At 71.4% G+C, this 43,015-nt stretch carries 42 protein-coding genes and 1 pseudogene; 24 read left to right on the top strand and 19 right to left on the bottom strand.

Annotation, left to right across the window (positions count from 1 at the left end; genetic code table 11):
* Positions 1-252: 252 nt before the first annotated feature.
* The 3 genes from Apa02nite_RS36980 (at position 253) to Apa02nite_RS36990 (ending at position 2,655) form a co-directional block, all read left to right on the top strand.
* On the top strand, positions 253-1,632 hold the full coding sequence (locus Apa02nite_RS36980; RefSeq protein ID WP_203829184.1) for a S28 family serine protease: 1,380 nt from the start codon (positions 253-255) through the stop codon (positions 1,630-1,632).
* Between the two features lie 49 nt (positions 1,633-1,681).
* A complete protein-coding gene (locus tag Apa02nite_RS36985) occupies positions 1,682-2,014 on the top strand; it encodes a hypothetical protein (RefSeq protein ID WP_203829185.1) in 333 nt (110 codons plus the stop codon).
* 143 nt (positions 2,015-2,157) lie between these two features.
* Entirely contained in the window at positions 2,158-2,655 is a 498-nt protein-coding gene (locus tag Apa02nite_RS36990; RefSeq protein WP_067705473.1) for a MarR family winged helix-turn-helix transcriptional regulator, read from the top strand.
* A 1-nt stretch (position 2,656) separates the two neighbouring features.
* Here Apa02nite_RS36990 and map read toward each other — a convergent pair whose 3' ends face one another.
* Positions 2,657-3,421 carry a type I methionyl aminopeptidase gene (map, locus tag Apa02nite_RS36995; RefSeq protein ID WP_203829186.1) on the bottom strand — a complete coding sequence of 255 codons (765 nt, stop codon included), beginning with the start codon at positions 3,419-3,421 and terminating at the stop codon, positions 2,657-2,659.
* A gap of 72 nt (positions 3,422-3,493) precedes the next feature.
* On the opposite strand from map, the gene Apa02nite_RS37000 reads away from it, so the two are divergent.
* Positions 3,494-3,634: a hypothetical protein gene (locus tag Apa02nite_RS37000; protein ID WP_203829187.1), complete on the top strand. Its 141-nt coding sequence runs from the start codon at positions 3,494-3,496 to the stop codon at positions 3,632-3,634.
* Here the strand turns inward: Apa02nite_RS37000 and Apa02nite_RS52565 are convergent.
* The 3 genes and pseudogenes from Apa02nite_RS52565 to Apa02nite_RS37010 form a co-directional block, all read right to left on the bottom strand.
* Positions 3,608-3,787, bottom strand: a pseudogene (locus tag Apa02nite_RS52565) (hypothetical protein); the annotation flags it as partial. The gene Apa02nite_RS37000 and the pseudogene Apa02nite_RS52565 overlap by 27 nt on opposite strands.
* Positions 3,788-3,830: 43 nt before the next feature.
* Positions 3,831-4,541 carry an alpha/beta hydrolase gene (locus tag Apa02nite_RS37005; protein ID WP_203829188.1) on the bottom strand — a complete coding sequence of 237 codons (711 nt, stop codon included), beginning with the start codon at positions 4,539-4,541 and terminating at the stop codon, positions 3,831-3,833.
* Positions 4,538-5,419, bottom strand: coding sequence for a dioxygenase family protein (locus Apa02nite_RS37010; RefSeq protein WP_203829189.1), 882 nt, complete (start codon positions 5,417-5,419; stop codon positions 4,538-4,540). Before Apa02nite_RS37010 ends, Apa02nite_RS37005 begins: the two co-directional genes overlap by 4 nt.
* Positions 5,420-5,727: 308 nt before the next feature.
* On the opposite strand from Apa02nite_RS37010, the gene cspE reads away from it, so the two are divergent.
* Together cspE and Apa02nite_RS37020 are read left to right on the top strand one after the other, a co-directional pair.
* Positions 5,728-5,931, top strand: coding sequence for a transcription antiterminator/RNA stability regulator CspE (cspE, locus tag Apa02nite_RS37015; RefSeq protein ID WP_067698474.1), 204 nt, complete (start codon positions 5,728-5,730; stop codon positions 5,929-5,931).
* 78 nt (positions 5,932-6,009) lie between these two features.
* Positions 6,010-7,110 (top strand): zinc-dependent alcohol dehydrogenase family protein, encoded by a 1,101-nt coding sequence (locus tag Apa02nite_RS37020; protein ID WP_203829190.1) that lies wholly within the window; start codon positions 6,010-6,012, stop codon positions 7,108-7,110.
* 399 nt (positions 7,111-7,509) lie between these two features.
* Here the strand turns inward: Apa02nite_RS37020 and Apa02nite_RS37025 are convergent, their stop codons facing one another.
* Positions 7,510-8,337, bottom strand: a complete 828-nt coding sequence (locus Apa02nite_RS37025) for a LacI family DNA-binding transcriptional regulator (RefSeq protein WP_203829191.1) — start codon at positions 8,335-8,337, stop codon at positions 7,510-7,512.
* 285 nt (positions 8,338-8,622) lie between these two features.
* On the opposite strand from Apa02nite_RS37025, the gene Apa02nite_RS37030 reads away from it, so the two are divergent.
* Complete coding sequence (locus Apa02nite_RS37030; RefSeq protein WP_239164799.1) at positions 8,623-9,999, top strand: glycosyl hydrolase; 1,377 nt, start codon at positions 8,623-8,625, stop codon at positions 9,997-9,999.
* Positions 10,000-10,016: 17 nt separating this feature from the next.
* Here the strand turns inward: Apa02nite_RS37030 and Apa02nite_RS37035 are convergent, their stop codons facing one another.
* The 5 genes from Apa02nite_RS37035 to Apa02nite_RS37055 all read right to left on the bottom strand — a co-directional run bounded on the left by Apa02nite_RS37035 (position 10,017) and on the right by Apa02nite_RS37055 (position 17,052).
* Positions 10,017-11,543 carry a GGDEF domain-containing protein gene (locus Apa02nite_RS37035; protein WP_203829193.1) on the bottom strand — a complete coding sequence of 509 codons (1,527 nt, stop codon included), beginning with the start codon at positions 11,541-11,543 and terminating at the stop codon, positions 10,017-10,019.
* A 94-nt stretch (positions 11,544-11,637) separates the two neighbouring features.
* Entirely contained in the window at positions 11,638-14,046 is a 2,409-nt protein-coding gene (locus tag Apa02nite_RS37040; RefSeq protein WP_203829194.1) for a glycoside hydrolase family 2 protein, read from the bottom strand.
* 14 nt (positions 14,047-14,060) lie between these two features.
* Positions 14,061-14,882: a carbohydrate ABC transporter permease gene (locus tag Apa02nite_RS37045; protein ID WP_203829195.1), complete on the bottom strand. Its 822-nt coding sequence runs from the start codon at positions 14,880-14,882 to the stop codon at positions 14,061-14,063.
* Positions 14,879-15,742: a carbohydrate ABC transporter permease gene (locus Apa02nite_RS37050; RefSeq protein ID WP_232344519.1), complete on the bottom strand. Its 864-nt coding sequence runs from the start codon at positions 15,740-15,742 to the stop codon at positions 14,879-14,881. Before Apa02nite_RS37050 ends, Apa02nite_RS37045 begins: the two co-directional genes overlap by 4 nt.
* A complete protein-coding gene (locus Apa02nite_RS37055) occupies positions 15,739-17,052 on the bottom strand; it encodes an ABC transporter substrate-binding protein (RefSeq protein WP_203829196.1) in 1,314 nt (437 codons plus the stop codon). Before Apa02nite_RS37055 ends, Apa02nite_RS37050 begins: the two co-directional genes overlap by 4 nt.
* Positions 17,053-17,251: 199 nt before the next feature.
* On the opposite strand from Apa02nite_RS37055, the gene Apa02nite_RS51410 reads away from it, so the two are divergent.
* From Apa02nite_RS51410 to Apa02nite_RS37090, 6 genes are all read left to right on the top strand, one after another.
* Entirely contained in the window at positions 17,252-18,613 is a 1,362-nt protein-coding gene (locus Apa02nite_RS51410) for an ROK family transcriptional regulator (RefSeq protein ID WP_239164800.1), read from the top strand.
* Between the two features lie 239 nt (positions 18,614-18,852).
* Positions 18,853-19,851 (top strand): glycosyl hydrolase, encoded by a 999-nt coding sequence (locus tag Apa02nite_RS37070; protein WP_239164801.1) that lies wholly within the window; start codon positions 18,853-18,855, stop codon positions 19,849-19,851.
* A 77-nt stretch (positions 19,852-19,928) separates the two neighbouring features.
* Entirely contained in the window at positions 19,929-20,768 is an 840-nt protein-coding gene (locus Apa02nite_RS37075) for a LacI family DNA-binding transcriptional regulator (RefSeq protein WP_203829197.1), read from the top strand.
* Positions 20,769-20,774: 6 nt separating this feature from the next.
* On the top strand, positions 20,775-21,989 hold the full coding sequence (locus tag Apa02nite_RS37080; RefSeq protein ID WP_239164802.1) for an AGE family epimerase/isomerase: 1,215 nt from the start codon (positions 20,775-20,777) through the stop codon (positions 21,987-21,989).
* On the top strand, positions 21,986-22,897 hold the full coding sequence (locus tag Apa02nite_RS37085; RefSeq protein ID WP_203829198.1) for a PfkB family carbohydrate kinase: 912 nt from the start codon (positions 21,986-21,988) through the stop codon (positions 22,895-22,897). Before Apa02nite_RS37080 ends, Apa02nite_RS37085 begins: the two co-directional genes overlap by 4 nt.
* Positions 22,894-24,000 carry a sugar ABC transporter substrate-binding protein gene (locus tag Apa02nite_RS37090; RefSeq protein WP_203829199.1) on the top strand — a complete coding sequence of 369 codons (1,107 nt, stop codon included), beginning with the start codon at positions 22,894-22,896 and terminating at the stop codon, positions 23,998-24,000. The genes Apa02nite_RS37085 and Apa02nite_RS37090 overlap by 4 nt, the downstream gene beginning before the upstream one ends.
* A 41-nt stretch (positions 24,001-24,041) precedes the next feature.
* Here Apa02nite_RS37090 and Apa02nite_RS37095 read toward each other — a convergent pair whose 3' ends face one another.
* The 3 genes from Apa02nite_RS37095 to Apa02nite_RS37105 form a co-directional block, all read right to left on the bottom strand.
* Positions 24,042-24,914, bottom strand: a complete 873-nt coding sequence (locus Apa02nite_RS37095) for a glycosyltransferase family 2 protein (protein WP_203829200.1) — start codon at positions 24,912-24,914, stop codon at positions 24,042-24,044.
* Positions 24,911-25,756, bottom strand: a complete 846-nt coding sequence (locus Apa02nite_RS37100; RefSeq protein WP_203829201.1) for a glycosyltransferase family protein — start codon at positions 25,754-25,756, stop codon at positions 24,911-24,913. The genes Apa02nite_RS37095 and Apa02nite_RS37100 overlap by 4 nt, the downstream gene beginning before the upstream one ends.
* Positions 25,757-25,834: 78 nt before the next feature.
* Entirely contained in the window at positions 25,835-27,319 is a 1,485-nt protein-coding gene (locus Apa02nite_RS37105; protein WP_203829202.1) for a GGDEF domain-containing protein, read from the bottom strand.
* Between the two features lie 141 nt (positions 27,320-27,460).
* Between Apa02nite_RS37105 and Apa02nite_RS37110 the strand changes: the two genes are divergently transcribed.
* Positions 27,461-27,928 carry a glutathione peroxidase gene (locus Apa02nite_RS37110; protein ID WP_344573939.1) on the top strand — a complete coding sequence of 156 codons (468 nt, stop codon included), beginning with the start codon at positions 27,461-27,463 and terminating at the stop codon, positions 27,926-27,928.
* Positions 27,929-27,932: 4 nt separating this feature from the next.
* Here the strand turns inward: Apa02nite_RS37110 and Apa02nite_RS37115 are convergent, their stop codons facing one another.
* A complete protein-coding gene (locus Apa02nite_RS37115; protein WP_203829203.1) occupies positions 27,933-28,700 on the bottom strand; it encodes an intradiol ring-cleavage dioxygenase in 768 nt (255 codons plus the stop codon).
* A 64-nt stretch (positions 28,701-28,764) separates the two neighbouring features.
* Positions 28,765-29,220, bottom strand: a complete 456-nt coding sequence (locus tag Apa02nite_RS37120) for a MarR family winged helix-turn-helix transcriptional regulator (protein WP_203829204.1) — start codon at positions 29,218-29,220, stop codon at positions 28,765-28,767.
* Between the two features lie 69 nt (positions 29,221-29,289).
* On the opposite strand from Apa02nite_RS37120, the gene Apa02nite_RS37125 reads away from it, so the two are divergent.
* The 3 genes from Apa02nite_RS37125 (at position 29,290) to Apa02nite_RS37135 (ending at position 32,255) form a co-directional block, all read left to right on the top strand.
* Positions 29,290-30,135 (top strand): SDR family NAD(P)-dependent oxidoreductase, encoded by an 846-nt coding sequence (locus tag Apa02nite_RS37125; protein WP_203829205.1) that lies wholly within the window; start codon positions 29,290-29,292, stop codon positions 30,133-30,135.
* 15 nt (positions 30,136-30,150) lie between these two features.
* Positions 30,151-30,939, top strand: coding sequence for a maleylpyruvate isomerase N-terminal domain-containing protein (locus tag Apa02nite_RS37130; protein ID WP_203829206.1), 789 nt, complete (start codon positions 30,151-30,153; stop codon positions 30,937-30,939).
* A 116-nt stretch (positions 30,940-31,055) separates the two neighbouring features.
* On the top strand, positions 31,056-32,255 hold the full coding sequence (locus Apa02nite_RS37135) for a GAF domain-containing protein (protein ID WP_203829207.1): 1,200 nt from the start codon (positions 31,056-31,058) through the stop codon (positions 32,253-32,255).
* Positions 32,256-32,529: 274 nt separating this feature from the next.
* Here the strand turns inward: Apa02nite_RS37135 and Apa02nite_RS37140 are convergent, their stop codons facing one another.
* The 3 genes from Apa02nite_RS37140 to Apa02nite_RS37150 all read right to left on the bottom strand — a co-directional run bounded on the left by Apa02nite_RS37140 (position 32,530) and on the right by Apa02nite_RS37150 (position 35,057).
* Positions 32,530-33,420 carry an MBL fold metallo-hydrolase gene (locus tag Apa02nite_RS37140; RefSeq protein WP_203829208.1) on the bottom strand — a complete coding sequence of 297 codons (891 nt, stop codon included), beginning with the start codon at positions 33,418-33,420 and terminating at the stop codon, positions 32,530-32,532.
* 60 nt (positions 33,421-33,480) lie between these two features.
* Positions 33,481-34,356 (bottom strand): helix-turn-helix domain-containing protein, encoded by an 876-nt coding sequence (locus Apa02nite_RS37145; RefSeq protein WP_203829209.1) that lies wholly within the window; start codon positions 34,354-34,356, stop codon positions 33,481-33,483.
* A gap of 65 nt (positions 34,357-34,421) precedes the next feature.
* Positions 34,422-35,057, bottom strand: a complete 636-nt coding sequence (locus tag Apa02nite_RS37150) for a TetR/AcrR family transcriptional regulator (protein WP_203829210.1) — start codon at positions 35,055-35,057, stop codon at positions 34,422-34,424.
* 75 nt (positions 35,058-35,132) lie between these two features.
* On the opposite strand from Apa02nite_RS37150, the gene Apa02nite_RS37155 reads away from it, so the two are divergent.
* Positions 35,133-35,885 (top strand): MBL fold metallo-hydrolase, encoded by a 753-nt coding sequence (locus Apa02nite_RS37155; protein ID WP_203829211.1) that lies wholly within the window; start codon positions 35,133-35,135, stop codon positions 35,883-35,885.
* On the opposite strand, the gene paaZ is transcribed toward Apa02nite_RS37155, so the two are convergent.
* The gene (gene paaZ, locus Apa02nite_RS37160; protein ID WP_203829212.1) at positions 35,886-37,925 is read right to left on the bottom strand and encodes a phenylacetic acid degradation bifunctional protein PaaZ; all 2,040 of its coding nucleotides are present in this window, start codon (positions 37,923-37,925) and stop codon (positions 35,886-35,888) included.
* 116 nt (positions 37,926-38,041) lie between these two features.
* Here paaZ and paaA point away from each other — a divergent pair, with 116 nt between their 5' ends.
* From paaA to Apa02nite_RS37190, 6 genes are read left to right on the top strand one after another with little or no spacing between them, the layout of a single operon-like run.
* Positions 38,042-39,004: a 1,2-phenylacetyl-CoA epoxidase subunit PaaA gene (gene paaA, locus Apa02nite_RS37165; protein ID WP_203829213.1), complete on the top strand. Its 963-nt coding sequence runs from the start codon at positions 38,042-38,044 to the stop codon at positions 39,002-39,004.
* Positions 39,001-39,294, top strand: a complete 294-nt coding sequence (gene paaB / locus Apa02nite_RS37170; RefSeq protein ID WP_203829214.1) for a 1,2-phenylacetyl-CoA epoxidase subunit PaaB — start codon at positions 39,001-39,003, stop codon at positions 39,292-39,294. Before paaA ends, paaB begins: the two co-directional genes overlap by 4 nt.
* Before the next feature lie 10 nt (positions 39,295-39,304).
* Positions 39,305-40,216, top strand: a complete 912-nt coding sequence (paaC, locus tag Apa02nite_RS37175) for a 1,2-phenylacetyl-CoA epoxidase subunit PaaC (protein WP_203829215.1) — start codon at positions 39,305-39,307, stop codon at positions 40,214-40,216.
* Complete coding sequence (gene paaD, locus Apa02nite_RS37180; RefSeq protein WP_203829216.1) at positions 40,210-40,704, top strand: 1,2-phenylacetyl-CoA epoxidase subunit PaaD; 495 nt, start codon at positions 40,210-40,212, stop codon at positions 40,702-40,704. The genes paaC and paaD overlap by 7 nt, the downstream gene beginning before the upstream one ends.
* A complete protein-coding gene (gene paaE, locus Apa02nite_RS37185; protein WP_203829217.1) occupies positions 40,705-41,796 on the top strand; it encodes a 1,2-phenylacetyl-CoA epoxidase subunit PaaE in 1,092 nt (363 codons plus the stop codon).
* 20 nt (positions 41,797-41,816) lie between these two features.
* On the top strand, positions 41,817-42,995 hold the full coding sequence (locus Apa02nite_RS37190) for a thiolase family protein (RefSeq protein WP_203829218.1): 1,179 nt from the start codon (positions 41,817-41,819) through the stop codon (positions 42,993-42,995).
* Positions 42,996-43,015 lie beyond the last annotated feature (20 nt).

Here is a 43,015-nt window from a genome sequence, read left to right on the forward strand (position 1 = left end):
GGACCCATTCTTGTACGCCGGAAAGCGCGCCCAGCGGGGCTCGGGGTTGATGGGGTGAGCGGGACCAACGGCGGACAATGAAGGGTGTGGGGATCGTCCTGGACGCGCCAGCGGCCAGATCCCCACGCCCGGCCCCCGCGGGAGCGGCGATCTGTACGCAACGCCCACAGGGGACATCAGGCTTTTGATCGTTGTTCTTGATCGTAAGATCGTGGGCACCGGATGATGACGCTTGTCGATATGGTGACCGGCGTGAGACATCGCATCGTGGCCATCCTCGCCTCCGTTCTGGTGGTTCTGACGCCGGCCATCCCGGCGCGCGCCGCCGACGACCCGCTGCTGGATCAGCTGACCGCCATTCCCGGGCTCTCGGTCGTCTCCGACACCGCGGGCACCGGTTACCGGTTCTTCGTGCTGACCTACCGCCAGCCCGCCGACCACCGTCACCCCAAGCAGGGCACCTACGAGCAGCGCCTGACCCTGCTGCACCGCTCGGACACGTCACCCACCGTGCTCTACACCAACGGGTACGGCCTGGCCGCCACCCCGCGCGCCACCCAGACCGAGCCGACCGCGCTGCTGAACGCGAACCAGGTGTCGGTCGAGCACCGCTTCTTCACCCCGTCCCGCCCCGCGGCGGCCGACTGGTCGGACCTGAACATCTGGCAGGAGGCGTCCGACGAGCACCGGATCGTCACCGCGCTCAAGAGTGTCTACTCCGGACGCTGGATCCAGACCGGCGGCAGCAAGGGCGGGATGACCTCGGTCTACCACCGGCGGTTCTACCCCGGTGACGTCGACGGGGTGGTCGCCTACGTGGCGCCGGACGACGTGATCAACCCGGCTGACACGGCGTACGACAAGTTCTTCGACACGGTCGGCACACCGGCCTGCCGGGCCGCGCTCGACGCCGTACAGGCGGAGGCCCTGCGCCGCCGCGACCGCCTGGTGCCCCGGCTGCAGGCGGACGCCGCCGAGGGTGGCTGGACGTTCAGCCGGACCATCGGCACCGCCGACCGCTCGTTCGAGATGACCGTGCTGGACGCGGTGTGGGCGTTCTGGCAGTACAGCTCCGCCGCCGACTGCGCGACAGTGCCGACCGCGGCCACCGCGACCGACGACGACATCTACGGCTGGATCGACACGGTCGCCGGCTGGAGCTTCTACACCGACCAGGCGCTCGAGTACTACTGGCCGTACTACTACCAGGCCGCCAGTCAGCTGGGCTGGCCGAGCCTGCGCTTCGAGCACCTGCGCGGGCTGCGGAACTATCCGGGGCTCTACACCGCGAACTCGTCACTGCCCCCGGAGCTGCGCCGCGCGCACCACCCGCTGCCGATGATCGACGTCGACCTGTGGGTGCGCACCGCCGCGGAGCGGATGCTGTTCATCTACGGCGAGAACGACCCGTGGGGCGCGGAACGTTTCACGCCCAGCAAGCGTGACTCCGCCCTGTATGTGGCCCCGGGCGCCAACCACGGCGCGAACATCGCCAAGCTGAGCCCGTCGAACGCCGCCACGGCCACCGCGACGCTGCGCCGCTGGGCGAACGTGCCGGCCGGCCTCACCGCCACCGCGCCGCTGGACCTGCCGCTCGACGACATGCTCGGCGACCGCCGCCGGATCAACTGACCGCCGCGCCCGCCGGCACCCGCCGGCGGGCGCGCCCTACCATCCGCTGATGCAACAGATCGAGATCACTCACGAGGGCGTCTCGGTCACCAGCCGCTCCGACCCGCTGATGTCCCTTTTCGGTACGGAGATACGCCCCGGAGTCACCGACGTCGTCAACCTGCCCTGGGCCGAGATCACCCGCATCACGCTCACGACGTTCGACGTCCCGCCGGGTTACCCGCGATCGACGAGCCTGGAGATCGACGTGGTGTGGGGCGAGTATGTGACCGTCCACGAGGACGCCGAAGGTTTCGCGGCCGCGGTGCGGGAGCTGTGCCGTTTGTCCGGCCGCCCGGTCACCGAGGACGGGCCGATCTGGCTGGCACCCGACGGCAGCTGATACGCCCCGGCCGCGGCCCTGAGGGGTGCTGCGGTGGAGCGGGGCGGTGAGAGTCCGCAACCCCTGATCCGCGGGATGCCGGCGCATCGATCCACCGCGCACGCCATTGACCGGAAGATTGTAGAAACAACTAGAATGCGTGGGTGGACACCCAAGGGCTCAACCCGGCGCAACTGGCGGCGTGGGTGCGCCTCGCCGCCGTTCTGGAGCTGCTGCCGGCCGCGCTGGACAGTCAGCTTCGCCGGGATGCCGGGCTCACCCACTTCGACTACTACGTGCTCGCGATGCTCTCCGAGGCGCCCGAGCACACCCTGCGGATGACCGCGCTCGCCGAGCAGGTCACCGCCACCCTGGCCCGGCTCTCACACGTCGTGCAACGGCTGGAGGGCCGTGGCCTGCTGGAACGGTTCCCGTGCCCGGAGGACCGGCGCGCCACGAACGCCCGGCTCACCGAGGCGGGCTGGCAGAAGGTCCTCGAAAGCGCACCGGGTCACGTGACGACCGTGCGCGCCACGGTCATCGACGCGCTGACCGCCGAGCAGGTCACCCAGCTCGGCGAGATCACCGACGCGATCCTGCACCGCCTCGACCCGGACGGGGCCAAGAAGTCGCTCTACCAGCGCTACGACCCGCCGAACTAGATCACCGCCGGGTCAGCACCTGCGGGCCGCTCTCCGTGATCGCGATGGTGTGCTCCGAGTGCGCCGTCCGCGACCCGTCCGCCGACCGGATCGTCCAGCCGTCCTCATCGAACTTGACCTTGTCGGTGGTCGCGCACAGCCACGGCTCGATCGCGATCGTCAGGCCGGGCTCCAGCCGGGCACCACGGGCGCGCCGGCCGTCGTTGGCGATGTGCGGCGCCTCGTGCATGGTGCGCCCGACGCCGTGCCCGCCGAACTCCATGCTCACGCCGTACCCGTACTCGCGGGCGACCCCGCCGATCGCCGCCGAGATGTCACCGATCTTGTTGCCCGGCTGGGCGGCGGCGATCCCGGCCTCGAGGGCGACCTCGGTGGCCTCGATCAGCTTCAGGTCGGCGGGCACGGGCGTACCGGCGATCACCGAGAGCGCGGAGTCGGCGACCCAGCCGTCGATCGACACGGCCATGTCGATGCTCAGCAGGTCGCCGTCGCGCAGCCGGTAGTCGCGGGGCAGCCCGTGCAGCACCGCGTCGTTCACCGACAGGCACAGCACGTTGCGGAACGGGCCACGGCCGAACGACGGCGAGTAGTCCCAGTAGGACGACACCGCGCCCCGCTCCTTGATCCGGCCGCGGGCGTGGTGCTCGAGGTCCATCAGGTTGACCCCGACGGCGGTCATCCCGGCCAGCTCCGCGAGCAGTTCGCCGACGAATTCCCCGGTGACGGCCATCCGGGCGATCTCGCCCGAAGTCTTCAGTTCGATCATGATAAGCCTCCCTAGCGGTATAGTTATACCACCCGCTGGAGAGACCCACCCTCCAGAGCCCAGGCGTGGCTGGTGGCGACGACGCCGGCCACGATGGACAGCTCGGCGTCGTCGCGCGGGCCGAAGACCATCACCATCCCCGGGGTCAGCCGCACTCCACCGTTCGGCCACCAGATCGGCGACCAGCGCGGGCGGCAGCGCCACGTGCGGTGAGCCGTCGAACTCCGGGTGCAGGTGAGCGAACTCGCCGGCCCGGGGCACGATGACAACGTCGTCACCGGCCGGATGCGACGCCTCGAGGCGGAACCCGCGAGTGCCGGGCACCGAGATCGCCGACGGGCCGCTGGTCACCCCGGCCAGTGCCATGATCCGGGCGAAGAGCTGTTCCTGCAGCCCGGCCGGGGCGTTGTCACTCTCCCGCTACCGCGGGATCGCGCCGCTGACCCGGGGCCGCGGTCCGCTGCGCGCCGGCAGGTCGCCGTCCGGCAGGCCGGTCCAGGTGGTCCTGGAGCCACTCGGCGAGCGTCTGCACGGCGGGAGCGGCCAGGCCGTGGCCGACCGGATCACGACGGGCGACCGCCGGCGCACCGGACTCGCCGAGCAGGTAATCCCACGTGCGGTCGAGCAGCTCCCGCGGGATCACCGTGTCGTGCTCGCCCTGCGCGACCAGCACCGGAAGCCCGGTGAGCCGGGCCGGCGTGGTCGGCACTCCCGCGTCGAACGGCAGCGTGCCGTAGAGGATCGCGGCGCCCGCGTAGCGCGACGGCTCGTCCAGGATCAGCCCACCGGCGAACGCGGCGCCACCGCTGAAGCCGACCAGCACCACCGGTCGCCCGGCCGGCGCGACCGTGGCGAGCCAGCCGGTGAACCAGTCCATGGTCGCGCGCAGCGACTCGGCGATCGGCCTGCCGATGCCCCGGTTGGCGAACCAGGCATACCCGCCGCCGGCCGCGATCGGGGCGCGGACCGCCGCGTACGCGAAATGGGCCGGCAGATGATCGGCCAGCGAGAGGATCTCCTTCTCGTGCGACCCGCGGCCGTGCAGCAGCACGATCAACGGTGCCGACGGATCGGCCGAGCCGGCCGTGGCGACGACCGGCGCCGCGAACCCGGGGCTCATGCCGCCTGCAGCGAACGCTTGGCCAGCCCGAGGGCGTAACCGTCGATCGTGGTGACCGGCGGCGCGGCCGGGTCGGTGGCCGCGCCGAGCGTGACGAACAGCGGCGTGAAGTGCTCCACGGTCGGGTGCGCGTACGGCATACCGGGCGCCCGCGACCGGAAGTCGGCGAGCTCGTCGACCGCACAGCGGGTCAGCGCGTCGGCGGCCCAGTTGTCGAAGTCCGAGGACCAACCGGGCACCTTGTCGAGGTTGTTCCAGTCGATGAACGGCAGGCCGTGCGTCATGTAGCCGGAGCCGATCACCAGAACGCCGGACTCGCGCAGCGCCCGCAGCCGCCGTCCGAGATTCATCAGCCGGTCGGGGTCGTGGGTGGGCATGCTCAGCTGCAGGACCGGGATGTCGGCGTCCGGGTACATGATCTTCAGCGGGACCCACGCGCCGTGGTCGAGCCCGCGGCTGCGGTGCTCGTGGACCGGCTCGGCGTCCGGCATCAGCTTCGCGACCTGGGCGGCCAGCTCGGTGGCGGCCGGCGTGTCGTAGCGCATCCGGTGGTACATCGGGTCGAAGCCGCCGAAGTCGTAGACCAGGTCGCTGGGCCGGGTGCTGCTGAGGCTCAGCGGCGCGGACTCCCAATGCGCGCTGACGATCAGGACCGCCTTGGGCTTGGGCAGCGCCCGCGCCCAGCTGTGCAGCTGGGTCATCCAGTCGGTCATCTCGAACAGCATCGGCGCGCCGTGGCTGATGTAGAGGCTCGGCAGCGGCCCGTCGTCCGGCGTCCAGGCCCGGTGGGCGGGAGCGGCGGCGGCGCGGCGCAGGTGGGCGGCGAACGGGTGCTGAGCGGGGATGCGCCGGTCCGCGGCCGCAGTCGTGCTGGTCATGACGACTCCTCGGAAGCATTGGTTGTTGCTACAACTAACACCGTACGGCAGGCTTGTTGTAGCGACAACTTTCTTCGGTGCGGTGTGACCCGACACTCGATCGGGGCAAGATCAGACAGGGCCGGGATCCTGTGCTAGCGTGACCTCGTTGCAGTTTTGATTTCCGTAGACGTTTTTGGGCGCCTGATGGGTTATCTAAACCATCGGGCGCTTTTTTCGTTTTTCGTGTCGGTTCCGACGCGGGTCATCAACGCAGCGGCGCAAGGGACCGCATAGTGTGGTCTTGAACACCTGCGAAGGAGCAGACAATGGTTACAGGCACCGTGAAGTGGTTCAACGCCGACAAGGGCTTCGGCTTCATCACCCCGGACGACGGCGGCGCTGACGTCTTCGCCCACTTCTCTGCGATCGCGTCGAGCGGCTTCCGCAGCCTCGACGAGAACCAGAAGGTCGAGTTCGACGTCACCCAGGGCCAGAAGGGCCTGCAGGCGGAGAACATCCGCCCGCTCTGAGCTTTAGCTCTCTGAACGGCGGCCCGCTTTCGAGCGGGTCGCCGTTTGGCGTTTCCCGGGCCTTGACAGGATGTCCTGGTGCGCGCCGTAGTGATCGACACCGTCCGGGCCCGGCCGGAGGTTCGTGACGTCCCCGAACCCATCGCCCCGGACGGCGGTGTGGTCGTCCGGGTGCTGGCGACCGGCATGTGCCGCAGTGACTGGCACGGCTGGGCCGGCCACGACGAGATCACCTTCCCGCACGTGCCCGGCCACGAACTCGCTGGCGTGGTCGCCTCGGTCGGCGCCGGGGTCGAACGCTGGCGGGCCGGCGACCGGGTCACCGTCCCGTTCGTCTGCGGCTGCGGGCGCTGCGAGTGGTGCCGGACCGGTCAGGCCCAGATCTGCCCCGCCCAGCAGCAGCCCGGATTCACCCACTGGGGTTCGTTCGCCGAATACGTCGCCCTGCACGCGGCCGACACCAACCTGATCGCGCTCCCCGAACGGGTGGACTTCGTCACTGCGGCCGCACTCGGCTGCCGGTTCGCCACGGCGTATCGCGCCCTGGCCGGCCGCGCCCGGGTGACGGAAGGCGAGTGGGTGACCGTGCTGGGGGCGGGCGGGGTGGGACTCAGCGCCGTGATGATCGCCCGCGCGCTCGGCGGCCGGGTGATCGCGGTCGACCGGAACCCGGAAGCCCTCGCGCTCGCCGCCGCCCTGGGCGCCGAACACACCCTGCTCACCAGCAGCCGCGCCGCCGGCACCGACAGTGGCGGCGCCCTCGACATCCCGGCGGTCGACAGCGGCGTCGTCGACATCCCGGCCGCGGTGGCCGGCATCACCGGTGGTGGTAGCCACGTCGCGGTCGACGCGGTCGGCAGCGAGCAGACCTGCGCCGACGCGATCCTCAGCCTGCGCCGCCGGGGCCGGCACGTCCAGGTCGGCCTGCTGCCCCCGGTCGACGGCCACCCGCGGGTACCGATGGCCCGGGTGATCGCCTGGGAACTCGACCTGCTCGGCAGCCACGGTATGGCGGCGGCCGACTACCCGGCCATGATGGCACTGATCGCGGACGGCTCGTTGCAGCCGCAACGCCTGATCGAGCGCATCATCGGCCTGGCCGAGGCGGCTGCCGTGCTGCCCGATTTCGATCAGGCCACGGTGGCCGGCATGACAATGCTCGACCCAACCCGCCCCTGACCCGACCGCAACTCCACACACAGCGCGGCGCCAGCCCGAGCGTGGGGACTTTCGGCGCGCAGCGCACCACAACTTCACACACAACGCGGGGCCACTTCGAGCGTGGGGACTTTCGGTGCGGAGCGCGCCACAACTTCACACACAACGCGGCGCCAGCCCGAACGTGGGGACTTACGGTGCGCAGCGCACCACAACTCCACACACAACACGGCGCCACCCGAACGTGGGGACTTACGGCGCGTAGCGCACCACAACTCCACACACAACACGGGGTCAGCCCGAACGTGGGGACTTACGGCGCGCAGCGCGCCACAACTCCACACACAACGCGGGGTCAGCCCGGGCGTGGGGACTTACGGTGCGGGCGCGCCTCGACTTCACATGCGACGCGCGGGGGTGCTAGCGGGTGCTTTCGCGGGCTACGAAGTGGGCGGTGGGGGCCTGGTAGACCGTGGGCTCGGCGCCGGCCAGCGCGTCGAGGAGCGCTCGGGCTGCCAGCTCGCCGATCCGGCCCACGTCGTGGCTCATCGCGGACAGCGCCGGGACCGCCAGCTGGCACAGCGTCGAGTCGTCCCAGGCGACCACCGAGACGTCCTGCGGCACCTTGACACCGCGCTCGCGCAGCTCGTCGAGCACCGCCAGGGCCATCAGGTCGTTGTCGCAGACGAACGCGGTCGCGCCGCCGGTGAGCAGGCCGCCGGTCTGTGCGCGCCCCGACTCGTACGAATAATCGCCCTCGGCCTGCAGCAACCGCAGGCCGCGCGCGGCGGCCTCGGCCTCGGCGCCCTCGCGACGCAGTTGGGTGTGCGCGAACGACATCGGCCCGCTGATGTGCCCGATCACCTCGTGCCCACCCTCGGCCAGCAGCCGGACCGCCTCCCGGGCGAACCCGGCGTCATCGGTCCACACCGTCGGCAGGCCGGACGCCGTGGACGGGGCACCGAGCACTACGGCCGGCAGGCCCAGCCGGTGCACCAGGGCGACCCGGTCGTCCTCGGGTGACAGGTCGACCAGCACGACACCGTCGACCTGCGCGCCGGCCGCCCACCGTTCGTAGGTCTCGCACTCGGCGTCCCGGTCGGTGACGACCTTGACCAGCACCGAGACGCCGGCCGGGGTGAGCACACGCTCCAGGCCCTCGAGGAACTCGTGGTAATACGGCTCCTCGCCGAACACCCGCGACGCACGTGCCAGCACCAGGCCGACCCGCCGTTGTGCCTGTGCCACCACTGCCTCCGGTTCTGCTCGCCCGGCGATACGGTACCGCGACCGCGACAGGCCCGGCCGCACCGACAAGACCGCGACAGGCCCGGCCGCACCGACAAGACCGATCGCACCGTCAAGACCGCGACAGGCCCGGCCGCGCCGGCCAGCCCGATCTTAAATATCCTTAAATTAGTAATCTATCGATTGATTCGCGGTGATCACGCGGTGATGCTGGCGGGAGATCTCTTCCCCCTCTCCCCCGAGGAACCGATGAAAGTCACCCGACGCACCCGCACCGTTTCCGTTGTGACCACCGTCGTCGCGGCGCTGCTGCTGGGCGCCGCCATGATCCGCACCGCCGAGAACGCCGACGCGTTCGCGGTGACCAGCAAGGCGACGGTGCTCAGCTACCTGAAGTCGATCAGCGGCACCGCGATCGTCAGCGGCCAGCACAACAAGGAGCCCGCCAGCGCGCCGCTGCAGTACAGCCAGCAGGCCTTCGACGTGACCGGCCAGTGGCCGGGCCTGTGGGGCGGCGACATGATGTTCAACCCGGCGGACGTGGCCAACCGCCAGCGGGTCGTCGACCAGGCCAAGGCGCAGTGGGCCAAGGGTTCGCTGGTCGCGCTGACCTGGCACGCCTGCTCGCCGACCGTCGGCGAGAGCTGCGCGTTCACCGGCGGTGTGAGCACGAAGATCTCCGACGCGCAGTTCCAGGAGATCGTCACCGGCGGCACCGCGCTCAACACCACCTGGCGTAACCGGATGGCCGCCGTCGTCCCGTATCTCAAGCAGCTCAAGGACGCCGGGATCCCGGTGCTCTGGCGGCCGTTCCACGAGATGAACGAGACCTGGAACTGGTGGGGTGGCCGGCCCGGCACCAACGGCGGCGCCAAGATCTACCAGCAGATGAAGGACTACTTCGACAGCCAGGGCCTGGACAACCTGATCTGGGTCTGGAACGTCCAGGACAACCCCACCGCGAACTGGGCGCAGTACTACCCGGGCAGCACCTACGCCGACGTGGTGTCGCTCGACGCCTGGTACAAGAACTACCCCTCGGCGGCCGACTATCAGCAGCTGCGGGCGATCGACGGCAGCAAGCCGATCGCGATCGCCGAGATGGGCAAGCTGCCGACCGCGGCGCTGCTGAGCAGTCAGCCGCAGTGGGCGTACTTCATGATCTGGTCGGAGCAGCTGCGCAGTCTCAACACGAACACGGAGATCCAGACCGCGTACTACCTGCCCCGCGTCCTCAACCAGGGTGAGATCAACCTGGCTGGCGGGACAGCCACGGCAGCGCCGGGCGCCACGAGCGGGAAGATTCGGGCGGTGGCCGCGAACAAGTGCCTCGACGCCGCGACCGTGGTGCAGATCTACACGTGTGACACCAACGGCACGGCTCAGCAGTGGACCGTCGGTGCCGACGGCACCCTCCGGGCGCTCGGCAAGTGCCTGGACGTCACGGCGTCCGGTACCGCTGACGGCACGAAGATCCAGATGTACGCCTGCGACGCCGGCAACGCCCAGCGCTTCACGTACAACGCGACCACCAAGGACCTGGTGAACGTCGGTTCGGGCAAGTGCCTGGACGTGGTGGGCGAGGCGAGCGCGAACGGGACGCGGCTGCAGCTGTGGACGTGCAACGGCAAGGTCAACCAGGACTTCACCCTGCCGGTCTGATCAGGTAAGAGAAGAAGTCACGCGGCCTGCGCGGTGTGATCCATGGCCGGCTGGTACAGCGAGCTGCGGCCCTTCCCCGCCCCCTTGGACGCGTACATGGCGACGTCGGCCCGGCGCAGCAACTCGCCCGGGCCGGCGTCCGGCCAGCTCACGGCCAGCCCCACGCTGCACCCGACCGGCAGCTCATGGCGCCCGACAGCGACCGGCGCCGACACCGCCGCGGACACCCGGGTCAGCACCCCGCCGGCGTCGGCGGCCGATTCCGGCCCGAGCAGCAGGGCGAACTCGTCGCCACCGAGCCGGGCGACCAGATCTCCGGCACCGACCGCGGAACGCAGCCGCTGACCGACGGTGATCAGCAGTTCGTCGCCGACGTGGTGGCCGAGCGTGTCGTTGACGCCCTTGAAGTCGTCCAGGTCGATCAGCGCGACGGCGGCCGGCTCGCCGGAGGCCAACGCGGCGTTCAGGCGTTCCTCGAACAGCCGCCGGTTGGCCAGGCCGGTGAGTGCGTCGTGGCTGGCCTGGTGGGCAAGCTGGTGTTGCGCCGCGCGCAGGTCGCCGAGGCTGGCGTCGAGCTCGCGCAGCAGCCGGGCGTTGTCGTAGAACGCCAGGATCTGCCGGCCGACGACGATCGCGGTAAGTGTGACCCCGACGATCGTGACCACCGTGGACCGGCCGCCGGTGTGCAACAGCAGCCCGTCCGTGGCGGCGACGGCGAGGTACGGGGCCAGGCTGAACGGGCGGCGTGGCGTGCGGTCCGGCGCGGTCTGCCCGAGCAGCGTACGTTCCCGTTCGATCGTCAGGCTGAACAGGAAGAACGTCAGCGGCACACTGACCGCGATCGCGTTGAGGTCGGGCCGGGCGGCCAGCCGCGGCAGCAGACCGCCGACCAGCGACGAGACGACCACGCAGCAGCCGAGAAAGTACATGGTGCGCCGGTCGACGCCGCGCGCGCCGGCGATGGCGAGCTTGCTGAACGCCAGGGCGGCCGCGCACGCGAAGAGCATCAGCCCCATCACCGGCCCGGCCGAGCCGACCGCCGAGACCAGCTCGTTGAAGTTGCGGAAGTACAGGTACCAGCCGAACAGCCCGACGGTCAGCATCACCACGGCGGCGTCCAGGCCGAACCGCACCACGGCGGTGCCCCGGATCGGGATGCGGGCCGGCAGCCGGAGCAGCGCCCAGAGCACGACCAGGATCGCGCAGCCGAACAGTCCGTTCGCCGGCCCGGCGAGCGTCACCGTCTGCGGCTCGACGAGGGTGTCCCACCCGGTGACCAGGACGGCGGCCACGATCACGAACTGGGCGACGGCCAGCAGCCGCCAGAATCGACGTCCCTCGGCGGACAGCTCCGGGTTGCGGGTCAACCGCCGCAGCTGGAGCTGGTTGACCACGATGACCAGCGGCGCGAAGATCCACCCCAGCCAGCCCGGGCCGGCCTCACCGGGCGCGTTGGCGGCGAACCACACGATGCTGAGCAGCGCCAGGACGCCGGAGATCGCGGTGGGCAGGAGGTGACCGGCCCGCCCGTGCGTTCGCAGCATCCGCAGGTGCCTCCTCGTCGCGTCGAGGTGCCCATCGGCAGACATGGCTGCGGAATGAGAAAAGGGTGCCGCCCGCAGACGGCACCCTTGAGCTCTACTCGTCCCCGGCGAGGACCGTGGCCAGGTCGGTGACCACCCATGGCGCCTTGACCAGCGCCGGGTCCAGCTCGACCGGGCCACGCACCCGGACCGTCGCCGACTCACCGGGCAGCAGGGTGAGGAAGCCGCGGTCGGCGACCGCCTCCGGGTGGATCCGGTCGGCCTGCAGCAGCACGTCCCGCGCCAGGCCGTCGGCCCGGATCAGCACATCGAGACCGCCGGGCACCGGGTTCGCGGTCACCGTCAGGGCCGCGTCAGGATGGGGAAAATCCTTGTCCGGTACGGCGAACCAGAGCGCCCTGGCCTGATCCAACTCGGCCACCAGGAACTCGCCGTCGCCGATCGTGGTCACGTCGCGCGGGATCTCCACCAGCGTGACCTGCCGGGCCTCGACCTCGACCGGCACCGCCCACGCGGCCCGCAGCTCCCCGCCGGTGGTCCGCCGGTGCACGGCGAGCCGGCCGGCCCACCCCGCGGGGCTGTCGTTGAGCACCGCCACCACCAGGCCACCGTCGCGCGGTTGCACGGTCAGGCCGCGCGCCGCGTGCAGGGTGGCGAGCTCGAAGTAGAGCGGCTTGTACCGCCCGGCCCCATCGATCGCCGCCCACGAGGTGACCGGCCACAGGTCGTTGAGCTGCCAGAGGATGCTGCCACCGGTGTGCGGCCAGTACGAGCGCCAGTGCTCGACCCCGGCCCGGATCGCGCGTACCTGGTTCAGCTGGGTCAGGTAGTGCCAGGCCTCGGTGCTCGACGGCGTGCCGAAGTGCGGGGCCAGCCCGCGGGCCAGCTTGCCGTTGCCGTCCTCGGCCTTCTGGTGGTGCAGCACGCCCGGCGAGTCCGGCAGCATCGGGTCGTCGGAGACCGCGTCGCGCAGCGTGGTCCACGCCGGCGGCGCCTGCCAGCCGAACTCGGCGACGAACCGGGGCGCCGAGTCGCGGTAGTTGAGGTAGTCCTCGCGGTTCCACACCTCCCACGAGTGGAACGTGCCGTGATCGGTGTCGTTGGGCAGGTGGTCCCAGGAGCCCGACCAGGGGCTGCCGGCCTGGTAGGGGCGCGACGGGTCGAGGTCGGCGACGATCGCCGGGAGCGTCTCCAGGTAGTACCGCTCACCCCAGCTCGCCTCGTCGCTCCAGCCCATCGCGCCGTGCAGCCACAGGTTCTCGTTGTTGCCGCTCCACGTGATCAGGCTGGGGTGCGGGGCGAGGCGGGTCACGTTCTCCCGGGCCTCGGCGACCACCTCGGAGAACAGTGGCTCCTCCTCGGGATAGTCGGCGCAGGCGAACAGGAAGTCCTGCCAGACCAGCAGGCCGAGTTCGTCGCAGACCTCGTAGAAGGCACGGTCCTCGTAGATGCCGCCGCCCCACACCCGGATCAGGTTGACACCGGCGGCGGCCGCCTCCCGCAGCCGGAGTTCGTAGCGCGCCCGGGTCATCCGGGCCGGGAAGATGTCGTCCGGGATCCAGTTCACGCCCTTGACCAGCACCGGCTCGCCGTTGATCTCGATGACGAAGCGGGAGCCGGCCGCGTCCGGGCCCCGGTCGATGGTGACCGTGCGGAACCCGGTGCGCCGCTGCCAGCGGTCCAGCAGCACGTCACCCGCGGACAGTTCGACGGTGAGGTCGTACAGGGGCTGGGAGCCGTAGCCGATCGGGGCCCATTGTCGTACAAAATCGGGGTTTGCGGAGAGAGGCAACCGGGAGGCGCCGGGCGGCATCTCGCCGCGTGCCACCTCGCGGCCGTCCAGCAGGACCCGCACGGACAGCGGCACGTCGTGCAGGCGCTCGGCCTCGATCGTCAGGTCCAGCCGGCCCGCGCCGTCGGACCAGGTGGCCAGCGGACGGACCGTGGCGAGGCGGGCGACGCTCCAGCCCTCGAGGCGGACCGGCCGCCAGATGCCGGCGGTGACCAGCGTGGGACCCCAGTCCCAGCCGAAGCTGCAGGCCATCTTGCGGATGAAGTTGAACGGCTCAGGGTACGCGTTGGCACGCTCCCCGAGCAGCTCACGGACCCGGTCGGCCTCGGTGTACGCCGAGGTGAACAGCACGTCCAGCGGCTGCGGCGAGCCGTCGAGCAGCGCGGTGACGTCGTAGCGGTAACCGCGGTGCATGTTGCGGGTCGCGCCGAGCGGGGTGCCGCCCAGCGCGACGGCCGCGACCGTGTCCAGACCGTCGAAGACCAGGTCGATCCGCTCGTGCGCGGGCCCGTCCCAGGCGATGTCGCGCCGGTACGCCCAGTCGGCGCGCCCGACCCAGCCCACCGTCGTCTCGTTGTCGTCGAGGAACGGGTCCGGGATCGCGCCGGCGGCGAGCAGGTCGGTGTGCACACAGCCGGGCACCGTCGCGGGTAGCTCGTGGTCGGCGCCGCGCAGCGTCCACGCGCCGCCCAGGTCCTGCTTGGAGATCATGGTGGGTTCCCCCGTCACTTGGTGGCACCGGCGGTGATGCCGTTGTAGATGAAGCGCTGCAGCAGCAGGAAGATCACCATGGTCGGCAGGAGGACGATCATCGTGCAGGCGGCGATCGTCTCCCACTGCGCTCCGTAGGGGCCCTTGAACCGGAACAGCGCGGTCGAGATGACGCTGAGATCGGGCGATCGCAGGTAGAGGAACGGGATGTAGAACTCGTTGTAGACGGCGATGCCCTTGATGATCACCACGGTGGCGATGGCCGGCTTCATCAGCGGGAGGATGATCTTGCGGTAGATGGTGAACCGGTTCGCGCCGTCGATCATCGCGGCCTGGTCCAGGCTCTGCGGGATCGACTGCATGAACTGGATGAAGATGTAGATCGACACGATGTCGGTGCCCATGAACAGCACGATCGCCGACCACTGCGTGTTGACCAGGCCCAGCGACTTGACGATCTGGAACGTGGCCACCTGGGTGGTGACCCCGGGCACCAGCGCCGCGACCAGGAACAGCCCGAGCACCGCGCGCTTGAAGCGGAACGTGAACCGGCTGACCGCGTACGCCGCCAGGGTGCCGATCACGACCGTGCCGGTCAGCGACACCACCAGGATGATCGTGGTGTTCCAGAAGCCGCGCAGCATGTTGCCGGCGGTCCACGCCACCGCGAAGTTGTGGAAGTTGAACCAGTTCCGTGGCGGGGTGAGCGGGCCGGTGGCGTTGTATTCGGCGTGCGTCTTGAGCGCGGCGAACAACACCACCACCAGCGGGACGAGCACCACCAGCGAGGCCAGCACGAGAGACGCGTACTTCGCGGCGCGGAGGAGCTTGCTCATGTCAGCGTCACCTCGTCGTCAGGCAGGATCCGGCGCTGGATCCAGGTGAGCAGCAGCACGATCAGCAGCAGCACCACCGCCATGGCCGAGGCCAGGCCGATCTGCCGGAACTGGAACGCGGTCTGGTACGCCTGGACCACGAACGTGCGGGTGCCGTTCGCGCCGCCGGTCATGATGAACGGGATCTCGAAGACCGCGAGGCTGCCGGAGACCGCCAGGATGAAGGACAGGCTGATGATGCGGCGGATCCCGGGCGCGATGATGTGCCGGAACTGGTGCCACCGGTTCGCGCCGTCGATCTCGGCGGCCTCGTAGATCTCACCGGGGATCGACTGGATCGCACCGAGGAACAGCACGAAGTTGAGCCCGGTGAACCGCCACACCGACGTGCCGGCCAGCGAGAAGTTCGCGATGTCCGGGTCGCCCAGCCAGAGCCGGGTGTGCTCGCCCAGGCCGACGAAGCGCATCAGGGTGTCGAGGGTGCCGTCCGGCTGGAACAGGTACAGGAAGACGAAGCCGACCGCGACCCCGTTGAGCAGGTACGGGAAGAACAGGATGCCCTTGAACAGGTTCTTGAACCGGACGTTGAACGAGAGCACCACCGCGAAGTACAGCGCGATCGCGATCTGCGCGAACGACGCCACGAAGTAGTACAGGCTGACCAGGAACACCCGCCAGTACTGCTCGTCGGTGAAGACCCGGACGTAGTTGGCGAAGCCGACCGGGTCCATCGTGACGTCCAGGCCGTCCCACTTGTGGAAGCTGTACCAGAGCATGTTGCCGACCGGCACGTAGGTGAACGTGATCAGCAGGATCAGCGCGGGCGCCAGGTACCACCACGGCCGGCTGCGAGCGATCACTTCATGACCTGGGACTGAGCGGCACCCCACCGCTTGTTCAGCTCGGCGAAGTACGAGTCCTTGTCACCCTTGGCCGCGCCGCGAGCGATGTCGATCAGCTTCTGCCGGTAGATCTCGCCCTTGAGGTCGATCTCCGACTCCTTGATGATCTCGTCTTCCTTGCCGGAGTTGGTGACCGCCGCCGGGACCTCCAGCAGCTCGACGCCGGTGCCGGTGAACGCCTGCAGCGCGGCCGGCAGCGGCTGGCTGATCGCCGGCGGGATGGCCTGCTGGTCGGTGGCGAAGCCGGAGTCGTTGACGAACCAGTCCAGGAACGCCTTGGCGGTCGCCTTGTTCTTCGAGTTCTTGCTGACCGCGGCCATCTTGTCCCCGTCGATCGCGGCGTGGAACTTGCCGCCGGTCTGGTACGGGAACGGCCAGAGGCCGATGTCGTCCGGGTTCGCGCCGGCGGCCTTCGCGGCCTCCTGGATCTGCGGGACCGCCCACGAGCCGAGCAGCATGGCCGCGGTCTTGCCGGTGGCCAGCATCGGCTTGGACCCTTCCCAGTTCGTGGTCAGCGGGTCCTTCTCGCTGAGCTTGCGGTTCACCACGTCGTAGAGCAGCCCGTCGGCGAGGTACGCGATCTTGCCGGGCTGCCAGGGGCTGGCGTCGGCCGGGAACTTGTCGTTGATCGCCGGGTCGGCCAGGACGGCCCGCTGGCTGTTCCACTCGCCGAGCGGCCAGGCGTCCTTGTAGTTGGTGTAGTACGGGACGGCGCCGGTCTTGGCGACCGCCGCGAGCCCGGCGAGGAACTCCTCCGGCGTCTTCGGCGGCGCGGTGACCCCGGCCTGCGCCCAGATCCGCTTGTTGACCACGAAGCCCTTGGCGATCCCGCCGAGCGAGAGCCCGTAGACCTTGCCCTGGTAGGTGGCCGGGCTGGTGAACCGGTACTTGGCCTTCAACTCCGCGTCGGTGCCGAGCGGCTCGAAGAACTGGCCGTACTGGTCCAGCGCGACGGTGCTGGGGATCAGCAGCACGTCGCCGTAGTCGCCGCCGCTGAGCTGGGTGGTGACGTCGTTGTCGTAGTTCGTGACGCCCTCGAAGGTGACCTTCGTACCGGGGAACTTGGCCTCGAAGGCCGCGACGTACTCCTTGAACGTCGTATCGACCAGGTCGGTCCGGTTGGTCAGGACCGTGATCGAGCCCTTGACCTCGCCGGAGAAGTCGCCGGTCGTGCCGGTGTCCTCGCTGCCGGCGCCGCCGGTGCAGCCGGTCACCAGGGCGAGCGCTGCCACCGTGCCGAGACCGAGGAAGTGCCTTCTATTGATCATGCTGGAATCCGTCCGCTGAAGAGGTCGGTGAGGCGCGCCCAGCATGAGACGGCCGTTACAGCGCTGTCAAGATTAGATTACTAATTTATTTTGGATTCCCGGCGGGACCGTGCGTCACACTCGGGATCCACCGCGGCGGTAAGTTAGCGACGGAGCGGACTGGCCGCTCGCGCAGGACATGAACCGGAGACACCCGTTTATGGCTCGTCGAGAAGCACCCGCAGCCGGACCGGGAAGTCGCGCTCTGATCGTCGACGTGGTCCGGTCCTCAGTGGCCATCAGCCGGGTCGAGCTCGCCGAGCTGACCGGGCTCACCCAGCCGTCGATCTCCAACATCGTCCGCGACCTGATCGCCGACGGCATCATCCACGAGGTCGGCTCGGCCGACTCGGTGCTGGGCCGGCGCCGCAAACTCATCGCGATCAGCCCGGCCAACCGGTTCGGCGTCGGCTTCAACCTCGGGCCGGACACCGTCACCTGCGTCGCGATCGACCTGACCGGCGGGGTGGTCGGCCGCGAGGTCGTCCCGCGCCTGCCTGACGAGATCTGGCGCGCCGACCGGCTGGCGGAGCGGTTCGACGCGTTCACGGATGGGCTCGCGCTGCCCCGCGACCGGATCGAGGGGCTGGCCATCGTCATGCCGGCGCCCGGCCCGGGCGGAGCGGATCGGCCGCAGCCCGGCGGCGGCCAGACGCAACCCGGCCAGGCGCAACCCGGCCAGGCGCCGGGCGCTGCCGGGCCCGGCCTGTCGCAGGGCGCCGGGCTCGGTCTGCCGCAGGCAGCCGCTGGGCTCGGCCTTTCGCAGGCAGCCGCTGGGCTCGGCCTTTCGCAGGCAGCCGCTGGGCTCGGTGACGACTCGGCTGAGGTGCGCACCGAGCTGGAGAAGCGGCTCGGCGTGTCGGTGCTGGTGGAGAACGACGCGGCGGCCGCGGCTCTCGGTGAGTTCTGGAGCCGCCGGGTGTCCCGCGAGCAGGCCTTCGGCTGCATCTACCTGTCCACCGGCATCGGCGCCGGGTTCGTCTTCGGCGGGGCGCTCTATCGCGGGGCGAGCTTCGGCGCCGGCGAGCTCGGCCACGTGTCCATCGACTACGCCGGGCGCTCCTGCCCGTGCGGCAACCTGGGCTGCGTCGAGCAGTATGCGTCGATGCGCGCCATCGTGCTCGCCGCGCGGGAGCACCCGGGCCTGCGCTCCCGGCTGCCGCTGGACGGGAGCGAGTCGAGTGCCTACGACGCCGTCGCCCGGGCCGCGGTCAACGGCGACCAGGACGCCTACCAGGTGCTGGACCAGGCGGCCGAACGGCTGAGCGCGGCCGCGACCTCGATGGTGAACCTGCTGGATCTCGGCCGGCTGGTGCTCACCGGGCCGGGTGTGGCCCGGGCCGGGTCGATCTTCGCGCGGCGGTTGCGCGGTCATCTGGAGCGGACGGCGCACTCCCGGCGGCGGCACGGGGTGACCGTGGAACTGTCGGCGCAGCCCCGGGACGCGGCCGGCATCGGCGCCGCGGCGCTGGTGGTGCAGGCCTCGGTCGCGCCCGGACACACCCCGGGCCAGACGGCCTGAGGCCACCCCGCGGCCGCACGCAACCCTCACGGCGCAGCCGTGGGCCCACGCAACCCCTCGCGGCGCAGCCGCGGCTTACGAAACCCCCTCAGGACGCGACCCATCAAGCTCACCCTCCTCGCCCCACCGCTTGATCTCCCGCTTACTTAAATTATTAATGCACCTATTGACACGTCCGTAACAGCTCCCTGAAGCTGTCGTCACACAAGCGACGCTCCCCCGAAAGGAGGTCCACCCCCGTGAAGATCCCCGTTCGCGCTCTGACCGCGACGCTGGCCGCCTCCGCCCTGATGGCGACCGCGGCCGTCTCGGTCGCCGGCCCGGCACAGGCGTTCCCCGCCACGTCCAAGCAGACCGTCATCAACTATCTGAAATCGATCACCGGCAACCACATCGTCAGCGGCCAGCACAACAAGGAGCCGGCCACCTCCCCCGGCCAGTACACCCAGCAGGCGCACGACATCACCGGCCAGTGGCCGGGCCTGTGGGGCGGCGACATGATGTTCAACTCCACCGACGTCGCCAACCGGCAACGGGTCGTCGACCAGGCCAAGACCGAGTGGGCCAACGGCTCGCTGGTCGCGCTGACCTGGCACGCCTGCTCCCCCACCGTCGGGGCCACCTGCAACTTCGACGGCGGCGTCAAGACCAGCATCACCAACACCCAGTTCCAGCAGATCGTCACCGGCGGCACAAGCCTCAACGCCACCTGGCGCAGCCGGATGGCCGCCGTCGTCCCGTATCTCAAGCAGCTCAAGGACGCCGGCATCCCGGTGCTCTGGCGGCCGTTCCACGAGATGAACGAGACCTGGAACTGGTGGGGCGGCCGCTCGGGCACCAACGGCGGCGCCAAGATCTACCAGCAGATGAAGGACTACTTCGACAGCCAGGGCCTGGACAACCTGATCTGGGTCTGGAACGTCCAGGACAACCCGGCCGGCGGCTGGGCGGGTTATTACCCGGGCAGCAACTACGTCGACGTGGTGTCGCTCGACGCCTGGTACAAGAACTACCCCTCGGCGTCGGACTACTCGCAGATCCAGTCGATCGCCGCGGGCAAGCCGATCGCGATCGCCGAGATGGGCAAGCTGCCCACCGCGGCCCTGCTCGACAGCCAGCCCAAGTGGACCTACTTCATGATCTGGTCCGAGCAGCTGCGCGGCAACAACAACAACGCGGAGATCCAGTCCGCGTACTACCTGCCCCGGGTCTACAACCAGGGCGAAGTCAAGTTCTGATCGGTCCGGCGCCGCCTGTCCGCCGACAGGCGGCGCCGGGCATTCATCCCCGCGAAAGAGAACGACGGAGGAACGCGATGGCCAAGCGGCGGGTCGGTCTGGTGCTGGCCCGGGCCTCCCAGGTGCTCGGCGAGGAGCCGTACTACCACGAGTTCATCGAGGGGCTCGAGCGTGTGCTGACCCCGGCCGGCATCTCGGTGCTGGTCACGGTCGTCACCGATCGGGACGCCGAGAAGTCCACCTATCGCCGGTGGTCGGCCGGGCAACTGGTCGACGGCGTGATCATGGTCGATCTCAGCCCGGGCGACGACCGGGTCGGCCTGGTGCGCCGGCTGGGCCTGCGCGCGGTGGTGATCGGCGATCCGTCCACCGCCGGCGGGCTGCCGACGGTGTGGACCGACGACGCCGGGTTCGCGCGCGAGGTGGTCCGGTTCCTGGCCGAGCGCGGGCACGTGGTGCTCGGCCACGTCAGCGGGCCGCGCCGCCTCGCGCACACCCAGCTGCGCTCCGGCGGCTTCGCGATCGAGGCCGCCGCCCGAGGCCTGCGCGTGATCAGTGTCGAGGGCGACTACTCGCAGGAGCACGGCCGCGCGGTCACCGGGCAGTTGCTCACCTCCGGGCCGATGCGGCCGACCGCGATGGTGTACGACAACGACCTGATGGCCCTGGGTGGCCTGGACGCGATCCGGGACCATGGACTGCGCGTTCCCGACGATCTCTCGGTGGTCGCCTGGGACGACTCGGCCCAGTGTCAGCTCGCCGTTCCGGCCCTCTCCGCGATGAGCCACGACGTCAGCCGGGTCGGCGAGATAGCCGGCCAGGCAGTTCTCGACACCCTCCGGGGAGATACGCCCGCCGACGTCTACGAAGCGCCCCGGGCGCACGTCGTCGAACGCGACACCACAGTGAAGGAATAGGAACCGTTGACCCTCTCACCCCTGGACACCGGCTGGCTCCGCGAGGAGACCTCGCGCCTGCTCGATTTCGGACGCGCCTTTCCGCACCCGCGGGGCGGGGCGGCCTGGCTGCGCACCGACGGCACCCCGGACCTCGACGCACCGCGCTGCACCTGGATCACCGCGCGGATGGCGCACGTCTACAGCGTGGCCGCCCTGCTCGACGTGCCCGGGGCCGGCCCGCTGGCCGACGCGGCACTGGCCGGTCTCACCGGCGTCCTGCACGACCGGCGGCACGGCGGCTGGCACTCCTCGGTCACCTCCGACGACGTTCCCGCAGGCGACAAGACCGGTTATGACCACGCGTTCGTCGTCCTCGCCGCGGCCTCGGGCACGCTCGCCCGGCGCCCGGGCGCGGAGGCGCTGCTGACCGAGGCGCTCGACACCCTGGTACGGCGCTTCTGGGAACCCGGACCCGCGATGTTCGCCGACCGGTGGGACTCCGGCTGGCAGCGGCTCGACGACTACCGGGGGCTCAACGCCAACATGCACGCGGTCGAGGCGATGCTCGCCGCGTTCGACGCCACCGGCCGGCCGGACTGCCTGGAACGAGCCCTGGCGATCACCGAACGGACCGCCGGCCTCGGACGGCAGCACGGCTGGCGGCTGCCCGAGCACTTCGACGCCCGGTGGACGCCTCGGCTCGACCATCACCGGGACCGGCCGGACGACCCGTTCCAGCCGTACGGCGCCACGGTCGGGCACGCGCTGGAGTGGTCGCGCCTGATCCTGCACCTCGAGGCCACCCTCGGCACCGCGGCGCCGGACTGGCTGCTCCCGGCGGCCGAAGCCCTGTTCGCCCGGGCCGTCGCGGACGGATGGGCGGTCGACGGCGCGCCCGGTTTCGTCTACACCACCGACTGGGACGGCACCCCGGTGGTCCGGCAGCGGATGCACTGGGTCGCCGCGGAGGCGATCGCCGCGGCCGCGGCCCTGCACACCCGGACCGGCGACGCGACCTACGCCCAGTGGTACGACACCTGGTCCGCCTACGTCCGCGCCCACGTCCTCGACCTGCGGAACGGCTCGTGGTGGCACGAGTTGGACCCCGGCAACCGACCGGCCGATGCCACCTGGTCCGGCAAGCCCGACCTCTACCACGCCGTGCAGGCCACCCTGATCCCCCGCGCCCCGCTCACCCCCGGTCTGGCCGCCGCCTGTGCGATCGGAGCAGTCCGATGAGGCGCTTCCTGGTGGTCGGTGAGTCGATCGTCGACGTGATCTCACAACCGGCACGCGAGATGCCCGGCGGCAGCCCCGCCAACGTGGCCGCCGGCCTGGGCCGGCTCGGTCACGACGTCGACCTGTGGACCCACATCGGCGCCGACCCGGCCGGTGATCTGCTGCGCGAGCACCTCACCGGCTCCGGCGTCACCCTGCCGGCCCCGATCGCCGGAGTGAGCTCCCGCGCCCTCGCCGAGATCCAGCCGGACGGCTCCGCCCGATACCGGTTCGCCGTCGACTGGCCACGCTGGCCGGACGGCCCGGCCCCCGCCGCACCCGCGCACCACCTGCACACCGGCTCGGTAGCCGCGCTCCTGGCACCCGGCGCCGACGACGTCGCCCGGCTCCTGCGGGATCGCCGCGCCACGACGACGATCAGTTACGACCCGAACATCCGGCCCTCACTGGCCGGCGCGCCGGACGACTGCCGCACCCGGGTGGAGGATCTGGTCGCCACCAGCGACGTGGTCAAGGCGAGCGACGAGGACCTCGCCTGGCTCTACCCCGGCACACCACCGGCCGACGTCGCCCGGCACTGGCTCGGTCTGGGCCCGGCCCTGGTCTGCGTGACCGCGGGCGCCGACGGCGCGTTCGGGGTCGCCGCCGACGTGCACGTCACGGTCCCGCGGGTCGCCGTCACCGTCGTCGACACGGTCGGTGCCGGCGACGCGTTCATGTCGGGCCTGCTCGACGCGCTGTGGCAGCGGAACCTGCTCGGCGCCGCCGCCCGCACCCGGCTCCGGCGCATCACCGGCGACGACGTGCACGACGTGCTCTCCCACGCGGCGCTCGCCGCCGCGCTCACGGTCGCCCGCGCGGGCGCCGCCCCACCCACCAGAGACGACCTCCTCGGAGCATCCGCATGAGACTCCCAGCCGCGCTCACGTTCCTCGCCGTCGGCCTGCTGGTCACCGCGTGCGACAGCGGCACCCCCACCTCGACCGACGACGCGCACGTGACCTCCTCGGGCGAGGGCCGCAACGGTGTCGGGGTGGTGCTGCCGGACACCGAGAGCTCACCCCGGTGGAAGACCGATCACCCACAGGCCCTGGCGGCCGCGTTCGAGGCGGCCCAGGTCCCGTACGAGATCCAGAATGCCGAGGGCGACAAGGACGTCTTCACCGCGATCGCCGCCCGCATGCTCGACAGCGGCGTGAAGGTCCTGATGATCGCGAATCTGGACTCGGTGAGCGGCAAAGCCGTGATCGACAACGCCCGGGCGCACCACGTCCCGGTGATCGACTACGACCGGCTCACGCTCAACGGCGGCGCCGACTACTACGTCAGCTATGACAACGAGAAGATCGGTGTCCAGCAGGCGGACGGCCTGATCACCTGCCTGCGGGCCAGGAAGGCCACCCGGCCGGTGATCGCCGAGCTGAACGGCTCGCCGACCGACAACAACGCCACCCTGTTCAAGGACGGCTACGACGCGGTCCTGCAGCGCAAGTACGACACCGGCGCCTATCTGAAGGGTCCCGACCAGTTCGTCCCGGCGTGGGACCCGGCCGAGGGCAAGGCCGTCTTCACCCAGATGCTCCGGCAGTGGCCGGACATCAACGGTGTGCTCGCCGCCAACGACAACCTCGCCGACGTGGTGATCGAGGTGCTCCGGGCCGAGGGCCGCAACGGCGACGTTCCGGTCACCGGTCAGGACGCCACCGTGCCGGGCCTGCAGAACGTGCTCGCCGGCGACCAGTGCATGACCGTCTACAAGGCCGCCCGGTCCGAGGCCGAGGCGGCCGCCGAACTGGCGATCGGGCTGGTCCAGAACCGGAAGATCCCGGTCACCGGCAAGGTCAAGGATCCCGGTTCGGGCGCCTACGTCCCGGCCGTCCTGCTGACGCCGACCCCGATCACCGCCGGCAACATCCTGACCACCGTCATCCGCGACAAGGCCGTCACCACCGACCAGCTCTGCACCGCGAAATACCTGGCCAAGTGCCGGAAATACGGCCTCATACCCTGATCAGGAGCGTGATCCACCAGCGGCGAAGGCCCGACAACCACCTATGCGGTACGGGTGGCAGCCGCCCTCCGCACGCTCTCCGCCCGCGCCCAGCGCTCCCGGCGGCGCCACCGGCTGCTCACCTGCACCCAGAGGAACGCCGGCACGTGCCGCCACAGCTCCGGCGCGGCGAGCACGGCCCTCGCGTTGCTCCGCCCCCGCTCCTGCCGCTCGCCGTTGCCCCGCCGCCACCTCGCCAGCTCCGCGTTGCCCCGCCGCCACCGGGCCAGCACCCGGCTCAACTCCGCACCACCCGGGAGCACCAGCAGGAATCCACCCCCGTCGACGACCACCCGCTCGTCCCGGGCGAACCGTGACCGTACAAAAGCGTCGTCGGCGACAACGGCCGGAAAGTCGCCCCAGCGACCCCGGCCCGCGGCGTTCACCGCGTAGCACCCGCCACCGAACACGTCACCGTGCACCGACGGCAGCCGCGACCAGACCTCGGCGAACCCCCGGCCCACCCGGTCGCCGGGGCGCACCAGGACCGGCCGCGGCCCCGCCATGACCGGTCCACCGGCCGTCTCCAGCACGGCCAGCAGCGCCCGCAGCGTGCCCGGCGTGATCACCGTGTCCGCGTCGAGGTAGACGACCGGGCCGCCGCGCAGGTGCTCGTTCGCCGCGTTCAGCGCCGCGGGCTTCCCGGCGACCGGCAGTTCCAGCACGACCAGGTCGACGCCGGGACCCGCGGACCGGGCGATCTCCGCGGTGGCGTCCGCACACCCGTTCGCCACCACGACCACCCGCACGTCCAGCCCGCGCGAGTCCGCCACGACCGCGGCCAGGCACGCCCCGACCAGCGCTTCCTCGTCGTGCGCCGGCACCACCACGTCGACCCGCCCACGTACCGCAGCCCCTGGACCGAAATCGTTCACCGGGACCCCTGCGGGCCGGCCAGGCGCGAGGCCGCGTGCACCGCCAGGAAGATCGCTGCCGCGGGCCAGGCCGCCGGCTTCGCCAGCAGCGAGCGGACGATCCCCCGGTGCCGGATGTGGTCGTCCGGGAACGGCGGCCGCGCCGCGAGATCCGCCAGCTCCCGGTTGCCTCGCTGATAGCGGCGCCGCGCACGGAGCAGGTCCATCAGGCCGTCCGGAGCCATCACCTCGTACGACTCGGAGGCGACCACCAGGCGCTCGTGCGGGGCGAAGTGCCACCGCACCCACTTGTCGTCGGAGTGCAGGTCGGGCAGTTCCCCCCAGCGCGACCGCCCCTCGGCCGACACGGCGTAGGCCCCGCACGTCGCCGGCGACCGCCGCACGTAGGGCAGGTCCCGCCAGATCCGGAAGTACGCCCGGGTCACCGCGCTGCGGGCGGACACCAGCCGCAGGCTCGGCACCGCGAAGTGCACCCCGGTGCCGGGCGACAGCGCCGCGACCAGCCCGGCCACCGCGCGGGGTGAGAGCACCGCGTCCTGGTCCAGGTAGAGCCGGGCCCCGGGCGGCAGCAACCGGTCGGCGGCCCGTAACGCCGCGGACCGGCCCGCCGTCGTACGGATGACCGTGCACCGCATGCCCACGGCCCGCAGCGTCGGCGCCAGCGCGACGGCCCGGTCGTAGCTGTCGGCGCGGCCGTCGTTCACCGCGACCACGACGTGCAGCCCGCGCGTCCGGGTCTGCCGGGCCAGCGCGGCCATGCTGCGATCCAGCAACGCGGAGCCCCGGTGCGTCGGGATCACCACCCCCAAGCCGGTCACGGTTTCCCCCCGGTCCGTCGACACGACCTGCATCGTCGCATCAGGACAGTGGGCGGCCCATTGACTGATCGTCTTGCATCGATACCCGAGTGGCCGACGGCGCTAACCGCGTCCCGCGGGTTCGAAGCACCGGACCACGCCCTTGCCGGCGTCCTTGGCCTGGTAGAGCGCGCGGTCGGCGTCGGCCAGGATCTGGTCGAGGTCGTGGCGGGGCCCGACCGCGACGCTGACCCCGATGCTGCCCTTGACCCGCATGGTCACTCCGGCGACGACCATCGGCGCGGCGAGCTGCTCGAGGATCCGATCGCCGGCCGCGACGGCGTCGTCGAGGCCGGTGACCTCCGGGACCAGAATCACGAACTCGTCGCCGCCCAGGCGCGCGACGGTGTCACCCTGGCGCAGCGCCGCGCCGATCCGTTCGCCGGCCTGGATGAGCAGCGTGTCCCCGGCCGCGTGGCCCTGGGTGTCGTTGACCTTCTTGAACCCGTCCAGGTCGAGGACCATCACCGCGGTGATGGTGTCCGGCGCCGCCCGGGCGAGCACGGCGCGGGCGCCGGTGTAGAAGGCGGCCCGGTTCGGCAGCCCGGTCAGCGTGTCGTGGTGCGCCAGGTGGTCCAGGCGGTGCCGCTGCTCCTCCAGGTCGGTGACCAGCGCCTTGACGGCGAGCAGGTTGAGGAACTGCCGGGCCATCGCCAGCACCGAGGTGCCGAGCAGGGTCCAGATCAGGACCGGGTTCAGGACGCCGGTGTGCGCGTACGGAACAGCGACGGAGCTCAGCGCAACAGCTACCGGGAGGTACGGGAGAATGCTCCAGGAGCCGGTGGGCTCACCGTCAGCGGCGTTGTCCTCCGGTGCCACCGCGCTCTGGCTGACCAGTCCGATGGCCAGCCCGGCGATCAGGTACACCGCGCCGAGGCCGTTGGCGTACCAGGTCAGGCCCTCTGTCTGGTTGTGCACGCTGATGATCGCGGCGAGGGCGAACGCGCCCATCCCGCCGGCCAGCGTCCGCATCGAGTGGTAGCGGCCCGCCGCCGGGCGCGACATCAGCATCAGCGCGAGCGCCGCGGCGATCACCTCGGGCAGGATCGTCAGCACGAACACCCCGCGCTCACCGGGGTGCAGGCCGACGAACACCCGGGCCAGGACGAGCTGCCAGGCGGTCGCGAAGATCGCCCCGGCCACGGTGGTGACGTCGATGGCGTAGGTGGCCCGGGCGATCCGGTTCGGGAAGGACGGCACGGCCACCAGGACGGCCGGCATCGCCATCAGCGCGGCCGCGGTCCCGAAGGCGTCCGCCGCGCCGTCGACCAGCGAGCGGGAGCCGATCACCGCATCGGCGGTGTAGAGCAGGTAGGACGTGCCGAGCAGGGCGCCGGCGATCGCGCCGAAGTGCAGTCCGAGGCGCTGCCGGCCACGCTGGGCGCGGGCCTGCCGCCGGAATCCCACCCAGGCGTACCACCCGGCGACCCCGATCGGCAGGCAGCAGGCGATCAGGCCGGCCCGCTCGGAGACGTGCGGCAGCATCAGCTGCAGGGCGACCCCGGCCAGCACGACGGCGGCCACCCGCGCCGCTAACCGGTTGTTCACGGCCTCTTGATCGGCACGGCGGGTGCCGACTGAAGCATCCCGCGGCCAGGGCCTGGCTACGCTTGCCCGGTGGATCACCATCCACCCGACGAGCCACCGGAGGACCACGTGTCACAGCCGACCATCTACGACGACGTCCAGATCGCCGATCTGCGGGGTGAGCCGCTCGACCTCGACCGGTTCCGCGGCACCGCCACCCTGGTCGTCAACGTCGCCTCCCGGTGCGGCCTGACCCCGCAGTACGCGGTGCTGGAGCAGATCCACGCGCGCTACGCGGACCGCGGCTTCACCGTGCTGGGCGTGCCGTGCAACCAGTTCGGCGGGCAGGAGCCGGGCAGCGCCGAGGAGATCTCCGAGTTCTGCAGCGCGACCTACGGCGTCACGTTCCCGATGACCGAGAAGGTGGAGGTCAACGGCGACGGCCGGCACCCGCTCTACCAGGGCCTGACCACCGAGCCGGACGCCGAGGGCTACACCGGCGACATCCGGTGGAACTTCGAGAAGTTCCTGGTCGGCCCGGACGGCGTGGTCCGCGCCCGGTTCGGCCCGAAGACCCAGCCGGACGCCCCCGAGGTCACCGCCGCGATCGAGGCGGCCCTGCCCGCCTGAGCACTCACACCCCGACGGTCAGCGTGGCGGTGAAACCCTTGGCGGTCGAGCCGCTGACCGACGCCATCTCCAGGGTGTACCCGTCGGAGAAGACGTTGTCGGTGGCCAGGCTGACCTGAGCCAGGTTCTTCTTGCTGGCGCCGTACCCGGTGGTCTTGTAGACCTTGCCGCAGACGTCGGCGGGCAGCGCGACCTGCGAGGTGTGCACCTTGTTGGCCACCTTCGTCGCCTTGGCGAGGCTCGGGTAGACCTCGAAGTGGATGTGCGGCCAGCGGCCCGCGTAACAGGCGGGGAAGATGCTGGTGAAGGTCACCCAGCCGGTGCTGCTGCTGGCCTGCACGCCACGCAGGTAGTTCTCCGAGGTCAGGCCCTTGCTGTAGAGCGAGTAGTTGCCGTCCCGGTTGCAGTGCCAGAGGTAGACGGCCATCCCCTTGGCGACCTTGCCGGTGGACGCGGTGATCAGCCGGAGCTTGATGGTCAGCGGGATGCCCTTGGCCACCCCGCTCGCCTTGCCGAAGCTCTTGCGGATGTCCCGGCGCACCAACCCCGACGTGGTCAGCACGTTCGGCCCGTTGGAGCCGTCACCCGGGTACGGCCCGGCGGTCTCCTCCGGAATCGTCTTGACCGCCGCCTCGGCCCGCGTCGCCAGGGTCGCGGCGGCCAGCGCGGCCACCGTGGTGCTGCCGACCAGTCCGAGCAGCCGGCGCCGGCGCAGCATCGAGAAGTCGTGGGACAGCCCCAGGTCGTGGTCGTGCAGTTCTTCGATACTCATCCCGGCTCCCCCTCAGCTCAGCCGGCCGGTTGCCGACCATAGGAAGGTTCGGCCACCGGCCGGTCTAGCTGAGTGCGGGTCGCTCGGCGGTGAGCCGGCCGAGCAGTGCGACGAGCCGGCCCAGATCGTCGTCGGACCAGCTCCGGACCCGCCCGTAGAACTCCTTGCCCCGCTCCTCCAGCGTCGCGGCGACCCGGTCCCGGCCGTCCGCGCTCAGCCGCACGACGGTGCCGCGCCGGTCCTCCGGGGCCGGTGACGCGTCCAGCAGCCCGAGTGCCCGCATCTTCCCGATCAGGGTGCTGGTCGAGCTGCGGTCCATCCCGACCGCCTCGGCGACCTGGCTGGGCCGCGCCGGCCCGAACGCGTAGAGCCAGCGCGCGATGTGGAACGCGGCCGGTTGCAGCTGCGGGTGGAAGGTCGCGGCACTGCGCTCGCTCAGCGCCCGGGTCGCGCTGACCAGCGCGTTGATCTGCTCGCCGAGCGCCAGCTCGAGATCGTGCCGCCCCGAAGTAGTTTGCATATCTCCACTATACTGCCTACTTTGATGGAGAAATACAAACTACTTTCGTACGGCCGGACAGGACCCCGCATGCCTCTCACCATCGTCATCACCGGCGCCACCAGCGGGCTGGGCCGCCTCGCCGCCCTCGAGCTGGCGCGCCGCGGCGCCCGCGTCGTGATCACCGCCCGCAGCCGCGAGCGTGCCGAGCACACCCGTCAGGAGATCGGCTCGGACCCGGCCGACGTGTTCCTGGGCGACTTCACCTGGCTCGACGACGTGCGGCGCGTCGGCGCGCAGATCGCCGGCCGGTACGACCACGTCGACGTCCTGGTCAACAACGCCGGCCTGCACGCCTTCGAGCAGCGCACCACACCGGACGGCTTCCCGGAGATGGTCGCGGTCAACTACCTGGCACCGTGGCTGCTCACCGACGCGTTGCTGCCCGCCCTGCTCCGCGCTCCCGCGGCACGGGTCGTCACCGTCGCCTCCGAGGCCTCGCGCCGCCACGGCACGCTGCGGATCCCGGCGGACCTGACCGCGACGACGCCGTTCACCGCCCGCGGATCGTCCGCGCACTACGGCCGGTCGAAGCTGCTCGGCATCATGTTCACCATGGAGCTCGCCCGGCGGCTGGCCGGCACCACGGTCACCGCGAACTGCCTGGACCCGGGCTTCAACACCACCGGCCTCGGCCGCGAGCTCCGCTTCGCCGGCGCCCTGGAGAAGGCACTCACCCGGCTCGGGATCGGCGATCCGGCCCGCGGCGCCGGGCTCATCGTCGCCCTCGCCGGCGACCCCGCCTACGCCGGTCGCTCCGGCGGCTACTACACCGTCCGCGGGCACCGCGAGATCCAGCCCGCCGCGCCCGGTGACGATCCGCGCAGGCAGGCCGAGCTGTGGGCCGAGACCCAGCAGCTGATCGGAACCCGCTGACTAGGCTCATGAACCATGACGACCTCAGCCATCCGCACGATCGCGGCCCTGCGCAGTGAGTACGACCTCCTCGCCGGCACGGTCCCCAGCCTCTCCGCCGACCAGCTCACCGGCCCGTCCGGCGCCACCGAGTGGACGATCGCCGACGTCCTCTCGCACCTGGGCAGCGGCGCCGAGATCACCCACGCCGGCCTGCGCGCGGCGCTGGGCGAGGCGGAAGCGCCCGGGCCGGACTTCAACCAGGGCATCTGGGACCGGTGGAACGCGCTCAGCCCGCAGGACCAGGCGCTCGGCTCGCTCGCCGCCAACGACGCGCTGATCACCGCGCTCGAGACGATCCCGGCCGACCGGCACGACGACCTCAAGTTCAACGTCGGCTTCCTGCCCGAGCCGCTGTCGCTGGCGTCCTTCGCCGGCATACGGCTGAGCGAGACCGCCCCGCACGTCTGGGACGTCCTGGTCGGCGTCGACCCAGCGGCCGCGCTCAGCGAGCAGTCCGCGCAGCTGCTGGTCGAGCACCTCAGCGGGGGCATCAGCATGCTGCTCGGCTTCATCGGCAAGCCCGACGCGGTCAGCGCGCCGGCGGTCGTCGAGATCAGCAAGACGCCGTACCGGATCGTCCTCGCCGACAAGGCCGCGCTGACCACGGACGCCACGCCGGCCACCGCCACGTTCGACGGGCCGCTGGAGGCCGCGGTGCGGCTGCTCTACGGCCGGTTGACCCCGCAGCACACCCCGGCCGGCCTCGCGGTCTCCGGCAACGTGACGCTCGACGAACTGCGCGCCGCGTTCCCCGGTTTCTGACCGTTGTCGTCCGGCCCCTCGTCACGCATAACCGACTGGTTACCTGGGTACATGCGACGTCCCGTAGGTTGGGCGATCACAGGTACACATCCGCTGACGAGGGGCCGGACCACACCATGACAGCGGTTTCGGACGACCAGCGGGCCCTCTTCGGGCAGTCCACCGCGGTCTTCGCCTCGCTCACCGGCCCGTCCCACGTGGTGGAGTCGGCGAACCCGGCCTACGCCGCCACGTTCGGCGCGGAGCAGTCGCCCGCCGCGCTCGCCGCCGACCTGGACGCGGCCTTCCGTACCGGCGAGGCCCGCACCGCCCGGGACATCCGGATCGTGCTCGGTGCCGGCCCGCTCGAGCGGGAGGCGTTCTTCGACTTCACCTACGAGCCACGCCTCGACCCGGACGGCGTGGTGACCGGGATCCACCTGATCGGCGTGGAGACCACCCAGGTCAAGCACGCCCAGCGGCTGATGGCCGAGCACCGGGTGCTGCTGGAGCAGATCGCCCGGCAGGCGCCGCTGGCCGAGGTGCTCGACGGGATGGCCCGCAAGATCGAGGACCTGGCGCCGCAGGAGGTGCTCGTCTCGGTGCTGCTCGCCGACCCGGACGGGCTGCACCTGCGGCACGGCGCCGCGCCCAGCCTGCCGGACTTCTACAACGAGGCGATCGACGGGATCGCCACCGGCGACGGTGTCGGTTCCTGCGGCACCGCAGCCCACCGCCGGGAACCGGTGATAGTCACGGACATCACCACCGACCCGTTCTGGGCCGACTTCAAGGACCTGGCCGGCCGGGCCGGCCTGGCCGCCTGCTGGTCCACGCCGATCCTGGCCCGCGACGGCAGCCTGCTCGGCACGTTCGCGATGTACCACCACACCCCGCGCGTCCCGCAGGACTCCGACCTGGCCCTGGCCCAGATCTTCGCCGGCACCGCGGCCCTGGCCATCGAACGCCACCACATCGAGCAGGCGAAAACGGTCGCCGAGGCCCACGCCGCGTCCGCCCGCGACGAGCTGACCAAGGCGGTCCTGGCCGAGCAGAAGCTGCGCGCCGAGGCCGAGGAGCGCGCCGCCGCGGCCGCCGAACTCGCCGCGCAGATGCGCACCGCCGCCGCGGCACAGGCCACCGCCCCGCACCCGGAACGCTGCCAGCTCGGCGGCAAAGCCGGCTGCCCCGAAACCGCCGAGATCAAGCTCGCCGACTCGTGGGGCGACGCGGCGTGGGGCTGCCCGGCCCACGTCGAAGAGGTCATCATCAACGTCCGCTCGGTCTTCATCGCCAGCGAAGAGCTCGGCGGCCTGGCCACCTACCTCAACCGCTGACCCCTATCGGGTACGCCCACCGAGCGCCGCCCGCAGTCACGTCCCGCCCGTGAGGCCGACGCGACACCGCGCCACCCCAGACTCCGGCCGCGCGTCCCGACCCCCGGCTGGCTCTCAGAGGTGCCTCCGAGCCTTCGAGACACCCCTGGAAACCAGCCGACGCCGCGAGTCGCGCTGCGGTCGGGAGTGGGGGCGGTCCGGCGTCGGCCTCACGGGCGGGACGTGGCTCGTCGCCTGCGGACGTGCGCTCCGTAGGCGTACCGGAAAGGGGTTTTCAGAGGCGGCTGAGCGATGACCACTGCTTGATCGTGAAGGCGCCGGCGTCGCGGGCGATCTCCAGCGCGCCGTGGCCGCTGAAGTGGGCCGGGAGCACCAGCGCTCCCGTGTCGGCGGCCCAGCCGAGCAGCTTGCGGCGGCTGTTCCCGGCGGCCCGCGGGTCCTCGCAGAAGCAGCTGCTGTGACCGAGTTCCATCACCTGCAGCGGGGTGTGGACCAGGTCGCCGGCGAACAGGGCACGGTCGGTGCCGGACGTCAGTTTCAGCACGCTCGAGCCGGGGGTGTGGCCGGGCGCGGCCTCCAGGCGCAGGTTCGCGTCGATGTCGTGGCTGCCCTCCCACTGCTGGACCTGACCGGAGCTGAGCACCGGGACGACGCTGTCGGCGAACGCGTTCTCGTTGACGCCGCCGGCGATGGCCGGGTTGTTCGCCGGGTCCCAGAAGACCACGTCGGGCCGGGGCATCAGGTAGGTCGCGTTCGGGAAGGTCGGCACCCACTCGCCGTCGACCAGGCGGGTGTTCCAGCCGATGTGGTCGACGTGCAGGTGCGTGTTGACCACCAGGTCGACGTCCTCCGGCTGGACGCCGGCCCGGGCCAGGCTGCCGAGGAAGTCGGTGCTCAGGTGGTCCCAGAACTCGACGGCCGGGCGGGGCTTGTCGTTGCCGACGCCGGTGTCGATCAGGATGGTGCGGCCCTCGCTGCGCAGCACCCAGGTCTGCATGGCCGCGTGCACGATGCCGTCGGCGAGGTGGTCCGGGGTCAGCGCGGCCTCGTGGCGCTGCCAGACCTCGTCCGGCACGGTCGGGAAGAACGCGCCGGTGGGCATCAGCGGCCCGTGCATCTCCTCGACCCGGGTCACCGTGACGTCGCCCAGTTTGATGTTGTTCATGACTTTTGCTCCCAGTTTTTGGGCGCGCGCTGTCCACGCACGCCGCGGGGGTGATCAGATTCAGTCGCGCAGGGCCGGGGCCGGGTTGACGACCGTGGTGCCGTGCGCCAGCAGCGACATCGCCGCCCGGGACGGTGAGCCAGGCTCGGTGGTGGCGATCACCACGATGCCGCCCTGCTCGGTGCGCAGCGACTGCTGGGTCACGGTCATCGCGCCGACCAGCGGATGCCGCATCTCGTAGGTGGCGTGCCCGGCCGCCTTGACCCGGTGCGCCGCCCACATCTCGGCGAATTCCGGACTGCGCACGGTCAGGTCACCGAGCAGCGCCGCGAGCGCCGGATCGTTCGGGAACTGCCCGGCCGCCAGCCGCAGGGTGCCGACCGCGGCGCGGGCCTTGGCCGGCCAGTCCGCGTACAGCTCGCGGGTGTGTGCGTCCAGGAAGATCAGGCGGGACATGTTCGGCCGGTGCCGGGGCTGATCGGGACCGGTCACGTCGAGGTGGCCGGCGTAGAGGGCGTGGCCCATCCGGTTCCAGGCCAGCACGTCACCGATCCGGCCGAGCACCAGCACCGGGGCCTCACCCATCGCCTCGACCAGCTGCTCCAGCTGGGCCGTCATCCGCTCCGGCGGGGAACGGCGCGACGGCGTGCGGACCCGGGTGCCCGCGGCCAGGTCGGTCAGGTGCCGTCGTTCGGCGGCGTCGAGGCGCAGCGCCCGGGCGATCGCGTCGAGCACCTCCGGGGAGGCGTTCAGCGCGTAACCCTGCTCCAGCCGGGCGTAGTACGACGCGCTGACCCCGGCCAGCAGGGCCAGCTCCTCGCGGCGCAGGCCCGGCACCCGGCGCCGGTCGCCGTACTCGTCGAGCCCCAGATCCTGCGGCCGCACCTGCGATCGGCGCGTCTGCAGGAACTCTCCGAGCTGCCGCCTGTTGTCCATGAGACGAGTATCGGCACCGGGCCGCGGGCCAGCCACACCCTGCCAGGGGTACGACCGGCCACGCGTCAGCGCAGATCCGCCGCGAGCACGCGCGCCAGCCACCCCTCGTAGTCCGCCGCCGCCCAGCCCCGGCCCACGGTGAGCTCGGTGTACGGCCGCGGCCCGGTCAGCACCCAGCAGGCGTCCGCGACCAGCTCCGCGTCGGCACCCGCCCGCAGCAGGCCGGCCTCGGCGAGATGCGCCACGAACGCGCCGACCCCGGCCCGCCGCTCCCGCTCACTGGCGTCCAGCACGGCCGCCGCCTCGGGACCGGCCTGACTCAGCAGCCCGGCCAGCGTGGCCAGCCGCTCGTTGACCCCCCGCACGAACCCGGCATACCCCCGCGCCTTCGCCACCGGGTCCGGCTCGGCCCACACCGCGCGCAACTGCGCCCGCTCGGCCATCGTCACCGGCTCGTCGTCACCGGCCAGGGTGGTGTCCCAGAGCGCCTTGGTCAGCCCGGGTTTGCCACCGAACGTCTTGTAGACCGTCTCGGCCGAGACACCGGCCCGCTCCGCGACGGCGCGGATGGTGGCGGCGCGATAGCCGTCGGCGACGAGCAGCTCCCGGAACGCGTCCAGCACCGCGGCGCGGGTGTGGCGGGCGGCTTCCTGGCGACCGCTCGCGTCGTACGGCCTGCGGGTCTGCTCCGGTGATGACATGTGACACCCTTCCCAAACTTTCGTTACAGCGTACTGTATCGAATGTTGACGAAGATCGGCTCTTCCGGAGGAACCATGTCTGAAGTACGCACCGGCATCGTCCGTCTCGGTGACGACGTCGCCGGGTTCTACCTGGTCGAGCACCCCGACGGGCCGATCCTGGTCGACGCCGGGCTGCCCGGCCACCGCCGGCAGCTCGAGGAGCACCTGGCCGGCACCGGGCGGCGCCTGCGCGACATCCGCGCGGTGCTGCTCACCCACGGCCACCCGGACCACACCGGGCTCGCGGCCACCCTGCACGCGGCCGGCGCGGAGATCTGGGTGCACGAGGCCGACGCGCCGATCCTGGCCGACGGGCCGCGCAGCGCGCTGCGGCACGCGAAGCCGGAACGCTCGATGCTGCCGTATCTGCTGCGCCGCCCGGCCGCGATCGGCACCCCGCTGCACCTGGCCCGGCAGGGCGGTTTCACCGCCGGCAAGATCTCTGAGGTACGGACGTTCCGCGCCGATCAGCGACTGGACGCGGTGCCCGGCCGCCCGGCGGCGGTGGTGCTGGCCGGGCACACACCGGGCAGCACCGCCTACCACTTCCCCGAGCTGGGTGTGCTGTTCACCGGCGACGCGCTGGTCACCCACGACGGGCTCACCGGGCACGTCGGCCCCACCCTGGTCTGCCGCGGATTCACCCACGACAGCGCGGCCGCGCTCGGTGCCCTGGACCGGCTCGCCGAGGTGCCCGCCGAGCTGCTGCTGCCCGGCCACGGCGAGCCGTTCACCGGCAGCCCGCAAGCCGCCGCCGACCAGGCCCGCCGGGCCGGAATCCAGTGATCAGGCAGCCGGCAGCGTCTTCGCGACCAGCGTGAGCACGTCGTAGGTGGCGACCGGCGACCCGTCCTGGTTGGTCACCAGCGCGTCCCAGCGCACCTCGCCGTAGTCCGCGCTGTTGCGGGGCTTGATCTGCTTGACGGTGAGCGTCACGCCGATCGTGTCGCCGGCCTTGACCGGGGTGAGGAACCGCAGCTCGTCGACGCCGTAGTTGGCCAGCACCGGGCCGGGCGCCGGGTCGACGAACAGCCCGGCCGCGAGCGAGACGACCAGGTAGCCGTGCGCCACGATGCCGCCGAACAGCGGGTTGCGGGCGGCCGCCTCCGGGTCGGTGTGCGCATAGAACGTGTCGCCGGTGAACTCGGCGAAGTGCTCGATGTCGGCCAGGCTGACCGTGCGCGTCGCGGAGCGGATGGTGTCACCGACGCGCAGCTCGGCCAGGCTCTTGCGGAACGGGTGGACGGCCTCCTCAAGCCGCGCCGCGCCGGTGGTCCACTGCCCGGTGACCGCGGTCATCAGGTCCGGGGACGCCTGGATCGCGGTCCGCTGCAGGTGGTGCAGGACCGCGCGGATGCCGCCGAGCTCCTCGCCGCCGCCGGCGCGCCCCGGGCCGCCGTGCACCAGCATCGGCAGCGGGGAGCCGTGGCCGGTGGACTCCTTGGCGTCGTCCCGGTCGAGCAGCAGCACCCGGCCGTGCCAGGGCGCCAGGCCGAGCACGACGGTCCGCGCGACGTCCGGGTCGTGGGTGGCGACCGACGCCACCAGGCTGCCCTTGCCGCGGGCCGCCAGGGCGACCGCCTCGTCCAGCCCGTCGTAGGTCAGCACCGTGCTGACCGGCCCGAACGGCTCGACGTTGTGCGGCTCGACCGCGCCCGGGGTGGCCCGCAGCACCAGCGGGGTGAGGAACGCGCCCCGCTCGGAGTCCCCGTCGAGCAGCGCCCCGCCGTCCAGGTCACCGACGACCACCTCGGAGCTGGCCCGCAGCGCCTCGATCGCCTTGCGCACCTCGTCACGCTGTCCGAGACTGGCCAGCGCGCCCATCCGGACGTCCGGGTTGCGCGGGTCGCCCACGGTGATCCGGGCCAGCTTGGCGGCCAGCGCGTCGACCACCGCGCCGGCGATCGACGACGGCACGATGACCCGGCGGATCGCGGTGCACTTCTGCCCGGCCTTGACCGTCATCTCGGCGATCACGCCCTTGACGAACAGATCGAACTCCGGGTCGTCGACCCGCACGTCCGGGCCGAGGATGGAGCAGTTCAGCGAGTCGGCCTCGACGCCGAGCCGCACGCCGCCGTCGATGACGTTCGGGTGGCGGCGCAGGATGCCGGCGGTGTGCGCCGAGCCGGTGAACGCCACCGAGTCCTGCACGGTCAGCTCGTCGAGCAGGCTGCCGGCGCTGCCGCAGATCAGCTGCAGGGCGCCCTCGGGCAGGATCCCGGACTCGATGATGCGCCGGACGACCAGCTCGGTCAGGTAGGCGGTCTGGCTGCCCGGTTTCACGATGGTCGGCAGCCCGGCGAGCAGGGCCGGGGCGAGCTTCTCGAGCATGCCCCAGACCGGGAAGTTGAAGGCGTTGATCTGGACGGCGACACCGGGCCGCGACGTGTAGATGTGCTGCCCGACGAAGGTGCCTTCCTTGCCGAGCCGTTCGAGTCCCCCGTCCAGCACGATCGTGTCGTTCGGCAGCTCCCGCACGCCCTTGCTGGCGAAGCTGAACAGCGTGCCGATGCCGCCGTCCACGTCCACCGCGGTGTCCCGCACGGTCGCGCCGGTGCGGGTGGACAGCGCGCCGAACTCGTCCCGGCTCGCGCCGAGGTGCTTGGCGACCGCCTTGAGCAGCGACGCCCGCTGGTGGAACGTCAGCGCCCGCAGCGCGGGACCACCGGTTTCCTTCGCGTGACGCACCATCGCGCCGAGGTCGAGCCCACGGCTCGAGATCCGGGCGACCTCCTCGCCGGTGGCGGCGTCCAGCAGCGGGTCGCCCTCATCGGCGGCGCGGAACCACCGTCCGGCGGCGTAACTCTCCAGCAGCGTGCTCATGCTGCCTCCTCTCACAGGTCCCGATCGCGGCGAACGGTTGCGCTGAGTGCCACGTCCGTGTCACGTTATTACAGACCGATCGTTAGGTAAATGCCAACGTCCCCGGAAGAGGAGCCATGTCGACGACACCCGTGGAGCCGGCGGAGGCTGCTCGGCAAGCCGCGTTCGACGCGACGATCGCGCACCACGACCGGATCGAGCCGCGCGACTGGATGCCGGACGGCTACCGGAAGACGCTGATCCGGCAGATCGCCCAGCACGCGCACTCCGAGATCATCGGCATGCAGCCGGAGGGCAACTGGATCGGCCGGGCGCCGTCACTGCGACGCAAGGCGATCCTGCTGGCCAAGGTCCAGGACGAGGCCGGCCACGGGCTGTACCTCTACTCGGCCTGCGAGACGCTCGGCATCGCGCGCTCCGAGCTGGTCGACATGCTGCTCTCCGGCCGGCAGAAGTACTCCTCCATCTTCAACTACCCGACCCTCTCGTACGCCGATGTCGGCACGATCGGCTGGCTCGTCGACGGCGCCGCGATCTGCAACCAGGTCCCGCTGTGCCGCACGTCGTACGGCCCGTACGGCCGGGCCATGATCCGGATCTGCAAGGAGGAGTCGTTCCACCAGCGGCAGGGCTACGAGTTGCTCCGCACGATGATGGACGGCACCGACGCGCAGCGCGCCATGGTGCAGGAGTCGGTCGACCGGTTCTGGTGGCCGTCGCTGATGATGTTCGGCCCGCCGGACGCCGAGTCGCCGAACACCGAGCAGTCGATGGCCTGGGGCGTCAAGCGCAACTCCAACGACGAGCTGCGGCAGAAGTTCGTCGACATGACCGTCCCGCAGGCGCAGGCGCTCGGCGTCACACTGCCCGACCCGGCACTGCGCTGGAACGCCGAGCGTGATCACCACGACTTCGGCGAACCGGACTGGAGCGAGCTGACCGCCGTGATCCGGGGCAACGGCCCGTGCAACACCGAGCGGATGGCGCACCGCCGCGCCGCGCACGAGGACGGCGCGTGGGTCCGCGAGGCCGCCACCGCGTTCGCCGCCCGCAGCGCCGCGAAGGCCGGTGCCCGATGAGCGCCGACCGGCGGGACTGGCCGCTCTACGAGGTGTTCGTCCGCGGCAAGCGGGGCCTGAACCACGTGCACGTCGGCTCGCTGCACGCGCCCGACGACACCCTCGCGCTGCGCAGCGCCCGGGACGTCTACACCCGGCGCAACGAGGGCGTGAGCATCTGGGTGGTCCGCGCCGACATGATCACCGCGTCCAGCCCGGACGAGAAGGACCCGCTGTTCGCGCCGAGCGGCGACAAGGTCTACCGGCATCCCACGTTCTACGAGATCCCCGACGACGTCCCCCACATGTGAGAGAAGCCTGATGAACCACGACAGCGTCTACGACGGCCTGCTCGGCGGCGACTCGTCGCAGTGGGCGTTCGGCACCGACTTCGAGGATCCCCTGGCCGGTGTCGACACCACCGTGCCGGCCGGGGTCGACGGCGGCGAGCTGGCGGCGTACTGCCTGATGCTCGGCGACGACACGCTCGTGCTCTCCCAGCGGCTGGCCGAGTGGTGCAGCCGCGCGCCGGAGCTCGAGGAGGACATCGCCCTCGCGAACATGGCCCTGGACCTGCTCGGGCAGGCGCGGTTGCTGCTCGCCCGGGCCGCGGCCGCCGACCCGGCCGTCGTGCCGGTGCTGCCCGCGGGTTCCCCGGTTCCGGCCGAGGACGCGCTCGCGTTCTTCCGCGAGGCCGGGCAGTTCCGCAACGTCCGGCTGGCCGAGGTGGTGAACGGCGACTTCGCTCACGTAGTCGTACGACTGCTGCTTTTCTCGATCGCGAGGCTCGCGGTGCTGCAGCGGCTCAGCGGCAGTGGTGACGCGGTCCTGGCCGCGGTCGCGGCCAAAGGGGTCAAGGAGCTGACCTACCACCGGGATTGGGCCGGGCGCTGGTTCCTCACCCTCGCGCAGGGCACCGAGGAATCCCGGAAACGACTGGTCAGCGCGCTGGAACAGCTCTGGCCGCTGCGCGACGAGCTGGTCACCGCGCACCCGGTCGAACTGTCGCTCGCCGCGGCCGGCGTCGGCGTCGACCCGGCCGGCGTCCGCGACGAGACCGACGCCGTGCTCGACCAGGTGCTCGCGGTCGCCGAGGTGGACCGCCCGCAACGCGCGCCGCTGGCCGGGATCGGCGGGCGCACCGGCCGCGACGGGATGCACACCGAGGCGCTGAGCCGGATGCTGGCCGAGATGCAGGTGGTCGCGCGCGCCCACCCCAGCGGCCGATGGTGAGCCTGCGGGAGCGGGCCGCCGCCGTCGCCGGCACGGTCCGTGACCCCGAGATGCCGATGCTGACCCTGGCCGACCTGGGCGTGCTGCGCGACACCGAGGTGGACGGGGAAGTCGTCGTCGTGTCGATCACCCCGACCTATTCGGGCTGCCCGGCGATGGCCACCATGCGTGACGACCTGGTGCACCGGCTGACCGACGCGGGGTTCCCGCGGGTGGAGGTGCGGGTGGTGCTCTCCCCCGCCTGGTCCAGCGACTGGATCACCGAGCACGGCCGGGCCGAGTTGCGCGCCGCCGGCCTGTCCGCGCCCGGCCCGGCTAAGAAGGGCCCGGTCGGTCTCACGCTCAGTCCGACCCGGCGTGCCCTGACCTGCCCGCGCTGCGGCTCGGCCCGCACCGAGGTGATCTCGGAGTTCGGCGCCACCGCATGCAAGGCGCTCTATCGCTGCGTGGACTGCTTCGAGCCGTTCGACCACGTCAAGGAGATCTGAATGACCGCCGCCGTCAGCGACGTGGTCCGGCCGCGGACCTCACCCACGTTCCACGCGCTGCGGGTCAGCGCCGTCGAACGTCTCTGCGACGACGCGGTCGCGGTGACCTTCGACATTCCCGATCAACTGCTTCTTTTGTACGCGTTCCGCGCCGGACAATCGCTCACCCTCCGCCGAGTGATCGACGGCCGGGAGGAGCGCCGTTCCTACTCGATCTGCGCCCCGGTCGGCGCGCCGCCGCGTATCGGGGTGCGCGAGATCCCGGACGGCCTCTTCTCGTCCTGGCTCGTGCACGACGTGAAGCCCGGAACGGTCATCGAGGTGCAGACCCCGACCGGCGCCTGGGACGCCGACCCGTCGCGCGGTGAACGGCACCTGTGCATCGCGGCCGGCTCCGGGATCACCCCGCTGCTCTCCATCGCGGCCACCGTGCTGGCCCACCCGGACGCGCAGGTGTCGCTGCTCTACGGCAACCGGACCAGCAACACGGTGATGTTCGCCGAGGACCTCGGTGACCTGAAGAACCGGTACGGCGCCCGGCTGCAGGTCGCCCACGTGCTCTCCCGGGAACCCCGCGACGCCGAGCTGTTCTCCGGCCGCCTCGACCACGACCGCCTGCAGCGGCTGCTCACCGGCCTGATCCCGGCCGAGGTGTTCGACCACGTCTGGCTCTGCGGCCCGCTCGCCATGATCGAGGACGCCCGCGCGGTGCTGACCGGCCTCGGTGTGCCGGCCGAGCGCGTCCACGTGGAACTGTTCTACGTCGACGCGCCCCCGCCGCAGCCACGCCGGCCGGTCGCCGAACTGACCGGTGCGACGACCGCGCTGAGCGTGGTGCTCGACGGGCTGCGCACCACGACCAGCGTGCCGCGTGACGTGACGGTCCTCGATGGCGCGCAGGCCGGGCGGGCCGACCTGCCGTTCGCGTGCAAGGGCGGGGTGTGCGGCACGTGCCGGGCCCTGGTCCGGGACGGTGAGGTGGACATGCGCCGCAACTACGCCCTGGAGCCGGCCGAGGTCGAGGCGGGTTTCGTGCTGACCTGCCAGACGTTCCCGGTCAGCGACGCGGTAACCGTCGACTACGACGCCTGAGCCTCTTGGAGAGCCCCCTGATGTCTGAAGCTTTTGTCCTCTCCGGTGTGCGGACGCCGATCGGCCGTTATGGCGGCGCGCTCGCCCACGTCCGCCCCGACGACCTCGCTGCCCTGGTGGTCGCGGAGGCGGTCGCGCGGGCCGGGATCGAGCCGGCCGCCGTCGACGAGGTGATCCTCGGCGCGGCCAACCAGGCCGGTGAGGACAACCGCAACGTGGCCCGGATGGCCGCGCTGCTGGCCGGCCTGCCCGACACGGTGCCCGGCTTCACCGTGAACCGGCTGTGCGCCTCCGGGCTCACCGCGGTCGCGACCGCCCGCGCGCTGATCGTCGCCGGGGACGCCGACGTGATCGTGGCTGGCGGGGTGGAGTCGATGACCCGCGCGCCGTGGGTCACCGAGAAGCCGTCGAAGGCGTTCGCCAAGCCCGGCGCCAGCTTCGACACCTCGATCGGCTGGCGCTTCACCAACCCGCGGTTCGACCCGGCGACGACCGCCACGATGCCGCAGACCGCCGAGACCGTCGCCGAACGCTGGAAGCTGACCCGCGAGGAGCTCGACGCGTTCGCGCTGCGCTCACACCAGCGCGCCGTCGCAGCGATCAAGAACGGTCACTTCGCCGACGAGATCGTTCCGGTCCCGGTCCGCGGCGGCAGCGTCGGCACCGACGAGGGCCCGCGCGCCGACACCAGCCTCGACCGGCTCGCCGGGCTGCGGCCGATCCACGGCGAGGGTGGCCTGATCACCGCCGGGAACTCCTCCTCGCTCAACGACGGCGCGGCCGCCGTCGTGATCGTCAGCGACCGCTTCCTGGAACGCTCCGGGCTCACCCCGCGCGCCCGGCTGGTCGGCGCGGCCAACGCCGGTGTCCCGCCGGAGATCATGGGGATCGGCCCGGTGCCGGCCACCCGCAAGGTCCTGGACCGGGCCGGCTGGACCGTCGACGACCTGGACGCGGTCGAGCTCAACGAGGCGTTCGCGGCCCAGTCCCTGGCCTGTGTCAGCGACCTCGGCCTGGACCCGGAACGGGTGAACGCCGACGGCGGCGCCATCGCCCTCGGTCACCCGCTCGGCGCCTCCGGCACCCGGATCCTGGTCACCCTGCTCGGCCGGCTGGACCGTTCCGGCGGCCGGCGCGGGCTGGCGACCATGTGCGTAGGCGTGGGCCAGGGCAGTGCGCTGCTGGTGGAACGGGTGTGACCGGCGCCGCGCTCAGCGAC

The sequence above is a fragment of the Actinoplanes palleronii genome, from assembly GCF_016862315.1.
GTDB lineage: Bacteria > Actinomycetota > Actinomycetes > Mycobacteriales > Micromonosporaceae > Actinoplanes > Actinoplanes palleronii.

Excerpts from the sequence above, each read along its gene's own strand:
- Apa02nite_RS37010 (WP_203829189.1), bottom strand. The coding sequence starts at position 5,419 with ATGACCAGCACGACTGCGGCCGCGGACCGGCGCATCCCCGCTCAGCAC.
- Apa02nite_RS37135 (WP_203829207.1), top strand. The coding sequence starts at position 31,056 with ATGACAGCGGTTTCGGACGACCAGCGGGCCCTCTTCGGGCAGTCCACC.
- Apa02nite_RS37155 (WP_203829211.1), top strand. The coding sequence starts at position 35,133 with ATGTCTGAAGTACGCACCGGCATCGTCCGTCTCGGTGACGACGTCGCC.
- paaC (WP_203829215.1), top strand. The coding sequence starts at position 39,305 with ATGAACCACGACAGCGTCTACGACGGCCTGCTCGGCGGCGACTCGTCG.
- Apa02nite_RS37085 (WP_203829198.1), top strand. The coding sequence starts at position 21,986 with ATGAGGCGCTTCCTGGTGGTCGGTGAGTCGATCGTCGACGTGATCTCA.
- paaB (WP_203829214.1), top strand. The coding sequence starts at position 39,001 with ATGAGCGCCGACCGGCGGGACTGGCCGCTCTACGAGGTGTTCGTCCGC.
- Apa02nite_RS37090 (WP_203829199.1), top strand. The coding sequence starts at position 22,894 with ATGAGACTCCCAGCCGCGCTCACGTTCCTCGCCGTCGGCCTGCTGGTC.
- paaA (WP_203829213.1), top strand. The coding sequence starts at position 38,042 with ATGTCGACGACACCCGTGGAGCCGGCGGAGGCTGCTCGGCAAGCCGCG.
- Apa02nite_RS37150 (WP_203829210.1), bottom strand. The coding sequence starts at position 35,057 with ATGTCATCACCGGAGCAGACCCGCAGGCCGTACGACGCGAGCGGTCGC.
- Apa02nite_RS37035 (WP_203829193.1), bottom strand. The coding sequence starts at position 11,543 with ATGCTGCGAACGCACGGGCGGGCCGGTCACCTCCTGCCCACCGCGATC.
- Apa02nite_RS37005 (WP_203829188.1), bottom strand. The coding sequence starts at position 4,541 with ATGAGCCCCGGGTTCGCGGCGCCGGTCGTCGCCACGGCCGGCTCGGCC.
- Apa02nite_RS37140 (WP_203829208.1), bottom strand. The coding sequence starts at position 33,420 with ATGAACAACATCAAACTGGGCGACGTCACGGTGACCCGGGTCGAGGAG.
- paaE (WP_203829217.1), top strand. The coding sequence starts at position 40,705 with ATGACCGCCGCCGTCAGCGACGTGGTCCGGCCGCGGACCTCACCCACG.
- Apa02nite_RS37040 (WP_203829194.1), bottom strand. The coding sequence starts at position 14,046 with ATGATCTCCAAGCAGGACCTGGGCGGCGCGTGGACGCTGCGCGGCGCC.
- Apa02nite_RS37130 (WP_203829206.1), top strand. The coding sequence starts at position 30,151 with ATGACGACCTCAGCCATCCGCACGATCGCGGCCCTGCGCAGTGAGTAC.
- Apa02nite_RS36985 (WP_203829185.1), top strand. The coding sequence starts at position 1,682 with ATGCAACAGATCGAGATCACTCACGAGGGCGTCTCGGTCACCAGCCGC.
- Apa02nite_RS37120 (WP_203829204.1), bottom strand. The coding sequence starts at position 29,220 with ATGCAAACTACTTCGGGGCGGCACGATCTCGAGCTGGCGCTCGGCGAG.
- Apa02nite_RS37045 (WP_203829195.1), bottom strand. The coding sequence starts at position 14,882 with ATGAGCAAGCTCCTCCGCGCCGCGAAGTACGCGTCTCTCGTGCTGGCC.
- Apa02nite_RS37075 (WP_203829197.1), top strand. The coding sequence starts at position 19,929 with ATGGCCAAGCGGCGGGTCGGTCTGGTGCTGGCCCGGGCCTCCCAGGTG.
- Apa02nite_RS37190 (WP_203829218.1), top strand. The coding sequence starts at position 41,817 with ATGTCTGAAGCTTTTGTCCTCTCCGGTGTGCGGACGCCGATCGGCCGT.
- map (WP_203829186.1), bottom strand. The coding sequence starts at position 3,421 with ATGATCGAACTGAAGACTTCGGGCGAGATCGCCCGGATGGCCGTCACC.
- Apa02nite_RS37145 (WP_203829209.1), bottom strand. The coding sequence starts at position 34,356 with ATGGACAACAGGCGGCAGCTCGGAGAGTTCCTGCAGACGCGCCGATCG.
- paaD (WP_203829216.1), top strand. The coding sequence starts at position 40,210 with ATGGTGAGCCTGCGGGAGCGGGCCGCCGCCGTCGCCGGCACGGTCCGT.
- cspE (WP_067698474.1), top strand. The coding sequence starts at position 5,728 with ATGGTTACAGGCACCGTGAAGTGGTTCAACGCCGACAAGGGCTTCGGC.
- paaZ (WP_203829212.1), bottom strand. The coding sequence starts at position 37,925 with ATGAGCACGCTGCTGGAGAGTTACGCCGCCGGACGGTGGTTCCGCGCC.
- Apa02nite_RS37055 (WP_203829196.1), bottom strand. The coding sequence starts at position 17,052 with ATGATCAATAGAAGGCACTTCCTCGGTCTCGGCACGGTGGCAGCGCTC.
- Apa02nite_RS37125 (WP_203829205.1), top strand. The coding sequence starts at position 29,290 with ATGCCTCTCACCATCGTCATCACCGGCGCCACCAGCGGGCTGGGCCGC.
- Apa02nite_RS51410 (WP_239164800.1), top strand. The coding sequence starts at position 17,252 with ATGGCTCGTCGAGAAGCACCCGCAGCCGGACCGGGAAGTCGCGCTCTG.
- Apa02nite_RS37115 (WP_203829203.1), bottom strand. The coding sequence starts at position 28,700 with ATGAGTATCGAAGAACTGCACGACCACGACCTGGGGCTGTCCCACGAC.